Here is a 57,671-nt window from a genome sequence, read left to right on the forward strand (position 1 = left end):
TGGTTTTTCAACATGAATATGATATATATGGAAGACAAATAGCAAAGAAGACACCTGGCAGAGGTTGGGAATATGTGGTATATGATCAATTGGATAACCCTATTCTTGTTCAGGATGCCAATTTAAAGAATAACAATCAATGGTTATTTACAAAACATGATGCTTTTGGCAGGGTAATATATAGTGGTACCTATTCCAGTACTAAATCTAGAGAAGATTTACAGTTTGAGGTAGACAATTTTATATATAATTCTAATGATAATCAAGCGAACATAGAAAAACGAATCCCAAATACTGTAAATATAGGAGGTACTCCGGTAAATTATTCTAATAATGCTTTTCCTACAACTGGGATAATAGAACTATTATCTGTAAATTACTATGACAATTATAACTTTACAGATGTGGATCGTCCAACTACTCCTTCTACGATAGAAAATCAGGTTGTTACTGACAAAACTAGAGGACTGCCTACAGGAAATTGGACTAAAACTATTGGAGAAAATACCTGGTCTAAATCTTATACGTATTATGATGAAAAAGGAAGAAGCATTAAGGTATATGAGAAGAATCATATAGATGGGTATACTACTACAGCTAGTAAGCTAAATTTTAGAGGAATTGTAGAAAAAGCGGTAACAGAACATAAAAGAATATCCACTTCTAATTTATTAACCATAATTGATAGATATGAATACGACACTTCGGACCGGATTAAGTTTCAATATCAAAAAATTAATAATCAATTAGAAGAACGCATTGCCTCTTATGAATATGATGAATTAGGAAATACAGTAAATAAGGGAATCGGAGGCTTATTATCATCTAATACTCCTCTACAACAAACATCCTACACTTACAATATAAAAGGTTGGTTAAAAGGAATTAATGATGTAGATAATATTGGTGATAACTTATTTGCTTATAAATTAAATTATAATGACCCTGTAGAAGGTACAGTAACAGGAGCTAGTAGCTTGTATAATGGTAATATTGCACAAACGATATGGAGATCAAAACATGATAATTTAAAAAAATCCTATGCATATGCATATGATGACCTAAATCGATTAACCGATGCCAACTATTTATATAGTGATAATTTAATAAGAGAATCTACTTTTAAGTTAGAAGTTCATGATATAGACTATGATCCAAATGGAAATATTCAGTATGTCAAACGTAATGGTCAGAGTGGTGCTATAGATATTCTAACATATGACTATGGTTCTGAAAATGGCAATCAAGTAGTCTCAATCACTGATAATGGTGCTGTTGATAAGGGATTTATTGATGGTAATACAGCTACTGATGATTATGAATATGATGCCAATGGTAATATGATCAAGGATCTAAATAAAAACATTAACAGTATCACCTATAATCATCTGGATTTAATTGAAAAAATCACTTTTATGGATGGTAAAAATATTTCATTCACGTATGATGCTTCTGGAAGAAAATTAAAGAAAACATATACCGATGGAAGTAATTCATATCAAACGAATTACTTAGGTGTATTTCAATACCAAGAAAATCAACTACAATTCTTTCAGATGGATGAAGGTTATGTATATCCAGATAATACCAATACGTTTAAGCATGTATATACAATTTCTGATCATTTAGGAAATAATAGGGTAACTTTTAGTGATACAGATGGAGATGGAGTGATAAGTTCTTTAGAGTTATTGTCTAATACAGATTATTATCCTATGGGACTCATCCAAGAAGGAGAGTTTACTAGTTCAATTACTTCTGATTTTAACTATAAATTTCAAGGGAAAGAATTACAAGAAGATAATGATATAAATTTGTATGATTTTGGATCCAGAATGTATGATCCTTCTGTAGGGCGTTGGTTTAATACAGATCCCCAAAATCAATATGGTAGCCCTTATTTAGCATTAGGAAATAATTCTGTTATAATGATAGATCCTAATGGAGAGTATTCTGAAGCTGCATTAATAACAGGTATTATTGTAGGTGCATACCTAGGAGCAGTTGCTGGATCTATAAAAGCGCAAAATAGTGGAAAAGAATGGTATCAAGGTTTCTGGAAAGGAGGAGTCGTTGGTGCTGTAGGAGGTGCTATAAGCGGAATAGGCGGTGGTGGCTTTGTTAGTAATGTACTTTGGGGCGCTGCACAAGGTGGTGTAACCGGTGGGCTTAATGCCGTCCTTTGGGAAGAAAATGTTGGCGAGGGAGCCGCTAGGGGAGCTGCAACCGGCGCAGTCTTTGCTGCGGTAACTTCTGGAGTAGAAGCTACTACTAACGCTGTTGATGGTTATGGTTTTAGAACAAATGATGGTGTTGTGGATAAGTTCACAAATGATTTTAATCAAGCTAGACCATATTCAGATAGACGAATTGAAATAGGAAAGAATGCTGTGAAATTTGTTCAAAAACGTTATGGGCTAAGTGATGTTGATTTGCGTTACAATTTTGCTGAACCAGACTATGGATATAGCTATGCAGAAGGGAATTATGGTGACATAGGACCGGGTGCATTTGAATCATCAGATAATTTAAAAGCAACGATTCTTCATGAATATGGACATTTAAAGTATGATCGATTCCTTGATGCGGATGGAGTCTATAAATTTCAATTACCAGAAAGGGCAAGATGGAATGATTTTGATGGTGTTACAGGGTATAATACTTCAATTAGAGGTTCAGGAAAATTACATATTAAGAAGAGTTATTTCAAAAAGGTTTGGACACATAAAACATATCCTAATTTCACCATACAAGATCAAGTAATACTACAGAATACTTTTGTCAGAGTACCTACCTGGTACGCACCTAGTTCGATTAATGGAGTCATTAGAAATAAATGGTTTTATACATTGCCTAGTAGATTTTAAAAATTAAAAAAAGAATAATTATGATTTATTTAATTATTAATTTCATCTCAATTTATAGTTGTATTCTTCCCGGAAGAATAGAATCTCTAAATGTAATACAGAATGTTCCTATTTCATTTGAGATATCATTCGATGAAGAATCAGGTTTGGAAAAAAAGGTATTTCTGAAAATCTGTAATAATACCGATGAAATAATTACGATACTTGATCCCAAATTATGGCTTAACTCGGTACCTGTTTTGCTAAATGAAAATAAAAAAGAAGAGTTTTTTGTAAAGACAATTTTAGCGAATAAAGTAAAAATAAAAACATCTTTTATCAAAATCCCTGCAAAAGAATCTTATAAGACTGAGTTTGATTATACAATAAATGAACTTTTTTTTTCAGAAGAAACTAAAGGTAATTTTACAGTGTATTTTATTTATCAAGGTGGAATTTGGGATTCAAATGATAATTTAGTCTTTGAAAAAGAAATAAATAGTAATTCTCTTCAATTTACTATTGAATAATAAAAATATTTAATTTATAATAATGAAGAAAAGAGTTTTTTTAGTTTTAATACTATGTTCAATATCAATATATTCTCAAGAGGCAGTTGATATTGTAACTCCTGAGCAATCTCCTTTTAATTTGGGGCAAGATATTTCAGGTTTAGCACAAGGTTCTATTAATGAACCAACAGGAAAAGCAACATTATCCATACCGATTTCATCATTAAATGTAAGAACAATTTCTTATGATGTTTCGTTAATATATAATGGACAATCTGCATTTGATATGGCTTCGAATACAAACAGATATAACCCCACAAATATTATAGGTGTGGGCTTTGGAATGTTTACCCCAAAAATTGTTGTAAATAATAAAAATACAGCGGTTAAAGAAGATGATGAATTTTATATTCAGGATGGGGCTAATAACACAAAATTGTATTGCACTGATAGAATAGAACCAAACCCCTTACAAACAGGAGAAGTTATCTGGGAGTTTGGAGCAGAAAATTATGTGCCTTGGAAAATACGTTATTACAAAAGTCTAAAAGAGTTTGTAAATGGAGTACTGACAGAAACTCCTCTTGATTATTGGATTATTACAAATCAAGATGGTGTAGAATTCTTTTATGGTCAAACTCAAAACTCTAAAGAGAATGTTGTTACTTGGGGTAATTGGATAGGAAATTCTAATAAATCCGGAGGTAACAAAGAAACGATCATTTGGAATATCTCTACGATACGTGATCAATGGAATAATAACATTCAATTTGAGTATGAGTTGCAGGAAAGTACTGTGGGAGGAGTTGCACAAACTGAGGCTTCTTATATAAAGAAGATTACGGCTTCTACTGGAGAAAATATTCGATTCGCTTATACTGATAAAAACGCAAATGAAATTTATGAACCCAATATAGAATATCCTGAGCCGGATGCATATCAAGAGCGATATGAGAAAAAATACTTACAACAGATTACCTCTTACAATAGTAGCAATCAATTGATATACAATTATAATCTAACATATTCTTTAGTAAATAATAGTAGTGCAAGCGATCAAAAACGCTATTTGACAAGTATTACTCAGGAGAATGCTCAAGGAGAGTTTTTGCCAAGTCAAAAGTTTGAGTATTATACTTCAGGAACTTTTAAAGGAGGTGTTAAAAAAATAACCTATCCAACGGGAGGTTCTGTTAGTTATGAATATAAAAACAAATTATTATTTTCTAATAGTGCTAATAGGTTTTCGGGTCCAGATCCTTATAATGATCGGTTTAATTATTATTCTATGGTAACTCGTGATAAATACGCACTGAAGTTATACAAGTATAAGGTACCTGTAAATGGTAAATATTCTTTCCAATTAGTGAGACATTTCTGGAATGGTCAATCGTGGGATCGTGATCTTTTTAATTTTCCATATGATATAGTAGATACCTATCCTGCAACAGGACCTTGGTTAGAAAACTTTCATGTTGTTTTTGGAGGTGATTTTTATGCTTTTTTATATCAGGAAGGAAGCAACGGTAAACTAGATTTATTTCATTTAAATCCAGATGGTAAAACTTGGGATCATAAGACATATAACTTTGTTAGTATTGGTAGTGGAGCTCCAAAACTAATGCATGGAGATAAATTTGTAGCTATTGGGTCTTATAATAATGGAAAACTACATACATTCACTTGGGATGGTGACAGGTGGATAAATAAAACAATCCAGCAAGGGTCCGGTGAATATTTTTATGGAGCAGCAAATAATTTTATTCTAACACTAAATGAAAAAAATACAGGTTCAGATCTAGATTTCATTACTGGAGAAAACCGTGAAGATTATTATTATATTCATTATTTAGATATAACAAATCAATGGGTCAGCAAATCTTGGTCAGCCGCTGCTGATCCTTACATTGCAGGAATAGAAAAACCAAGTTATTTTTATCCAGAGAATTCAATGAGTGGTTTTGTTCCGGATGATAATCCAGAATTATTTTTACGATGGGATACTAATTATAATTTATTGCCTCCAGACAATGATGTTTTAGGTGCTTTTTTGGATGCGAGTCCATTAATATCAACATACACAGGAATGTATACGTTACAAAATCATTTTTATCAATATTCCTTAAAATATGCTAGATTTAATGGAGTAGATTGGAAAACGTATGCACTTCCCGTTTCTGCTGCCTATTATGCTAAACCGTTTTATGGAGAAGATATTTCCACATTTCAGAATCATGGAGATATTGATTACGTAGGTTTTGTAAAATATGATCCTAATATTGACCTATGGCAACATAGCACAGGATTAAATTCATATCCGTCATATTTAACTAATTCTAAAGTTTCAGGAATTACTAACGATTTTATAATAGCATCCAATAAAGTCTATATTCGTAATAATACTTCGCGATTTGCGCAAACAGTAAATATTCTCAATTATGATAATGTGTTTACGCATACAGATGGTCTGTCACACGGATTTGTTGAACTCGGATCAGGATCACATATACCCTTAACCTCCAGGTACTATTATTTTGATAAAGCAAGCAATCAACTTGCAAGCGTAGATATGGGTGCTAGGTTTCACATGTATGGACCTACTTCTTTTGCCGGTAGAACGCCTTTTATGAGTCCAACATCAATATGGTTAAGAAGTAACAGTAATAATAATAGTTTTAATTCTTATCTACATCGTGTTATTAATGACAAAGTAAATAATTCGGTATATGATATTGTGATTGATAAAGTAAAAATTGATAACGGAGATGGCGAAATAAGAGAAACCATTTATAGTTATAACTCACCAAATTCTACTTCTGATAATGAAACTACCTTTTATGGAGATGTTATTTTAGAGAATAAAGGATACGGCACTGCATCTATTGGAGTTATTGAGAAAAAATTTAAAAATGGATCCTCGGATTTGCAAATGGCAGGACTTTTAGAAGAACAACGAATAAAAGACATTAACGGTAATACGGTAAGCTTGCAAACTAATACATGGACTAAGTATAAACCTTCTTCAAGAAGTTATATTTCACAACTTACTAAGCAAGAAAATGAAGTTACATATAATGATAAAGTAATAACTACTGTAACATCTAATTCTTATGGAACCCCTCATTATTTACTTACTAATAGGAATAAAATTAGTAGTAAGGGACAAACAGAATCGACTCAGACTAAATACGCGGTTGATTATTATCCCTTCATGGAAGTTGGTAATTATGTGAGTCAACCATATGAAATAATAAGTAAAGTTAATGGCAAAGTAGTTTCAGTGGATAGAACTATATGGAAAAAGGATGCAAACAATAAAATTTATGCATCAGAAGTTTGGTCAGGTACTTCTTTAGTTTCATTAAGAAAAACTCGTGAAGTATCTAAAATGAATAACTATGGACAGATAATAGAGACAACGAACGGTAGAGGACAATATAATTCAATTTTGTTTGGATATAATTATAGATATCCTATTGCCTCAATTTCTAATGCGGAATATGATTATGTTATTGGAAAGTTAGAAACTTCTTTACTTTCATTACAAAACATGGATAACGAAACTTTAAAAATACAATTATTGAAGTTATATAATGAATTACCAGAAACAATGATTGATATAAGTTTATACGACATAGAAGGGAAAGTTGTAAAGAAAATCAACCAAAGACAAGAAGAGATGAGTTACTATTATGATAGTTTCAATAGATTGGATTACACAACGGACTTAAACAACAAGGTTCTTGAAAAAAACATTTATAACTATAAGACAAATTAATTAAAAGTTATAATTCTCCCTACTCTCCTATAAATGAACCGGATCGCGCGGATATGATAACCGGATCGCTCGGATATGATAGCGCGGAAATGTTTTCCGTGCTGCGTATGGGTAATCGATAAGGGTAAGAAATAGTATAAAAACAGTCATGTCTTTAAAATGATATGGCTGTTTTGTTTTACAACAATGTTTCATATGTTAATAATGATTTACCGCACAGATTGCAAATCTGCACTATCAGGTTTAAGTCAAGATGAGTTCGTCGTTTGCAATTCACAAAATTGAGATTTCTTTAACTATATGATTTCAAATCATTAGTTACTTTTAGAATCCAACTTTAATATATTCGCTATGAGAACGATCTCCACAATGTTGGAGGATGTAAGCATCACTCCAGAATTGCATAACACTTTTGAAACCATTAAAAGCGAACTTCAAGCTCCGTTTGTTCCTAACTTTTTTAAAATCTGGGGGCACTCACCTACCGCGCTAAAAGGTATTTTTCCTGCGATGCAGTATATTCTTGCCAGTGGCGAATTAGATCGCAAACTCAAGGAAATGATTATGATTGCTATTTCTGCTTCTAGAGAATGTGCATATTGCGAAACTGCACATCACGCCTTTTGTAGTATGGCTGGGGGAACATCAGAAGAAATAACATCCTTAAAAGATCAAAATACCTTACCATCAACAAATGATCCTAAAGAAAAAGCCGCTATTGATTTTGCAGTGAAATTATCTACAAATTCTAAATCCTCTAATCAAAAAGATTTTGAAAACCTTCAACAATTGGGATATACTAAATCTCAAGTTATGGAGTTAATCGCCATGTCTGGTATGGGAGTTTTTTATAATCACCTGGCAGACGCTACAAAAATTAATATAGATCCAGAATTGATGGAAACTATATCTGATTAAAAAATATTTATGAGTTTTATCATTAAAAGCATTTCTGTACTCTTATTCTTTCATTCAACTACTGCTATATCTCAGATATTTAAAAAACATCAATGGAAGGACAGAGTTTTATTAGTACTCACTAATTCTCATAATCAAGACCCTCCTTTATATACAAAACAATTAAACGAGCTTAGAGGGCATCCTTATGAATTAAATGAACGAAAGTTAGTAATATATCAGGTCAGATTATTTTCTTATACCGAAGGATTAAACAAAGACACTACTTCTATTGGAAATAGAACTTTAATAAGTGAATATAGCTCTCTAAAAATCCCCTTAAAAGTTGTACTAATTGGGCTTGATGGTAGTATTAAATTCGAAAAAAAAGGTTTTACATATACCCAAGAAATTCTAGAGCAAATCGATCAAATGCCAATACGTAGACAAGAATTGAGAACCAAAAATTAAGACTATCAATTTAGTACTTGTTATGGATTCCGGATCAAGTCCGGAATGACATATTCTCCCACTCTTCGATAGTTTTTAACTTCCTAGTATAAACTAAACAGTCTTCAAATACTCCAATACATTCTCTTCTATCCTACTATCAATATCAGAAACATCAGCTTTCTTAAAAGAAGTACCAGTAATATTTTCGAATAGTTCGATATATCGATCTGATACAGAATTGATATACTCCTCAGTCATATCTGGTATTTGCTGTCCTTCTTTTCCCTGAAAACCATTACTGATTAGCCATTGTCTTACAAACTCTTTGGATAGTTGTTTTTGAGCTTCGTCTTTTTGCTGTCTTTCTTCATAGCCTTCTGCATAGAAATAACGAGAAGAATCCGGTGTATGAATCTCATCAATTAAGACAATTTTTCCATCTTTCGTTTTTCCGAATTCGTATTTAGTATCCACCAAAATTAATCCTCGTTCTTCAGCAATCTCCGTTCCTCTCTGAAACAACTTTCTTGTATAATCTTCTAATACCAAATAATCTTTTTCAGAAACAATGCCTTTTGCTAAAATTTCCTCTCTGGAGATATCTTCATCATGTTCTCCATTATCAGCTTTGGTAGAAGGAGTGATAATAGGCTCAGGAAATTTGTCATTTTCCTTCATCCCTTCCGGCATAGGTACACCACATAATATCCTTTTACCAGCTTTATATTCTCTGGCTGCATGTCCAGATTGATATCCTCTGATCACCATTTCTACTTTAAAAGGATCACAAAGATGACCAACCGCTACGTTAGGATCTGGAGTTGCAATCAACCAGTTAGGAACTAAATCTTCAGTTGCTTTCATCATCTGAGTAGCAATCTGATTTAGGATTTGCCCTTTAAACGGAATTCCTTTTGGCATTACTACATCAAACGCCGATAAACGATCCGTAGCGATCATGACTAGTAATTCGTCATTAATATTATATACTTCTCTTACTTTCCCTTTATAGACTGATTTCTGATTCGGAAAGTTATAATTTGTATCTGTAATTGTATTCATAGTAGTATGTTAGTTGTGGAGTAAGTGAGTGTCTGAGTGTCTTAAAAATAAAATTGGTAGTAAACTACTCTTTCGCTTTTGATTTCAAATGTTTTTTGAACGATGTTATCATTTTTGATATTTCAGTAATATCAGCTCTGTTTATCTCATCCTGATTTTCCTTTATAAAACCTCTTAATTTTGCTTTGGTACTACAAACAATACATTCATGAGCACTATCCCACGCCATTTGAAGATATCTGTTAAATTGAGCATCAGAACTTGCTGAACCTTCTGCTATATTTAATGCAATAGCATCTGCTGCTCTAATAAACTGAGAAGTTAACCTGTACATTTCTTCTTTTGGAAAAGATGCAACCTGACTATTTACCGATTCTCCAAACTCAATGGCTTTATTGTAAATTATTAAATCTTCAAATTTAAAATGATATTTACTTTTCAATGTATTTTTTTTAAATCAAAATAATCCTAGAATCACTACAGACATAACTACTTCACAGGAAAACTCAACCACTCAACTACTCACAGCAAAGCATTCTCACCTCTACTTAATCGTTCCTATTTTCTATTTCTTTATAAGCAGCAATCACCTTTTTCACTAGTTTATGACGGATCACATCCTTGTCATCTAAGTGTATTACTCCAATTCCAGAAACTCCTTTTAATACTAATAGAGCCTCTTTTAGACCAGAAGTTACTCTACGTGGTAGATCAATCTGTCCCGGATCACCTGTAATCATAAACTTGGCATTTTTCCCCATACGTGTCAAGAACATCTTCATTTGCGCATGAGTTGTATTTTGTGCTTCATCAAGAATTACAAAGGCATTATCTAGTGTACGACCACGCATAAAAGCCATCGGTGCTATTTGTATCACTCCTTTTTCTATAAAGCTTTCTAGTTTTTCCGCAGGAATCATATCACGCAATGCATCATACAATGGCTGCATATATGGATCCAGTTTTTCTTTTAGATCTCCTGGTAAAAAACCAAGATTCTCTCCAGCTTCTACAGCTGGACGTGTAAGGATAATTCTTCTTACCTGTTTTTCTTTTAATGCTTTTACCGCTAACGCTACTCCAGTATATGTTTTACCGGTTCCGGCTGGTCCAATAGCAAAAACCATATCATTTTTATAGGTCAGTTCTACCAATTTACGCTGATTCGCTGTTTGCGCTTTAATTGCTTTACCCCCTACTCCATGAACCAAGGTTTCTCCGCTAATTGCAGATGTTTCATAATCCGCTTTACTATCACTGGTAAGCACACGTTCGATCACATTCTCATCCAGTTTATTATACTTTGCAAAATGTTCCAAAAGCATATTAAGACGTGTATCGAATTCCTCGAGCATATCTCCGTCACCGTACACCTTCATTTTGCTACCTCGGGCAACAATCTTCAACTTTGGAAAGTATTTTTTTAATAATTGAATATTACTATTCTGAAGTCCGAAAAACTCCCGTGGATTGATTTCTGTTAGTTCAATAATAAGTTCGTTCAAAAGCTATAGAAATTTTAGTATGAATTGTTTTTTGGATTGACTAAGTTTGTTCTCCCAATAGCTATCGGGATTGTTTGAAGTTTTTGCCGGGGAATCAAAAATGAAAAACGTACTATACGTTGAAACTTTTTTTAAGATCATAAAAGATATTAAGTGGTCGAAAATGATAAACTCGTATGTTTTTATTACAAATTCCTGGATTCAAAAAAACTTTGAATAACTTCATAGCAAATTTACATATTTTTAAGCGCTTATAATTAAAAGATATTAACAATTCTTATAGATGCCAATAATAACTTTAACTACTGATTTCGGAATCAAAGATCACTTTGTGTCTGCGGTTAAAGGTGCTATCTATACCGAACTACCAGAAGCTACTATTGTAGATATTTCTCACGAAATTTCGCCATTCCACATTATAGAAGCAGCCTATATTATCCAGAATGCTTATAAGAGCTTTCCGAAAGGAAGTATCCATATCATAGGTATTGACAGTGAACTTAATCCAGAAAACAAACACATCGCTGTAAAGCTTGATGATCACTATTTTATCTGTGCTAATAATGGATTGATTTCTTTAATTGCCTCAGAATTCAGACCAGAAAAAATTGTAGAGATCAATATACACGATGCTATTGGAACTAACTTTCCCGTATTAGATGTTTTTGTTGCCGTGGCTTGCCACATTGCTCGTGGAGGAACACTAGAAGTCATTGGAAAATCGATTACAGATATCAAATTAATAAAAGGAATTACTCCAATTGTCAATGTTGGAGACAAACAAATTGTAGGAAGTATTATCTATATTGATAACTACGGAAATCTGATCACGAACATTACCCGTAAACTTTTTGAAGATGTTGGAAAGGGTCGCAAGTTTAAAATTACTGCCAGAAGCGCTATTTTTAATACCATTTATGAGCGATATAGTGATGCTATAAATTTTGATATAGAAAAAAGTAAGCGTGAAGAAGATGGAAAGAAACTGGCAGTGTTCAATTCATCTGGATATTTAGAACTGGCCATTTATAAAAGTAATCCAAAAACTGTTGGTGGCGCTTCTAGTCTATTCGGATTACATTATCGTGATACCGTGAGTATTACTTTTGAGTGAATTAGTCTGGGAGTTCTTGAGTATGGGAGTAGTTGAGTTGGTGAGATTATTAGAACTTTGGACTGTTAGATCTTTCGAAAAAAAACTCCAATACTAACAAACTAAAGAGCTTTACAAAACTTTGTTGCTTTGAAAATTTAAAACAAAAAATTGACAGAACTTACTAAATATAATATTTTTATAAAATTATTTCTTCCTGTTATTTTAGGGGCTCTCGGAATTATGATTTCAATCACACTTCTTAAGCACTTGCCCATATGGTTAATTACAGCAATAAGTATTATTACATTTATCTTATACCTAATCACCAGAAAGGTCTTTAGAGATTCGGAAAAATTAGTTTATGACAAACAATTTCTATACATAAATTCTAAAAGAGGAAATAGCAAAATATCATTAAAAAACATCAAAGGGTTCACTATTAAAAAAACGAACATCAAACTATTGGGCTATAAAATTATTACTTGTAATCTAGAGTTCTTAATAGAGCATAAAAGAATAAAATCAACAATATTTTGGGCTTTTGAAAGTAGTTTTGAGATTAATGATTTTGAAAACATGATAAATAATAACAAAAGTTATTAAGGAACTTTATAGTTTTGTTATCACTTAAAAAACTAAAATGATTATACGAATTGTAAAATTGGGGTTCATTCCTGAACAAATAGATGCTTTTTTAGAGAATTTCGATCAGAATAAAGATAAAATTCGAAATTTTGAAGGATGTTCACACTTAAAATTGATACGAGATATCCATCAAACCAACCAGTTTTTCACCTATAGTCATTGGGAATCTGAAAAGCATCTCAATAACTACAGAAACTCTTCGTTATTTAAAGGTGTTTGGGCAAACACTAAAAATAAGTTTAATCAAAAACCAGAAGCTTGGAGCGTAGAACAAGTTTGGGGTTCAGAATAAAGAGTTATGCATTTTACTTTTCTAAACTCCACAACTCATAACTCATAATTTTGTAAAGAATGCTAGCAATAATAAGAAAAGAAATAAATACATTTTTTGCCTCCTCTGTAGGATATTTAGTAATAGGACTATTCCTAGTACTTAACGGACTCTTTTTATGGGTATTCAAAGGACAGTTTAATATTCTGGATAGTGGTTTTGCTGATCTTTCTCCATTCTTTTTAATTGCACCGTGGATCTTATTATTTTTGATTCCGGCAATAACCATGCGCAGCATTGCCGAGGAGAGAAAACAAGGCACTTTAGAACTTTTACTAACCAAACCCATAAGACATTGGCAATTAGTCGTAGGAAAATATATAGGAAGTCTTTTTCTTATCGTTATTGCTTTAATTCCTAGTTTGCTATATATAATTACTGTTTATCAATTAGGAAATCCAGTAGGAAATCTCGATGTAGGCAGTACGATTGGATCTTACATCGCTCTTTTACTTCTTAGTGCTTCTTATACAGCCATTGGTACTTTTTCATCATCAATAACAAATAATCAGATAGTAGCTTTTCTGATTGGTATATTTCTTTGTTTTTTATTCTATTTTGGATTTAGTGGATTAGCCAATTATCAACTGTTAGGCGCTACAGATTATACTATAGAACAAATAGGAATTCAGTTGCATTATGAACGTATCAGCCAGGGAGTTTTGGACACTAGAGATATCATTTATTTTGTCAGCATTATTACATTATTTGTGTTTTTAACGACCATTGTTCTGAAGAAATATTCCAGAAAAAACATCCTGAAATTTGCTTCTTTTGCTGCTATTGCCGTCATATTAGTTAATCTTGGGGGTAGTAGTCTCTATAGTCGTTTTGATCTAACTGCCGATCATCGTTTCACCCTTTCTGAAGCTACCGAAAACTTACTAGCAGAGGCAGAGGTTCCTATTTCAATTGACGTTTTATTAGAAGGTGACTTCCCCTCAGAGTTTAGAAGATTGCAAGGAGAGACAAAACAGCTATTGGAAGAATTCAACGCGATTAACCCAAAAATACAATATGTTTTCACCAATCCAATTGAAGAAGAGGAGTTTAGAAAAGAAACCTTAGAGGAACTACAAAGACTCGGACTTACACCTATGGAAGTGAGTGTTAAGGAAAGTGGAAAAACGGCAATAGAAACTGTTGTTCCCTGGGCGATTATGAATTATCAGAACCGAAGTGTTAAAGTAGCTTTGGTAAAAAACACCATTGGCGCAACTACAGAAGAAAGAGTTAATAATTCTATCCAGCAATTAGAATATGTTTTTGCTGATGCTTTAAAAAAATTGATTCATCCCAAAAAACATAAAATAGCAGTCATTAAAGGAAATGGACAATTACCTGATGTTAGGATAGCGGATTTTATTAAAACATTACAAGAATATTATTTTGTTGGGGCTTTTACATTGGACTCTGTGGCTTCAAACCCAGAAAAAACATTACAAGATTTACAGAAATTCGACCTTGTAATCAATGCTAAACCCACACAACCCTTTTCTGAAAAGGAAAAATATGTATTAGATCAATTTATCATGGAAGGTGGTAAATCTCTTTGGTTAGTAGAATCTGTTGCTATGGAAATTGATAGTTTGTTCACCCCTCAATCACAAGGAACAGCAGTAGCATTTATGCAAGATCTTAGATTAGGAGATGCATTATTTTCTTACGGAGTACGAATCAATCCTGTACTAGTTAATGACCTCTACTCTGCTCCGCTAATGCTTGCCTCCGGTCAAGGAAATGATACTCAATTTACACCACATCCCTGGTTTTATTCTTCGTTAACCAAAAGCACTAGTAATCACCCAATTGTTAAGAATATAGAATCTGTAAAATTCGAATTTTCAAACCAAATCGATACTTTAAAAAATGATCTTCAAAAAACAATTTTACTAACAAGCTCCGAACGATCAAAATTAGAAGGGATTCCTACAGAAATAAGGTTAGATAATATTATCGGGCAAAAACCTGATATTGCTAGTTATACAGACGGTAATCATAACCTGGCAGTTTTATTAGAAGGAAGTTTTAAATCTGCTTATAAAGATCGTGTAAAACCTTTTAAACTTAGCAACACAAAAGACTTAAGTAAAGAAACCAAAATGGTTGTTATTGCTGATGGCGACGTAATGAAGAACGGAATTAGAAAAGGAAGACCTATTGCATTGGGATATGACCCTTACTTAAATCTGCAATACGGAAATAAGGAATTTTTATTAAATACGGTAAATTATCTACTAGATGACTCTGGATTAACAGAAGTAAGAGGAAAAGAAATAAACATTGCTTTTCTTAATATCGAAAAAGTAGTAGAAAACCGAACTTTCTGGCAAGTGATCAATATTATTATTCCATTATTGATTCTTGGGTTGTTTGGTTTTACATTCTCATTTATTAGAAAGAGGAAATATAAAAAATAACTTTAAAACATCTTATAATATTTTAATCGATAAGAAAACTCTTTTGCTAGAGCTTTCTTATCGAAAATAACTTATTTTACTCAATTAAATACAGCACTGATTATTTTGCACAGTACCGAAACAAACTGCTCCGCTAGGACTAGGCACTGCGCAAGCATTGCTCCCACTATCAGCTATATAAAACCGATAACATCCTCGGACACAGTCAGACAAGCCAGGCATACCACCTTTGATTTCTTTTTGAGAAGACTTTGATAATTTTTGAGCCCCAGGAATTGAATTAATCATTTTTTTCATAATAAAGGTTTTAAGAATTTAAATTAAATAAATTGATTTATTGATTTATGATAATCATTAACACAAATATTCCCTTTAAAATTACAATCAAAATATCATTAAAATGTTACAATTCTGTTATTTAACTAAATGATAATATAAATGAACTTCATCTTCCCTCTAGGTAATCGCATTTAAATTTTTTGTTATTTTCTGGATTCCGGCGAAGGCCGGAATGACAAGTTTTTATGTTTTTTTTTAATGCGGTTTCCCTTAAAGTCCTTCCTAAAGGATTCAGAATCCTTAAGAAATTGCTTATATTAAAAAGCTAAATCAAAACAATGAATGCAACTACTTATTTAGAAGGAATAAAAAAGCAGTTTCTTTATTATAAATCTTTAGGAGAGAAAACAATAGATCAAGTTTCTGATGATGATCGCTTATTTTGGCAGTATAATAAAGATAGTAATAGTATTGCTACAATTGTAAAACACCTTTGGGGTAATATGAAATCTCGTTGGACAGATTTCCTTACATCAGACGGAGAAAAAGAATGGCGGGCACGTGATGCAGAATTCGAAAATGATATCAAAACCAAAACGGAATTATTGACTAAATGGAACGAAGGTTGGCAATGCCTATTTGAAGCTTTAGATAGTGTAAATGAAACTAATTTTGATCAACCGATTTACATCCGAAATATCGAGCACAGTATTACAGAAGCGATCAATCGACAATTAGCACATTACTCGTATCATGTAGGACAAATCGTATTTCTGGGAAAAATGATCTGTGATAAGGATTGGCAATCATTATCTATCGCCAGCGGAAAATCAAAGTCTTTTAATGAAAAACGTTTTGCTCAACCAAAACACAAAGCACATTATACAGATAAGCTCCTGAAAGATCAAGACCGTAAAAACTCCTGATTAATGATTCTGAAAATTTATAATTAATCTTATAGTCAATAACTCCTAGCCGTTTGTTAATAACTAACGTTTTTAGCATACCGAAATCCTTGTAGATTACAATTATATTTGCGTAAGCTATTAAACAATAGCCACTGTAAAAACAGTACTAATCTAAAAAAATTAAACGGGTGAAATTCATAGTTTCCAGTTCGTATTTATTAAAACAACTTCAGGTATTGGGTGGAGTTATCAATAACAGTAATACTTTACCGATTTTAGATAACTTTTTATTCGAATTAGATAATAACTCCTTAACTGTTTCAGCTTCTGACTTAGAGACTACTATGTCGGCTAAATTAGAAGTAGAATCTTCTGATGAAGGAATTATTGCTGTACCTGCAAAGTTATTATTAGAAACATTAAAAACGTTTCCTGAACAACCTCTTACGTTTGTAGCGGGAGACAATAATACTATAGAAATAAGCTCTAATCACGGTAAATATGCACTTGCATATGCAGATGGAGAAGAATTTCCTAAAGCAGTAGAACTAGAAGATCCTAGTTCAACAACGCTTTTGGGAGATATTTTAGCAACAGCAATTAGCAAAACGATTTTTGCGACAGGTAATGATGATCTTAGACCTGTAATGAGTGGTGTGTTTTTTCAGTTCTCTACAGAGAGCTTAACTTTTGTAGCTACGGATGCTCATAAATTAGTAAAGTATTCTCGTGAAGATGTACAAGCTTCCCAAGCTGCAGAATTTATTATGCCGAAGAAACCATTAAACCTTCTTAAAGGTATATTAGCAGGTAGTGATACAGAAGTATTGATTGAATACAATGAATCTAATGCAAAATTCACCTTTGATGAGACACAGTTGATCTGTAGATTGATTGATGGTAAATACCCTAATTACGAGGCAGTAATTCCTAAAGAGAACCCAAATAAATTAACTATTGCTCGTAATCAGTTTCTTAACTCTGTTCGTAGAGTTTCTATTTTCTCTAATAAAACAACACATCAAATCCGATTAAAAATCGCAGGCGCAGAATTGAATATTTCTGCAGAAGATATCGATTATTCTAATAAAGCAGAAGAACGTCTGACTTGTGATTACCAAGGTGATGATATGCAGATAGGGTTTAATTCTCGTTTCTTAAGTGAGATGCTAAATAATCTTAATGCTGATGATGTACAATTAGAAATGTCTTTGCCCAATCGAGCAGGAATCCTTACGCCTACCGATGGATTGGATGAAGGAGAAACTGTTACAATGCTGGTCATGCCGGTAATGTTAAACAATTAAGCATATATTATTTAAATGATAAGAATAATAGAATCCAATCGCAGTACTGTGATTGGATTTTTTATTTATTAATAATCGGAAGTACGTACATTCTCAGAACGAACTTAGTTAGTTAGTAAAGGGAATTCTTTTTTATACTTCTATACAACAAAAAATTTAGTCCTATCTAAACAGCTCAAAGTTTTGCATAAAACTATCGCTAAGTAATTACATTCATATGAACTTCGAAGAAATTTTTAAAGGTTTACTGCTAAGCGAAGAAGATAAAAAAATAATTAGTGGCAAGCTGAAAGAAATAAAGGTTACAAGAGGAGAAGTTTTACTATATCCAAATGACACAGCCTACTTTCAATATTATGTAGTGCAAGGATGTTTACGTTCATTTTTCACGGACAAATCTGCAAAGGAACATACTATACAATTTGCAATTACAGATTGGTGGATCGGTGATTACACCGCATTTTTCAAAAAGGAAAAAGCGATTCTCCAGATTGAATGTATCCAAGATGCATCTCTTTTAAGGCTTTCTAGAGACGATATGAATGAAATTTTTGATAAAATTCCCAATATAGAACGCTATTTTAGAATCAAAACGGAGTCTTACATTGGTTCTTTTCAGAAAAGGATTATAGGCGACCTATCTAAAACAGCTAAAGAGCAGTATATTGATTTTGTCAATACCTATCCAAATATAGAACAGCTGGTTAAAAATTACCATATCGCTTCTTATCTAGGAGTCACATCAGAAAGTCTAAGTAGAGTACGAAAAGAAATTGCCAGAAATTAATTTTTTTTCTTATCATAGATCATTTTTTTACATTTTAAGTCGCCTTAATTTTGATCCTGTAAATAATATAATACAAGTATTAATTAGAGGATTATAAATGAAAAAAATCATAGGAATAGCCACAGCTATTATACTATTTGCTTCTTGTGGAAAAAACACAGAAGCCAAAGAAACAACTAAAAAAACAGACACCATGAAGAAAGTATTATTCGTATTAACCAGTCATAGTGATTTAGGAAATACAGGAGAAAAGACAGGATTTTGGATTGAAGAATTTGCTTCACCTTACTATTTTTTGAAAGATAAAGGTGTGGATATCACTATTGCCTCCCCAAAAGGAGGGCAACCACCAATTGATCCAAAAAGTGAATTACCTGATTTCCAAACACCCGCGACTAAAAGATTTAACGGAGACCAAGAAACACAAACTATTCTTGCTAATACTGCCAAACTAGCTAACATAAATGCAAATGACTATGATGCAGTTTTTTATCCAGGAGGTCACGGTCCTTTATGGGATTTAGCAGAAGATGAGAGTTCTATTGCATTAATTGAAGCTTTCTATAATCAAAATAAACCCGTAGGTGCTGTGTGTCACGCACCTGCTATTTTTAAGAACACTAAGGGAGCTAACGGAGAGCCTTTAGTAAAAGGTAAAAAAGTAACCGGATTTTCTAATACAGAAGAAGAAGCTGTTCAATTAACAGATGTAGTACCTTTTCTTGTAGAAGATATGTTAATAGCTAATGGAGGTACGTATTCTAAAGAAGCTGACTGGAGTCCGTATGCTGTAGAAGATGGATTATTAATTACTGGACAAAACCCAGCTTCATCAGAGCTCGTTGCTGAGAAATTGTTGCTACAACTTAAGTAATACCAATTACAATTTTGTTTTACGGTAAATTTAAAAGTATATAGGAATAACACAAACTCATATATATTATACCAAATCCAAAAGCGCAAAATTAACTAGTTTGCGCTTTTTTTATACTTTTATACTCCAATATTTAATTCAATTGATCCCAAAATAAAAGAGTATCTAATAATGACGGAAGAAGAAAAACGAAATTATTTTTGTCATATACACACCAACTTGTTTTCTCAAAGTAAATGCCATCATTGTTATAGAGGTATGTGTCATACTTGTCTACATAACAATTCTACTATTTGTCCGGACTGTATAAGAACACAGTTTTTAACTGGAGATCAATATAAAAATCAAAAAGAAATAAGCTATATTCTTTCTATAGGTTTAGGAGTTACTCTATTATTTCACGTATACCAATATTACACTATTTCTGAGATATACAATAATTTTAATTTTTTAGAGAGTCTTTTATACGTTCTTCTTGGGACTTTGACTGCCATTAGTGCATATTATATGTATAGTGAAGTTACTATTATTAGAGATGTTAGTAAAATCCCTTTTATTGGAGGAAAACTTGTTCTTTTATTAATTCTTATAAGTCTGGTTATAGGAATCCCATTATTATATTTACTTTACAAAATAGCAGTATTCCTAAGACATCACTTATTTTCTTAAAAATAAATAGTTTAAAAGTAATAACTATCAGCTTACAAATAAAATAACCCTTCAAACTCGGCATTACCCCTTAGCATTGAGAAAGAAGGGTCATCTTCCACTTATCAAACCTAATCAATTTTGTTAATTCCTGTAGTTCATTAGACATTGCACTTTGTTCTCTACATGGAACTTATTGCTCTGCCAAATGGGAATATGCATTTTTCCAGATTTCACAACAGGTAACTTTTCTTTTATTTTTGAAATAGTATTTATCTTTTCTATAGCTTTAGCATATCTTTTATCTATAGAGATAGAAGCGCCTCTATAAACATCAATCATATTACGTTGCAGCTCGTCTTTTCTTTTCCTGATAATAGAAATATCCACATCACCATTGTTAAGATCTTTTAATAATGATTGCCACTCTTCTTTTATTAAAAATGTCCGTAATGCAGATTGCTTATGCTTTATTGAGATATCTCCTAAATTATATTTTTGAAAATATAAAATAACCAGAAATATTACTGAAGATACCATAAACAATGCTAATCCAAGATCGAAATTTTCTGTAAATCCAATAATTAAAACTCCAGAAACTATAAGTAATGCTGTAAGAAACTGAAGTCCTTTAAACGTCATTAGCCTTTGGTTTAAAATTCGAATGCATTTTTTCTGTGCACTGTGTAGAGATATTGTCTTTTCGTATAGCTTACTTATTTGCAATTTTATTCTTACCGATTCAGGAAATTTACGCCCAAAAACTTCTCTCCATTTTTGTCTTGAACCCCATTTTTTATTAGACATCTCTAGTTTTATAGCACTTTCAATTTTAAAATGTGCAACAATAGCTTTATACCTAAAGTTTTCTGGGTTATGTATTTTTTGACCATTTCCTATACCATCCCAAACTACTTTTGAAGCTTGTTGACTCATTAGGAATTTAAAAAAGTCTAAGCACATAACATCAAATTGTGCATATGATTCGTAGTTCTTATTGGTAGATAATAAAAATTCATATGCCAGTGTATCTATCAATACATCCTTGATTCTTACTTTACAATTTTGTTTCCAGGCTTTAACCATTTTACATAATTTCCTAAGGTTATAATTAGTAGTTTTATCGACAACCTTCATAGCCTCTTGTAAAGATATAGGCTTATTAATACTCCAGCTACCATTTAGGTCTGCAAAAATATAACCTCCTCCATCCCTAATAAATCCGGGAAATACATTAAAACACATGCTATCAGAAAATCTAATGCTTATTGCATGTTTTTCTTGATTAATACTAGTTTTAGGATATATAGTTGCTATTGACCTTCGTACATCTTCCAGAAACCTTGCCTGATAATTTCCTCCGCATTCTTCATACTCAACCAGCAAATGAGATGGCATCTCAAAGATCATATCAATCTCTTGGATACCATCATTTGCGGTCTCTCTTCCATAGCAACCTGTATAAATACTGCCGTAACTAGTATCTATATTCCAAAAATCATTATTTAATTTTTTATTTATTGAATTGTAACGTAATGAAATAATTGATTTCTTTTTATCAGAAATCCTAAGCTCATCACAAAACATATTAAAGTTTGCCGATATACTCATCGTCATAAATATTTTTAGAAATCATTGGGCATATAACCCTATTGACTATTATATTATTAATTTATTTCCCCACATCAGGACTGGTTGCATGAAGTAGCGCAGTCTGGAAACGATTATCTATGCTGACAAACAAAAGTTATCAGATTGATTTATATTAGTGATAAGCTCGATATCAATGTGGGGTAAATATGAGTAACTAATAATCTTACTAAATAATCGTCGAGTGGTAAGTCTCCGAATTAATCCAAATCTAAATCCGAATTAATGGGTTTTAAGAGCACATTTAATTAACAAAAGATGAACTTCCAATGTGATAAGAAGTCAACTAATAAAAAGTATTTTTTTTTCATATCAATTTTATTTTGGGATTATTTAAAAATCTAATAACAAGCGCTTTATAATTTTTCTTAGTTCCAATGTACAAACAAAAACAAAAAATTAATTACGGTAAAACCATAATAATAATACGTGTAAAAAACCCAAAAAAACCTGAAGTATTGAAAAGCCTATAGCTAACACAAAGAATTGTCCTACAAAATAATGTTAAAAATTCATTTTTTTAACATTTAAACCTTTAAAATTGTGCGTTTCATCGTAAAATACTAGTAATAACAGGTTGATTTTCATGGGGAATTTACCCTTAAAAATGAATATTCTTACAGTGTTATTATTTAAATTCTACTTATAAACCGTAAATCGGAATAAAAAAATGGAAAATTCCCTCTTTTTTAATTCCAATTTATCAATAAAATTATAGAGAAATATTGAATTTAAACATTACACTTCATACAATAATAACCGATTTAGATATAGGTGTATTTTTAAATGGAAATGAAAAAATAAAGTACCTATTTCTAAATTACCATGTTCTAAATTTAATTATACTTTCTTTTTCACAACTCATCGAGAAATATTACTTCTAGAATATTCCATTTGATTATTATGATATGCCTTCCAGAAATATCTATTAATTAGGAATATGCTTACATATAGTATCATTTAGAAACCTCACTATACACTATAAAAAAAGCCCCACTTATTAAAAAGTAGGGCTTTTTATTAGAATATCTTCGGTTATTCTTTTACAAATTTCTTGTTAACAGTTCGTTTTCCATCATTAACAGAAATAAAATACATTCCTGATGGTAGTCCGTTAAGCTCAATTGGTTCTTTTATGACCTTCCCTACTTTTATAACTTGACCTATTTGATTTACAATTTTATAATCTGCCTTAGCTGTATTTTCTAGTTGTATTCTCACTTCTCCTATAACCGGATTAGGATAAAAACTAAAATCAAATACAGTAGCTATATTTTCTTTTACAATCTCCTCAGAAAAATTCCGTGATGCAGAACCTACACAGAAGCTATTACTGTCTTGCGTTCCGAAAGAACCTCCAGAAGCCAATATAGCTCCATTAGAAGAATCTGTTAAAACATAAGAACCATTACCATAATTACAACAAATACCGTCGCCATAAACATCCTTTACAATCAATGTATAACATCCTGTATCCAAAGTTCTGGATACATTAAGAGTTGAGCCATCTGCTTGAGCCCCATAAGTACCACCGGAATACACTACTTGATTACTATCGTTTCTTATTTCCCAACTTGTTTCTTCTGGATAATTATCAAAAGTAATTCTTAAATTAACATCAGTAGTCGTTGATCCACCACCTGTATTTCCAGAAGTGGAAAAATTGACCGCATCAACAGCCATATCCCCTTGCCAGGTAGTTCCTGTAATTCCATTAAAACGTAACTGCACTTTTTTGCCTGTGTAAGCAGCTAAATCAACAGAAGCTGTCTGCCAGGAATTTCCTTGATTTCCGGATTTGCTCCAGACGGATGCCCAAGTGGTTCCGTCAAGACTTGCCTCCAGAACCAAACTTCCCATAGCTGAAGCACCATACATATGATATTTAAATGAAAAGGTAGCCTGAGTTGCATTCGTTATATCGTAACAAGGCGAATACATTATTGCTCTTTTGTTAGAATAATTAGGAGTAGAAGATTCCATATAAATATAATAAGAACCTGCATTTGCTGAACTTGGACCAGTATTAGAAGATGGTGTGCTACCGGAACCAGTTACCCAATTAAAATCATCTCCAGATGTAGCTTGCTTCCAGGCACCAAAAGTATTTTCAAAACTTTCAGTATAAGGAAAAGAAGTTATTGTTGAACTACAGAGTGTATTTCCTCCACCTCCGGTGGTTCCAAAACGATCCTCTGCTTGTGGTCCTCCCCAAATCTGAGTGGCAAATGCGGGATTATCAATAAAAGGGTTTCTATTTCCTTGTAAATTTTCGATAATTGGATTTCGTTGTAACTCTAATTGAGAAACGGGATCTTCAGCATTCCATTCCAGAAACAACTGGATCATATTAGTATCGCCTGGTACTGCTGTTCCTATTCCAACATTAGAAGGTAAACATCGGTTACCATATCTTATGTACATAAACATCATCATCCGGGCTACATCACCTTTAAATTCATCTCCTGGATACCAATGTCCTTGTGAAGTCGTTCCGGAATTTCCAGAACCATCTGCAAACTTACGACTTCCTCTACTAGAATTTCTTTGCACATCAGAAGGTCTTAGATGATGCGCATCAGCTCCTGGCCCGGAAGTTCCTAAATTCGGATTACCTAAAGATTTTGGATACACGTGTTCTCTATTCCAGTCCGTAGAACCTCCACCATTATTATTTACTCCTCTGGTTCTATCTGTTGTAGAGTTCCCATCAGTATCACTAAATCCATAGATAAGAACAACTCTAGAAGAGTTCGTAGGATCAAGATCTGTTTGTTTTAAGGCGTCCCAAACTCCAGGAGTATACGATAATGTATTCGTTTGAGTGTTTGTAACTTTAGTAGCTAATTCGCTTTTTAAAGACTGACCAGATAAAGAAAGATTCACATCATTATAATATGATGGTATCTGACCAAAACTAGTAAGAGCGTACCCCATTACTAGTAATAGCAATAATTTTTTCATTGTGTGTTGTGAGTTAATTTAGTAAATTTTAACGTTTCCGAAGCTAAAACTATTTTGTTAAATTAACTAGAGGTCTATGTTATCAAATCATTACCCAATATGTTGATAATGTAACAATTAGCTTATTTAAAAAACACAAACACTTGATTTTAAACAAATTACACGAAAACAAACTTGTTAATAAGTTGTTTCTTACAAAGCTATATAGGAATTATACTTCAATATCATCATGCAAAACCTATAAGTAGTGAAAAGAATATCATATACTTTAGTAGAATATATAATTAATCCTCAATTCTTTAGGGTGTTTAACGTACTGTAATTAGGGAATTTTCACTTACATTTAAACAATTAACTTAAATATCTTACACAATGAAGAAAATCTTAGAATTAAAAGGAATCCAAAAATTAACTAAAGAGAATCAAAGACAAATTAAAGGAGCTTGGCAAGGACGTGCTACGTGCTGTCCTAGTGGCAGAGGCTGCCTTATAAGTTTTGGAAACCAAAGCTTCTGTGAACCAGGATATTGTGATCGCTGGGGAAGATGTATTTTTGCTTAATTGCAAAAACTTAAAACCTATAAAGGCATTCTTAACTAGTTTGCCTTTTTTTTACCTTCAAAAAAAAGCATCTTTATTAACTTAAATATTATACACAATGAAAAAAAATCTTAGAATTAAAAGGAGTTCAAGAACTTAGCAAAGGACAACAAAGGTCCATAAAAGGAGCAAACACCTATATTTCTTGTTGTAATCCAAATCCTATCAATGGTAGCGGTAACAGATGCCGAATTAGTTTTCCGGGAGGTAGTTTCTGCGAGCCAGGAAGATGTAATGGATGGGGTGGATGTATTATCTTCTAAACCTATAAGAATTAGAGAGAATTTAAGAGAGGCTGTCTAAAAAGACCGTCTTTTTTGGTTTTTCGAACATCCCAATATTAAACACAAGTTGTTGAAATTTATAAATATCAAGCAAGTGAACTTGTATTTCAATTTGCTTTACGACTATCTTGTAAGTATATATTAACTTTAAATATCTACACAATGAAAAAAATCTTAAACCTTAAAGGAATTCAGAAATTAACAAAAAAAGATCAACAGCAAATCACTGGTGCTTGGGGACGCCCTTTTGTATACTGCGGACCACCAAGAAAATGTTGCCAAATGTTTAATGGAATGGAGTTTTGTGACTTTGGATATTGCCAGCCTAATGGGACTTGTATTTGGGCATAATGAATTATGAACCATTTTAAATTTAAAAAGACTACTTAAAATTTAGGTAGTCTTTTTATATTGTTCTTTACTGCATATACAAGTTAATTTAGAGATGATTTTAGCTTACAGTAAGAAAAACTATTATTAAAGATCTACTTTTTCATATAGATTTGTAATATCATTAAATACAACCGTTAGAGCGTCACTTAACTTATACACCTCTTCTTTTTTTAAGGTTTTATTCATTAATTTTTCTTTTTGAGTCTTAACATTATCCCATTTGGTCAATGCTAACCCAATCTTTTCGTCTATTTCGGGATTATTAAACTGGCAAATCATTAATTTAGTTAATGCTCCTTCTAATTCATTATATGTATTGTTTAATATTCTTGTAACATTCTTATCATTTACCGCTATAGTATTAGCATAATAGTAAAGAGCCAATCTTTGGGAAAGCATCCTTTGTCGACCTGCTACATTAATAATTGTTTGTAACTCTAATCGATCCGCTATGCTAACATTATCACCTAAAACCTCTGCATCCGTTGCAGAATTTACCAATTTAGAATTATTTATAATAGAAGCTACGGTTTGATTAGATGCCATCAGCAAATCGGTATTCAAATCTGTTATCTTTTTAGCATTTTCGTAACCCGGTGTTGTTTCTAGTGCTTTTTTGAACTCTACAAATAATTGATCAACCTTTTGAATATTAGTTGTAGTTAATTTATTTCTGGAATTTTCCAATAAAAACGAGTTCTGTCTTTCAAATAAAATTTTAGACGTTAATAAATCCTTTTTTGCTTTCATATCACTAGGATTAGAAACCAGATACAAATATGCTTTAGACATTTTTTGCGTAAGCATTCTTTGTTTCCCTGCTACGTTAATAGCGTTGTTAAAGGTGACCTTTCCAAATTTAATGTTTTGCTGTGCCTGTAAAGAAGTACTGAATACCATAAGAAGTAGTACAACAATACTACTTACCAACTTGTTGTTTGAAGTCATAATAAAATAGATTTAGGTTTTATTTTCTTCATTACTATGTTAGAAGAAAAATTAAAAAAATAGAGCAAAAATGTAAGAAGTGTACGTTAAGTAGGTTATGTGTTCTCTTACAAACACAGGTCGAAAATATACTTTTATTTGGATAATAAAAAAAAATAAATGTTAAAATTTCCCCGAACAAAAACAAATAAATCCTTTAAATTAAGGTTTTTACAAAAAAAATCTATGCATAAAAACAAATCTCTATTGTTCCAACAACCTCAATGATTGCTGAGCAATCTCCAATTCTTCATTTGTAGGAATCACTAGAATTTTAACCTTAGAAGAAGCCTGGCTAATGTCTCTAATTTCTTTAGATCTGACACTATTTTTTTCTTCATCCAATTCAATCCCTAAATACTCTAAATTAGTGCTAACCAATTTCCTTATTACATCAGAATTCTCTCCAATTCCTGCTGTAAACACAATGGCGTCCAAACCATTCATCACAGCTGTATATGAACCTATAAACTTTTTAATACGATACGCATTCATTTCTAAAGCTTTCTGGCAATTCACATTTCCATTTTCTGCATTAGATTCTATATCACGTAAATCACTATATCCGGTTAAGCCAAACATACCACTTTCTTTTTGGAGTAACGAGTTGACTTCATCCAAAGAATACCCTAATGATTTTACTAAATAAAAGATGACAGCAGGATCGATATCACCGGATCGAGTACCCATTATCAATCCATTCATTGGTGCGAATCCTAAGGTATGGTCTATACTCTTACCATTTTCTATAGCGGTCATACTGCATCCATTACCTAAATGAATTGTAATAATCTTAGTGTTTTGCTTTCCTAAAAACTCAATTGCTTTTTCTGATACATATTTATGACTGGTACCGTGAAAACCGTATACCCTAATATGGTGTTCATCCAGAAAAGCGTTAGGAATTGCATATTTATAGGCTTCCACAGGCATTGTCTGATGAAACGCTGTATCGAATACTGCAACTTGTTTTGCATCTTTAAAAATCTCTTCTGAAACCAAAATCCCTTGCAAATTCGCAGGATTATGAAGTGGTGCTAACGCAGAAAGTTTTTCTATTTTTTGCTTTACCTCGTTATTAATTTCTACAGTTTTAGCAAAAGTACTTCCTCCGTGAACCACCCTATGCCCTACTACTTGAATTTCTGAAGCTGAAGTAATCACTCCTATTTCCGAATCCAGTACATAGGAGGCAATTAATTTCAGTCCTATTTTATGATCAGGAATAGTAACCTCTTTTTCAATATCCTGAGTATCCGTTTTATAGTTGATTTTAGCATTTTCTAACCCGATACGCTCCACCAATCCTGAGCAAAGAACTTCGGCCGAGGGCATATTGAATAATTGAAATTTAATTGATGAACTTCCTGAATTTAATACTAGTATTCGCATAACGTAAGTTTCTTCTTTTTATAATCCTTGAGCCTGAATTGCGGTAATAATAACTGTATTATAGACATCATCTACTGTACAACCTCTACTTAAATCATTTACCGGTTTATTTAGTCCCTGAAGCATTGGACCAATTGCTAAAGCTCCTGTTTCTCGTTGTACAGCCTTATACGTATTGTTACCGGTATTAAGATCAGGAAATATCAAAACACTAGCTTGTCCTGCCACTTCAGAATCAGGAAGCTTACTCTGTCCAACCCTCATATCCACAGCAGCATCATACTGTATTGGGCCTTCAATCTTAAGTTCCGGATGCTTTTCTTTTACTATTCTCGTAGCTTCTCTTACCGTTTCCACATCTTCTCCTTTTCCAGATGTACCAGAAGAATACGATAACATTGCTACTTTTGGCTCGATACCAAATGCAGCAGCTGATTGGGCTGAAGAAATTGCTATTTCTGCTAGTTGTTCAGCATTTGGATTCGGATTGATAGCACAATCTCCAAACACAGAAACCCTATCATCTAAACACATAAAGAACACAGAAGACACTACTTTTACACCTGGTTTAGTTTTAATAAACTGTAATGCTGGTCTAATAGTATGCTGGGTAGTATGAACAGCTCCAGAAACCATTCCGTCCGCGTGACCTTTGTAAATCATCATGGTTCCAAAATAAGATACATCTGCCATCATATCCCTGGCCATGTCCATATTCACATTCTTATGTTTTCGCAATTCGTAAAATGTTTCTGCATAATCATCAAAATGTGCGGATTTTGTTGGAGATACAATGTTTACCTTACTAAAATCAATAGGAATATCTAGCTTAGTAGCCTTACTTTTGATTTTCTTTTCTTCACCGATAAGGGTAATATCTACTACATTAGATGCTTGTAATCTAAATGTTGCTCTTAGAATTCTCTCATCAGATCCTTCAGGTAGAACAATGTGCTTTTTATGTTTTAGTGCTCGTTTTAAGAGGTTATACTGAAACATACTTGGGGTCAAACTATCGGACTCAAAAGTAATCAAAGGATCTACTAAACGATCTGCATCAACATACTGTTCGAATGTGCTAATCGAAGTATTTATTTTTTGTAGATTATCTGCATATATTTTTGATCTAATAGCACCTATCTTATTCGTAATCGAAAAAGTTCCTTGCGGAACTGATACAATTGGTACCGAAAGAGATACACCTTCTATTAATTTAAGAATTGGTTCCTCTGGTATGATTCCTCCTGTAAGAATAATACCCGAAATTTTAGGATAGTTATCCGATATATTAGCTTGTAAAACGCCCAAAATAATATCAGCACGATCACCCGGAGTAATCACAAGGCTATTATCCTTAAGATGTGTAAGGTAGTTACGTAATTGCATAGCTCCTACACCAAAGCTTCCTGCTTGATTATTCAAAAACTCTTTTCCGAAGAGAATGTTTCCATCTAATTCTTTTACAATCTCTCTAATTGTAGGGTTAATTAAGGAACTTATTTTAGGTATAATTATTTGCGCTACACCTTCTTCGAATTCCTCTTCTAGTTTTTCCGTTAATTCTTTTTCGCAACCATTAACAACCTTGTTAGCGACCACTGCAACCACCTCTGCATCTTTACTGGTAAAAGTATCATACGCTAATTTTAGATTTCCGGCGATTTCTTCTTTTGTCTTATCCACACCACTAGCCACGATAATGGATGGAATCCCTAAGTTTTTTGCAATGATGATATTAATATCAAATTCAATGATACTTCCTTCATCAGAAAAATCTGTTCCTTCTACCAGAATAAAATCGAATTTTTCTTCCAGATTTTTATATTTCTCTATAACACCGTCTATAATTGCTCCAGATCTACCTTGATTGTACTTCTGGAGCACCTCACTTCTGGTAAAAGCATAGGTGTTTTTGAAATTGATATCTAACTCAAAATGTGATATTACAGTATTAATATGGTTATCTATTTCCCCTTCTTTAGGGTCATCAATAATAGGTCTGAAGTATCCTACTCTAGCTACTTTTCCCAGTAACATTCTCATTAATCCTAAAACAACAATGGATTTACCACTATTAGGTTCAATAGTAGCAATATAAACGGCTTTACTCATGTATATAAATTTGGTGGTGCAAAGATATGGTAATCGCACTAAAATAATACATTGTAATATAACAAGAAAAAGTTATCCTTTTAAGGTCAAAAAACATTAACCTTTTTATTCTGAATTAAACAAAAAAAGGATCAGTACTTTACTGACCCCTTTATAAACAATTGATATTATTAACTGCTGAAAATTTCCTGTTTTGAATACCATATCTTAAAACAGATTTTCAAAATTGAAACTATACCTTAAATGGATCCCGCTCTACAGCGGGATAATTTCAGCCCTATTTTGAAGGCGGTGCCTTCAAAATAGGGCTGAAATTAATTTATATCTTCGCCTTTTTTAAGCTTTTCCAGGTCACCTGACAACCTTCCTTTAAATCTTTCGGGAGCATTACCCAAAGCTACATTAATAGATTTGATCGCATTTTTATAGTCTCCTGTTGCAGAATATGCTCTAGCCAACCCATAATTAGAGGGCCAAGCACCATTATTATTTTTCACATTATTCTTTAGAATCTCTAGTGCTTTATCTTTTTGTCCTTGACCAATAAGACCATTCCCCAATTGAAATACCTGAGTAGCATTTCCCATAGTTGCGGCCTTATCTACTATTGTCATTGCTTCCTGAGTCTTACCTTGTTTTGCTAAAATCTGAGATTTTAAAGAAAGATTGCTAAATGTTTCTTTACTAAAGAAATTACCACTGATCGATCCATTTACCCATTCTAAAGCCTGATCCAGATCGCCTGCATTAAACGCATAGTTGGCAGCATTATCCCAGTTTGTTTGGGTAAATCCGGCATTGCCTCTAAGATCGTCTTTTATTCCTTTCATGACTATACCCGTTACATCTACTTCTATCTTAAAAGGGATTTCTTTTTTCTCCCATCGCAAAGCTGCAATTGTATTATTTGCTTCAAAAGAAGGAAATAAAAACATTAGTGTTTCGGTATGAGGCACTTCTTTAGTTTTAACATCTACACGTAATACATCTTCTTTTTCATCGTAAAAATAACTACCCCAAGAGCTTGAATTTTCAGAAAATATCACCGTAGCACCGCCATCTTCTTTTAACGCAATATGTAGCCCATAAAGTCCGGCTTTTATATCCTTTCCTTCTACCTTTACGTCATTCGAAAATTCTATTGTTGTATTCTGATTAGCTCCCGCTCTCCAAGGTGCTGCTGTAGATGTTCCAAATCCCAGATTATTATATCCGTAAGGAACTAGTTTTCCCCAAACTTCACGTTCTTTTACACTTGGTCTACCATAATCTATAGTAATATCTGTAATTCCTACTCTTTGCGTAACCTGTGCACGCTGACTAGCCTCAGGTGTTTTGAGCTGAGCATTTAACTGGATTGTAAACAACATCATTGCACAGGCAATACATGTCATCATTAGTTTGGATTGTTTCATCTGTTTTTATTTTTACTTTTTAGTGGTCAGATGGAATTCGCCAATAATCATTAAGGAAAGTAGCTACCTAATTATCATGGCTCATTTCATAACTGAATTGTTTGAATTTTTATTGGATTCCGTATGAAAGAAAAATCATACATCTCAAACAATATTAAGATGATATCCTCAATCCTAATGTTACCGTAATGTTAAAGTGAAAAAGTAAGTCCTAATAATTGTTAAATAATTTATTCTTTTAACAACTGGTTAACAAAACCTTCGAACTCTTTCTTATAATCTATATATTTTTGACCAGTTGCCGGACCATTAAAACCTGTATGAATCTTACGGACTTTTCCTTTTTTGTCTATAAAAATTGTGGTCGGATAAGACAACACATGATTAAGCATTGGCAGTTTCTCCTGAGCTTTTTCTTTATTTGATGTTCCGTATTGGGCTAAAAGAATAGGATATTCTACCTTTAATTTAGAACGCAATCTCTCAATGGATTTAAACGCTTTTTCTGAAGTCTTAGCATATTCAAACGCCAGTGCTACAAATTCGATATCCTTATCCTTATTTTTATTATAATAGTCTACATAATATTTGGTTTCATCCATACAATTAGGACACCAGGTTCCCATAATCTGGACCATGGTTACTTTATTTTTGAAACGATCATCTTCAAGAGAAACCTGATTTCCTTTTGCATCTGGAAAACTAAATTCTAATTTATCATATCCTTCTTTTATAAAAGTAAGAGAGTCTTCTGATGGTAATTCATATACCTCGTTACGTTTTGCTGTAAATGGTTCTTTCCAATGGTTACCAGAATAGAAATGACCATTCATAGTACTATCAGTAACCTGAGCAGTAAAAAGAAACGCATGTGCTCCATCAAAAGTGGATAATTCTAATTTATCATTGTTCAATACTCCTTCCAGATAACGATAATCACCTGTTGTCGTCCTGAATGTTCCAGTAACAATGTTTCCATTTTGTTTAAAAATTCCTTTAGCAATGTATTGATCTTCCGGAACATCTTTACTAAAAACTGATTCCCAATTCCCTTGAACGTTGGCAGTTGGTTTTGAAACAATTTCAAATCTATCTTTTACTCCAAACGTTCCTTTAAAAGGAACAATTCTGTCGAGACTCTCTTTAATAAAGCTTCCAGAGAGCGTCATAGAATCTTCGAATTTTGCTGCTATATATCCTTCAAAAACAGGAAATTTAATAAAAACTGAATCTCCTTCGATTCTTACCTCATCTACGTCTATGATTTCTTCAGCATTAAAAATTTTCAAAGTTTGATCATCAAAAACTTCAAACAGAAAAGGTAATTCCTTATTATCTTGCACAGCCAAGGAAGCTTTCCAAAGGCCACTTTTAAGGAATAATTCATTATTTGATTTCTCTTCTTTACAAGAGAATAACAAGAGTGTAGTTACAAGTATTAGAGTGTATTTTTTCATAGATCTGTGTAGAATATAAAAACTGTCTAGAAAGATTATCAAACCTTACTAGACAGTTCTTATTAATTATTAAAATATTTTTACGACACGTAAAAAATTCAATTAATTATTATTCCTTTTAGAAGGAGTTTTCTTTTTAGTTTCGTTTACGTTTTTATTTTGTTGTTTTTTCTTTAGTTCTTTTTTCCAATCCATATCAGCTTTTATTAAAGCTGCTTTATTTTTTTCTCGCCCTGTTAATCCTAATTCTTCCTGTAGCTTTTTAAAATTCTCTTCATCTTCCTTATCTACAGGCTCCTTAATTTTTTTAGCTTTTACCGATTTAGACGCTACTAAATTAGTCTTTTTTGATTTTGCTGATTTAGACGTTACTAAATTAGTTTTTTTTGATTTTGGAACATCGTGATATTGAGCATTGGAATTATATGTTCCAATAACAACAGTAAACATTGCTAACAATAAAAAATTTGAAAGTTTCATTTTAGGGCATTAATTAATTAACCCAAAAATACTGAATTCTATCGATAAATGTCAAATAATCAGGTTAAAAATCAAACTTGCAAAAGAATTGAGCGTTAAAATTCACTTAGAAATTATGTGAGTTTTCAAATATTATTTATCACTTGCAGTATAACCTACTTTTCTTGTTTGTCAGCTTTACCCAAAGTAGTATCTTTACCGCCTAATTTCAGAATCATCATTAATGAAAATTTCATATAACTGGCTTAAGCAATTTATTAAGCTTGATTGGGAGGCGGAAAAAGCAGGAGAACTACTTACTGATTTAGGGCTTGAAGTAGAAGGAATAGAAACCTATCAAAGTGTAAAAGGAGGTTTAGAAGGCGTAGTTGTAGGACAGGTTATTAGCTGTGCGCAACACACTAATGCAGATAAACTAAAAGTTACAAAAGTAGATTTAGGTAATGGAGATCCTGTGCAGATTGTATGTGGTGCACCTAATGTAGCTGAGGGCCAAAAAGTTCCTGTTGCAACTATTGGAACTAAATTATATGATGAAAATGGTGAGGAATGGAAAATTAAGAAAGGTAAAATTCGTGGAGAAGAAAGTTATGGAATGATCTGTGCCGAGGATGAATTGGGGCTTGGTAAAAGCCATGACGGTATTATGGTTCTTGATAACGACATTGCTGTTGGTACTCCTGCTGCTGACATTTTTGATATAGAAAATGATCATGTATTCGAAATAGGATTAACTCCAAACCGAGCAGATGCTATGAGTCATTGGGGTACTGCTCGTGATCTAAAAGCTGGTTTACAGCAAAAAGATCTGAACCTGGAACTTATTACTCCATCTGTTAGTAATTTTAAAGTAGAAAACAGATTACATAAGTTCGATATCGAAGTAAAGAATCCTGAATTAGCACCAAGATATTGTGGGGTTACTATTTCTGGATTGAAAGTAGCCGAATCCCCTTCTTGGTTACAGCATCGATTGAAGGCAATTGGCATTGCTCCAAAAAACAATGTAGTAGATGTTACTAATTATGTCTTACACGACTTAGGACAACCACTACATGCTTTTGATGCTCACTACATAGAAGGAAATAAAATTGAAGTAAAAACCCTAAAAACTGGTACTAAATTCACAACATTAGACGAGGTAGAACGTGAATTACACGAAGAAGATTTAATGATTTGTGATGCTAAAAAACCACTATGTATCGCAGGAGTTTTTGGGGGAATTAACTCTGGAGTTACAGAAAACACTACTTCAATTTTCTTAGAAAGTGCTTATTTTAATCCGGTAAGCGTTCGTAAAACAGCAAAACGTCACGGGCTAAATACAGATGCATCATTCAGGTTTGAGAGAGGTATTGACCCTAACGTTACTGAATATGCCTTAAAAAGAGCAGCTTTGCTTATACAAGAATTAGCTGGCGGAGATATTACCAGTGACATTATAGATCTATATCCTAAAAAAACGGAAGATTTTCAGGTGTTCTTATCTTTTGAGAATACTACAAAGCTAATCGGAGAAGAACTTCCTCAGGAAACGATCAAAAGTATTTTGAGTTCTTTAGAGATCAAAGTAAACAATATAACTGAAAGTGGCCTTGGACTAACCATTCCTGCATATCGCAATGATGTCCAAAGAGAAGCTGATGTTATTGAAGAAATTCTTCGTGTGTACGGATATAACAATATTCAATATACTCAAAAGTTAAACGCATCCATTTCTAACATTGATAAGTTTTCTGACCATAACATACAAAACACAATTTCTAATCAGTTGGTTGGGCAGGGTTTTAATGAAATGTTGGCTAATTCATTGACAGCTCCTGATTATATTTCATTATCGGAGCAACTAAAAGAAGAAAACAATGTAGAAATGCTCAATCCATTAAGTAATGATTTAGCAGTGATGCGACAATCATTATTGTTTTCTGGTTTAGAGGCTATTTCATATAACATCAATAGAAAGCGTTCTGATCTTAAATTTTTTGAATTTGGAAAAACGTATCATAATTACGAAAGCGGAAGAATTGAAAACAAACATTTAAGTTTATTAATTACCGGAAACAAAACCAAGGAAAGCTGGAAAATAGCTCAATCAAATAGTGATTTCTTTTATTTAAAAGGTGTTGTCGAAACCATATTGAGCCGTTTAGGAATCAAGACATCTAAAACATCGCCGATAAAGAACGATCTTTTTGCAGAAGGTGTTTCTTATAGTTTGGGAAAATCAAAGTTGGTAGAATTCGGAATCGTTAGAAAATCTGTTTTAAAACATTTTTCTATTTCTCAGGAAGTATTGTATGCTGATTTTAATTGGGATACCATACTGGAATTTGCAAGACGAACTAAGATTAAATTCACCGATATTCCTAAGTTCCCGGAAGTAAGAAGAGACTTTGCTTTATTATTGGACAACACAGTAACTTTTGAAGAAATTCATACCATTGCTAAGCAAACTGAAAAACAACTTCTGAAAAGTATTAACTTGTTTGATGTATATGAAGGTAAAAATTTACCGGATGGTAAGAAATCATATGCGGTTAGTTTTATATTACAAGACGAACATAAAACACTTACGGATAAACAAATTGATAAAATCATGAACAAGCTTCAGCATAATTTTGAAAATAAATTAGGAGCTGAATTACGATAAAAAAGTGATCTATATATAGATATTTTAAAAATGCCTTTGAAAATTTCAAAGGCATTTTTTATGAAAGAAAACATATCTTTAACCTCAAAACCCCTATAAAAACAATAAATGACAGATAGGTGACACCTAAATGGCGTAACAAAGACCGAGCTCTATCCATAGCTTTGTCCTGTACAAAAAAAAAACAAAAACATGGAACATCAATCAATTTCAAAAAATCTATTGTATCAACGTAAACTAAAAGGATACACACAAGAAGAGTTATCGGATAGAACAAAAGTTGGGATACGAACCATCCAACGCATAGAGAAGGGAGAAGTAAATCCACATTTACAAACGGTAAAACTATTAGCTACTGCATTGGATATCGAAGTAGATGATCTTCTTCCATTAGAAAACCCCAAAGAAGAAACGATACAACAAAAATGGTTATTACTATTACATGCAACTCCTATACTTGGATTCGTAATTCCGTTATGTAATATTTTGTTACCTATATTTCTTTGGATACATAAAAGAGAGGATAATAAAATCTATGACAACCATGGGAGATTGATAATCAATTTTCAAATCACGATGAGTATTTTATTTATTTTTTCATTTATAGCATTAGTCACATTACCAGGCCTCGGTTTTTTTCTTTTCATAGCGGTTATTCCATATAGTCTTATTGTAATGGTTATAAATATTATTTCTGTATTAAACTCCAAAAAATGTTATTATCCCTTATCTATCCCTTTCCTAAGAAAAAACAAGGTCACAAAATACATAGGGATTCTTGCTACAATAATTTCACTTAGCTGTATTAGCTGTTCCAATAACATATCAGAGCACATTGTTAGATTAGATAACTCCACTATCACCAAAGATTCTTTAACTTCCAAAATAGAACAGTTAGTTACCGATGCGAATGTGCATGGAATCGCGGTTACTGTTTTTAATAAAAATAAAGCTGTTTATAAGAAAGAATTTGGCCACAAAAATTACAAACAAAAACAGTTATTAACAGACTCTACTAACTTTTATGGAGCATCTTTTAGTAAAGCAGTTTTTTCTGTTCTGGTAATGAAATTGGTAGAAGAAGGAGTTATTGACCTGGATACTCCATTAGAATCTTATCTGCCTAAAAAAATACATGAATATGAACCAAAAACCAGATGGCATGATGATTTTTCTGCTTTAAAAACAGATTCACTATATCACAAAATAACTGCTCGCATGTGTTTAGCACATACTACAGGATTTCATAACTATAGATGGTATGAATCTGATCAAAAATTGAGAGTGCATTTTGAACCAGGTAGTCGCTATAGCTATTCTGGAGAAGGTTTTATATATCTGCAAGTGATTCTTGAAAAACTATTAGGAAAAGGACTTGAAGAAATAGCGCAAGAAAAATTATTTAAACCATTAGCGATGGATCACTCTAGTTATCAATGGAATGAATCGTTTGAAAACGATTTTGCTTACGGCCATTCTGCTGAAGGGAATCTTTTTAAGAAAGACAAAGACAATGAGCCTAGAGGCGGTGGCACTCTAGAAACAACTTCTGGAGATTATACAAAATTTATTGAAGCTGTCTTACAAAGTAAGATCATTTCTAAAGATTCCTGGGACGAAATCTTCAAGCCGCAAATAAGAATCAGAACATTAGCGCAATTTGGTCCATTATCCCATAAAGAAGGATCACTTAATGATAATATCCAGCTAAGTTATGGGTTAGGATGGGGAGTATTGGTATCTCCTTATGGAATTGGAGCTTTTAAAGAAGGTCACAGTGATGGTTTTCAGAACTACTCAATTGTATTTCCAGAAGCAGAAAAAGGAATTATGATTATGGCTAATAGTGATAATGGAGAAAGTATTTTCAAAGAATTATTAGAAGTAGCTTTAGGTGACACCTATACTCCCTGGAAATGGGAAAACTATATCCCTTATGATAACCAACAGAAGCTTCTACCTAAGAATTAAAAAAACCTAATTCCTTCATAGTAGATACTTATTATACAAGACAAAATGTATATAACCCAACCCGTTGTATTTTGATTTTTCTATTCAAAATTCGTCTAAAGGAGTGCTTCGATTGAAAGAAGAAGTGTATCGAGAATAGGATTTTGGATCCAAAAAGCTATTCTCGATACAATTTTCCTCCATTACATTTTGGAAAATCACTCGAATTGACGCTTTTCTTTAACATTTCTTTCATAATGCACAACTGGTTAACCCATTCATATTCAACATTTGTTAAAAACACAGAAATCTTGTAATACAGATCGTAAATACTTAATTTAGTGATGCTAAAGAAAGAAAAATGATGATTCCTAAGACCAATATCGAAAAAAAACTTACTCAACTACGCGACAAACAATTTGATCCGGCTCGTTGGGAATTACAAGTTCAAGATATTTTTAAAGAGGAAGATAAAAAGAATGATCGTATTATTAACTCATTAGAAAACGGTACTCCAGCGGCAGAAAACGATTTCATTTTTGATTTCTTAAAAAGCGCTAACATCTATCATATAGATCAGATTAAAAAAATCTGTATAGACTACAGATTACGCTTTTTGGATTCTAAATACTTCAAAGGCAAACTTCCTCAGGAAGCAGTATCAAAGATAAAGGATTTAGAGAAAATCCATGAAATAGAATTAAAGGGTTTTAAAATTATTGCTCCCTCAAAACTATTTAAGCTTGCAAATGCGGATGATCCTTTACTTTTTGCTCCAATAGGAAATGACTACTATTATTTAATCCATAAATGGGGAGATGATCTCCATCCATTTCGCAAATTGATGATGTGGTTTTTTAAGAGTTTTGAAAACTTATTAATTCTCACCTTTTTAGTGAGTCTTTTAATTACCTTTATGATCCCGCAAGGATTGTTCAGTAAAGAAAGTAATACCTCAGAATTTATAATGATATTTCTCTTTATGTTTAAATCTGTAGCAGCAGTTGTGCTGTTCTATGGTTTTGCTTTAGGTAAAAACTTTAATACTGCTATCTGGGATAGTAAATATTTTAACGCTTAACAACAATATATGTTTCCCGAAAGTGAATACGAAAGAGTGTATACCGGTAGTCTAATTAATATCCAATTTTTACAAAATTTGCTTCAGGATAGTGGCATCAATTCTATAACCAGAGATGATATGAAATCAGGTATGGCAGCTGGTTTTGGTGGCGGAATCCCAGATCACATTCAACTTTTTGTAAAAAAGACAGATGTAGAAGAAGCAATTCCCATCATAGAAAAAAGTTTATCTTAATCATTATGGAAGAAGAAGAAAATAAAAATCCTCGGAAAAATTGGGATTTTATGATTGGTATTGCACTGGTCTTATTCGGAAGTTTTAGACTATACCAGCGAACTCGTACTGAATCAGAATGGGATTATAGAGTTATTCTTACTATTTTGTTTATTGCTTATGGTGGTTTTTTGATTTATAGGCATTTTCAGAATCAGGATTCTAACAAAAGCTAAAGACCTTTATCAGGTATATTATTCATTGCTCTTTCTGTGATAGCGGTGATAGACAATGATGGATTTACTCCAGGATTGGCAGATATCATGGATCCGTCACAGATGTACATATTTTCGTATCCAAATACCATATTGTTCTTATCAATCACTCCCTCTTCTGCATTTGCCGCCATCACGGCACCTCCCAAAATATGAGCAGTAGAAGGAATTCCTGCTAGTGGTTCTAATCCAAAAACGGTTTCCTTTCCTCCTGTCAATTCTGCATATTTTTTTGCTAAACTGAGAGATTGCGGTATAAAAGCACTTGGTTTTTTACCGACAGTAACTGTGGTATTCATACGACCTATGGAATTTATTTTAAACTTTAGTGTACTATCTAATGTTTGCATAAATAAAAGGATAGCAGTGCTTTTACCCCAATCTTTTGTTGTGTACAATTTAAGATATGACAATGGATGTTTAATAAAACTAGTAATCATTTTTGTGATCCGAACTATTGTATTTTTACCATAGGTTAATGGTAAATGTGATAACCTCCAAAATCCGGAACCTTTTGCATATCGCACAATTTCTAAATGACTATTCTTATCAGTATTCAAAATAGAGCCTATAGCAACGCCCTTAGACATATCTTTTTTACCATCTAGATTTGTCACACTTATTAGACTTTCATTATTTGTCCGGATATCCGATCCTAAACGATTGGATAATCTCGGGAGGGATTTTTGTTTTAGCTTAAGCAATAACTTTACTGTGCCCAAAACACCTCCGGAAAAAATAACTCCTTTCGCTTTTACAGATTTTTTTGACTTAAAAAAACGAGTAGATGCTTTAAACTTCACTTGGTATCCATCTAAACAAGGAACTACATCAAAAACTTCGTTTTCCGCCAGAACATCAGCTCCAAGTTGTTGAGCCAGATATAAATAATTCTTATCTAATGTGTTTTTTGCACCAACTCTACATCCTGTCATACAACCTCCACAATAATTACAACCAGTTCGATCAGGCCCTTTTCCTTCAAAATAAGGATCTGAAACTGTTTTATTAGGTGTTCCAAAAAAAACAGCGACATCTGTTGGAGAAAAATCGTCTTTTATATTCATGCTGTCCGCTAACTCTTTTAATGCTTTATCTCCATCAAAAATTTGAGGGTTTTTCTGAGCTCCTAACATTTTTAATGCAGTCTGATAAAATGGTGCTAATTCTGATTGCCAATCTGCTAGATTTTTCCAACTACCAGAGGTAAAAAATTCTTTTTTTGGAACAGGAAGCGTATTCGCATATACCAGAGAACCTCCTCCTACTCCGGTTCCAGAAATTACAACTACATGTTTAAAAAAGGACATCTTCATAATACCAAACCACCTAAAAAAAGGAACCCATAGCCATTTCCTGAGATTCCAGTTTGATTTCGGAAAATCTTTGGGCTTATACCATTTTCCTTTTTCGATGACTAAAACTTTATATCCCTTTTCTGAAAGACGTAACGCACTTACTGATCCACCAAAACCACTACCAATAATTACGTAATCATATGCTGATTCAATTTTCATATTTCTATAGTTATATCGGTTTTTGGTGAGCACATACAAGTTAAAACATATCCTTGATCTATTTCATTATCCAGAAGCACTATATCCTCTTTAGAATTCCAGATAACATCTCCATCGATAAGTTTTGCTTTACAGGTACCGCAATCTCCCATCATACAAGCATGCGGAATTTCATTATCTGTTCTCAAAACTGCTTCCAGTATTGTTTCAGAAGTATCAACTACGTATGAAAATTTTGTGTTATTTATTTTTATAGCTACTTGATGTTCAATACCTGTAAGTTTTTTTGATTCTTTAGAAAATTCCTCCGTTCTAACCAAATTATCAGGAACACCTATCTTATTTAATACTATTTTAGAAGCTTCCATCATAGGTAATGGACCACAGATATAGCAATAAGTATCGCTATTAATTTCCTTTATGGAATGATATTGTCTATCTACATCTAAAATTTCAAAACTTAGTACATAAGTAAATCGTTTAGGATACATACTAGAAAGCTCCATCAGTTCGTTAGAAAAAATCACATCTGCTTTACTCTTACATCCATATAATAAGGTAACTTTTTTTTCTGAAGTTCTAAGAACAAACTTAATCATAGAAATTATGGGAGTAATACCACTTCCCCCAGCAATAAAAAGGAAGGGTTTGTCAATATTATTAGGCAATATAAACTTTCCAAAAGGGCCAGAAACTCGTAATGTGTCTTTTTCTTTGAGTTTTGTAACTAAATGACCAGATAGTTTACCTCCTTGGATACTTTTTACAGCAATTCCGAGTCTTCCTGTTATGGGATCTTCACAAATGGAATAACACCTACTTACCAAACTATTAGTTACACAATCAGCAACGACAACATATTGACCAGGTTTAAATAAAAAACGATTGCCTTTCAAATTTTTAAAAACGATCTTAACTGCATCTGATGTTTCCTGAAAAACATTTTCTACTTCGAGAATATAGCTCCAAGTCTTACCAGATCGAATATCTACATAGGTGTTTTGTTCATCAAATAACTTTAAGTCTTTACTTCTGAAACCCTCTATAATGGATTGCTTTTCTAAAAGCTCAGATTCTATATCTAAAAAACAACTACGGTATTTATAAAATGGAACTCTAGGATACAAGTGATGTATAAGGTGGTAACTTTGGTATAACGATAAAAACTCTAGTCCAGGAATAGTTACTACACGAGTATTATGATATTTACTTAAGTTATTATGTGGGTAATGTGGTAACCAATCAAAAGAAAAAGCTAGAATCGGTGCTGCTATAAGTGCAGATAATATAAATACAAAGAACAAAGCATCTCCGTATCCTAACGCTATCACGGTACTTAGAATAGACATCAAAATAAATAAAAAAACAATAGATTGGTTTCTAATGGACTTCATTGCAGCATTCTTTTTACTATGAGATCCTAAGGTTAACCCAAAATAATGACCAATCAATGTTACACATCTGAAAAATATAGATAAAGGATTACTACCATTCACATAATGATCAGGATCGTTAACTGGGTCATTCGTATGGGCATGATGTCTAAGATGAATAACTACAAATGCAGAGAAAGGAAACAAAAGAAAAAAACTTGATACCCATCCCAAAACTTGTTCTAACTTCGCAAATGACCTTACTCCTCCAGAGATATTTCCATGACTCGCTTCATGCGCGATCGTAAACATACCATAAGCTAGTGGTGCTCCTATAGAGGAAATCCATATTCCAGAAAACCCTTTAGTGTAAAAATACCACAGTAGCACATACCCTATACATAAAAAACCGAATAATAATATTGTTGGCCAGGCTACTTTTCCTGAATATTTTTGCCAGGGTGCTTTATTTTTCACGACTCAATTAGTTATGTTTGAAAAAAGGATATTTTTTTTCGAACTATTTATTCAAATATAGTTCGATTTTAGTAAATTACCAAGTATGGGAAGAAAATCGATTAGTAGAGAAAGGAAAGATAAAAACAAAAAGGTCGAACAATGGACACAAGCGCTTCTGTATAAATTAAGAACAACCGAACTTGGAGATCTTACTATGGACGATTTGGCTAAATTAATGAACAAAAGCAAATCTACTATTTATCAATACTTTGTAACCAAAGAAGAAATTTTTGAATATATCACTCAGGTTAGAGTTGATCACCTTAAAGCCTATAAAAATGAAATCTCCGGAGAACTATCAGGGCTAAATTACCAATACGAAACATTAGCCAAAATTCTTGCTGAAGGTGTAAAAGATGTTTCACCTTTCTATTTGAAACAGCTACAAATTCATTATCCAGATGCGTGGAGCATCGTTAAAGAGTTCTTACAAGGCTTACTAAAAGACCTTAAAGATTTTTACATTTTTGGGATTGAAAACAACATGTTTAAAGCTGTTTCGCCAGAACTATTAATCAAATTAGATGAGTATTTTATTATGCAACTCATTACGGACCATACTTTTTTCAATAACAATCAACAAACATTAGAATCTGCAATTACTGAATATATGTATATTAAATTTGAAGGGTTAGTTGCGAAATAACGTGGCAAAAAAAATCCTGCAAAATGCAGGATTTTTTTTATATAAATCATGGTTGTATTAATTTTTCTTAACAACCTTAAATATGGATTGATTATTATCTATAGTTTCTGTTATACAAAAATAAATCCCCGGAATCATACCTTCTAAATTTATCTTTTTTATACCGTTCTGGTTTTGCAATAACACCATCTTCTGCCCTAAATTATTATACACCTCAACTTTAATAATTGTTGTACTTTTAGTTTTAAAATAAAGTAAATCTTTAGTTGGATTCGGCGCAAGACTGATTTTATTTTCTATCAAAAATTCATTTGATGACAATACACTTTCTACAATTGTACTTACAGTATTTGTTATTATTGGAGGATTAAAATCAAAATAAATTTCAGCTTTACCTTGCATAATATCTCCAACAGATACTCCAGACTTTGGTTTTATTTTAAAAGCAATAAATCCATTACTCCCCTCTTCATCTGTTGTACTATCCGGTAGGTTAATATCTTCAAAAATAAATTCTACATTCTGGTCATTAGTAACCTGAGTTCTTGCATTATGGCTAAAGGCAATAGGACTGAAGGTACTCCAGTCTAAATTTTCATCTAATTTATCTGTTACCCTTACATTGATTGCGGAAGCAGTTCCTGTATTTTGGAAACGGATAACATAATGCAAAAATTCATCCACTTGTTCTATCATTATCCTATCTCCTTCTAATACAGTTTTATCGTTCGGATCATAAGAGCCTATAACTATTTGATTTAATTCAAAAGTATTATCATTTGGAGTGGCATCATTATTATTGGGAGAAATATTAGCTGTAAAACTTAAAACATCATCAATATTCACTGTTGGTGGGGCCAATACATTAAAAGCAACCTCTATACTTCTACTTTCGAAAGGCGAAAGATCATTGAAGTTCCAGGTTATCATTTCGCTATCGATCTCATTTTGAGCAGGAAAAGCTTCTAAAAAAGTTAGTTTAGAGCTGTTAAATTGTAAATCAACACTCCCATCAATAATAGCTATTCCAAGGTTTTGATAAACGATTTTATATGACACATCAAAACCTGGTCTTGTTTCTGACAAGGGGATTATAACAACATTAAGATCATTTACCTCTGTATCCGATGTAATACAGAAGTTGATTTCATCTTCATTTCCATATCCGTCAAAAATAGTGTTTTGGTTTTCTGGATTTATAGTAAAATTATTATTTAAATCTACATTAGTAATAAACGCTCCTTCACCCAAAAACAATCTATATTCTCCAAACGGGTTTGTAAAAGTAGCATAAATATCATTTTCTTTTTGCGAAGTAATTTTTACATTTGGTATTAAATAAGAATCAGCATCACAATTTCCATTATCGCTTAATACTACCGAACCGAATATCATATTGTTACTATTGTTTGCAAACTCACAAGCATCTACAACTTCTTCCACAGTATTGCATCCTACGGCATTATTTTCTATCCGGTTTTCGCCATTCTTTTCTAAATACCTACATACATTTGGTAATTCGCATATAGACAATTTAGTATTTCCTTCAATATTTAACCAGGTAATTTTATCTGGGTTAAAATCAGAAATTGCTGTAATATCGGATAACTCATCATTACCTAATATACGCAACCAACCATTTACAGAGTGTGCCAGGGATTCTAATCCTTCTAAATTTTTTAGAGTATCACAACCAACAATTGTTAATTGTCCTCCTATTTCCTTAAGAGTGCTTAAATGGTTTAAATTTTCTAAACTTTTAGAACCATCCATAGCTATACTACCTCCTAAATATTCTAATTTTTCTAATCCAGTCAAAGATTGTAACGAATGATTACCATTAAAATTTAGACCTCCCGAAATTCTAATCAGATTATTCAATCCAGACAGGCTTGTTAACTCTTGATTACGCCAAATAAAAAGATTCCCATTTGTTATTGCTTCCAAAGAATTTAAACCTTGCAAGTTTTCTAATTGAGCATTACGTATACTTATACTTCCTATAGACTTTATATTCTCTAAGCCATTAAGATTTTTAAGTAATGGATTTTCTTCTAGGCTAAGTGATCCTCCAATATCAACTGATGATGTTAAACCTGCCAAACTAGTTAATTTATCATTATCTTTTATAGACAGGCTCCCTCCAAAATTAGACAATCCACTCAAACCTTCTAGATTTATAAGCTTATCATTATTGGTTATAAAAATTACTCCATCAAAATTATTTAGATTTTCAAACCCTTTCAGACTAATTAAATTATCATTATCAATAATCTGAATATTACCAATACTAGGAAAATCTAAAAAACCTTCTAGGCTTACTAAATCTTTATTATTCCTAATAGATAAGAAGTCTCCTATCGAATTTAATGAATCAAAACCCGCCAGATCGGATATATTTCCTACACTCTCGATACTCAAAGACCCTCCAACAGTTCTAAGTTGACTAAGTCCCGATAAATTCTCTAGTTCCCTAAATCCCCCTGATAATTTTAAATCTCCTCCCACTGAGATTAAACCAGACAATCCTTCAAGACTTCTAGCTTGTGTAGCTATTTGAAGATCAAATTCACCTTCTATTGATATTAAAGATTCTAATCCATTTAAATTTTTATAATCGCCGCCGTAAATAATAAAATCTCCTTTGATGGTTTTTAAAGAATTTAATCCCTCAAATGTATCAACAGCTGCAGAAAACTTACCATTTATACTTTCTATACGACTCAATCCATTTAAATTAATAATATCTCTACCACTAATTCTTATATCCACGGATAGTTCTGTACAATTTGGATACTCGAGTATAAAATTATCTACTTCTTGTTGTGTTCTAAGGTTAATCTCTTCGGCAGGACATTGAGCAAGAATTAAATTTTGAAAAACTAAAAAACTTATAAGTATTAATTTTTTCATATTGTCTATTTAGGTATTAATTAAAAAGGGCTTTATCAAATGAATTAATTCATTTGATAAAGCCCTGTAAATATAAATGCGAATATAGGTTATTTAGGTTAAATAACTAAGTACTAAATTATACATTCACCGCATACATTTTCTCACGTAACTCTTTAATTTTATTATCACTCATATACTCATCAAAAGTAGTATAACGATCGATCACTCCATTTGGTGTTAACTCAATCACTCGATTAGCGACTGTCTGTGCGAACTCGTGATCGTGTGTTGTAAAAAGAACAGTTCCTTTAAAGTTTTTCAAAGAATTATTAAATGCAGTAATTGATTCCAGGTCTAAGTGGTTTGTAGGCTCATCTAACATCAATACATTTGCTTTTGTCATCATCATCTTGGATAGCATACAGCGTACTTTTTCACCTCCTGACAATACGTTAGATTTCTTCAATGCCTCTTCTCCACTAAATATCATTTTACCAAGGAAACCTCTGATAAATACTTCTTCTCTTTCTTCCTCTGTGGTTGCCCATTGGCGTAACCAATCAACCAAGGACAAATCATTTTGGAAATACTCACTGTTATCTGCAGGCAAATACGATTGCGTAGTTGTGATACCCCAAGCAAATTTACCAGCATCTGCTTTTTGTTTATCATTAAGTATTTGATAAAAAGCTGTAGTTGCACGAGAATCTTTAGAGAAGACAACAACTTTATCCCCTTTTGCCAGGTTAACATCTACTCCTTTAAACAGTGTTTCTCCTTCTATACTCTTAGCCGCCAATCCTTCAGCATTCAGAATCTGGTCCCCAGCTTCTCTATCTCTTTCAAAAATGATTGCGGGATAACGACGACTAGATGGTTTTATATCTTCGATATTAAGTTTCTCGATCATCTTCTTACGAGAAGTAGCTTGTTTAGATTTTGCCACATTGGCACTAAAACGAGCAATAAACTCCTGTAGTTCTTTCTTTTTCTCTTCTGCTTTTTTGTTTTGCTGAGCTCTTTGTCTTGCAGCTAACTGAGAGGACTCATACCAGAATGTATAGTTACCACTGTAGTTATTAATCTTACCAAAATCAATATCTGATATATGCGTACAAACAGAATCCAAAAAGTGACGGTCGTGAGAAACTACAATCACCGTATTATCATAATTAGCCAAGAAATGTTCTAACCAGGAAATTGTTTCATAATCCAGATCATTTGTTGGCTCATCCATTATCAACACATCAGGACTACCGAATAAACATTGTGCCAATAACACACGTACGCGTTGTTTTGTATCTAGATCAGCCATACTGGTATAATGCAGATCTTCTTTAATACCTAGGTTAGAAAGCATTGTAGCAGCGTCGCTATCTGCATTCCATCCGTTCATTTCTTCAAATTGCACTTGAAGCTCGCCTATTTTTTCTGCATTTTCATCTGTATAATCAGCATACAATGCATCAATTTCAGTTTTGATTTTATACAACTCCTTATTACCCATGATTACCGTCTCTAAAACAGTATATTCATCATAAGCATAATGGTTTTGTTCCAAAACAGACATACGCTTTCCTGGCTCTAAATGTACATGACCTGAAGTTGGTTCAGAAACTCCAGAAAGTATCTTTAGGAATGTTGATTTTCCTGCTCCATTTGCTCCGATAATACCATAACAATTACCTTGTGTAAAGGTGGTATTCACTTCATCAAATAAAATGCGCTTACCGAATTGAACTGAAAGATTAGAAACTGATAACATAGTGATAAATTGTATTTTCGGCAAAAGTAGAAAAATGGATCCAGAACCTGAAAGAATATAGTAGTATTTTAAATTGAATCCAACAAACTAAAAATAGTATCGAAAAGCTGTATAAGTCAAAAAAAAGTTTCAGGCTTCTTTGTACATTCACTAATAATAACACAATTAACGAATTCTTAACAAGCGATAGCGGTGTTTCCATTTATTTTTGAATGTTTGTCAGTATTAATAATAGCGCCCAAAATGTATTTCGTCAGGATAAAATATCTTATCTGTATAATTATTGTCAGTTTTTCTTTGTCTAATTGTGACTCTACTACAGAAGTTACAAGTGATCATATCTATTTTGGTGGAGAAATTGTAAATCCAAATACGGACTACATAGTACTTTTCAAAGACAAAAAACATCCAGATACCATTTATCTCGATAAAAACAATCGATTCTCACATAAAATTGAAGACCTAAAAGAAGGGCTCTATTCTTTTAGACACAACCCTGAATATCAGTTAGTACTTTTAGAAAAAGGAGATAGTATTTTAGTAAGATTAAATACTTTAGAATTTGATGAATCATTGGTTTTTACTGGCAGAGGCGCTAGGAAAAACAATTTTTTGATTGATATGTTTTTGCAAAATGAATTAGAAAGAGAAAACTTGCAAAAAAGAAGAACTAGACAAACTCCGAGACAATTTAAAAAGCAACAGGATTCTTTATTTGAGTTGAGAGAAAAAAGATTCAAATCTCTTACTAGTAAATATGAACTGAGTGATCTTTCTAAAAAGATATGCAGATCCAGCTTTGAATACGACTTCTTTTCCAGGTATGAAATGTTTTTGTATAAGCAACAATATTCCAGAATTAAGAATATTAATGCTGCTGTAGAATATCCTAAGGATTTTTTTGATTATAGAGCCAAAGGTGATTTTAATGATGATGATTTAATGAGATTATATTCTTACAACAGATTTCTAAATCACTATTTCACGAATTCTTCGTATACAAAGTATATGAATCAAAAATCTTTCTCCAAGAGTAAAGTAGCATATACTATGTACAAATTAGATCTTGTGGATAGCATGATACATCATTCATATATTAAAAATAATCTCTTGCGAGGGATCACAACAAATTTTATTTTGGATAACAAAAACGACTATACTTCGCAAAAAGTATTAGATCATTATTTATCCATTAGTAGTGATAAGAAGTTTCAGACTGAACTCGTAAAAATGGCAAAAGCCACAGCTAGACTTAAACCTAATAATATTATTCCTGATCAGGATCTCATCTCTTCAAATGGAGAAATGACTAAGTTATCGGCTCTTTTCGAAAAGCCAGTCACAGCCTTGTATTTTTGGTCTATAGAAAGAAAAGATCATTATATCAAAGCTCATAAGAAAACGGATTATTTAAGCAAAGTATATCCTAATATTGATTTTATAGGAATCAATACTGATGATGAGCAAACGGACAACTGGTTAAAAACCATAAAAAGACATCAATATAATTTAGATCGTGAGTATGAATTTAAATTCCCTAAATGCTCTTCTGACGAACTAGTAATTCATTATACAAATAAGGTGATTCTTGTTGACCGTGATGGAAAAATAATAAATCCGAATGCGGATCTATTTTCTTCTTTTTTCGAAAAACAATTAATGAGTTATAGTAGACTGGCTACCCTAGAAAAACAAAAAACTGTTCTAGATTAAAGAACAGTTTTTAAATTTTTATGTTTAGTAGGTATTTAGTTTCCTTTTTTATAATCTGCTAAGAATTTTGCTAAACCAATATCTGTCAATGGATGTTTTAGTAATCCTTCTATAGAAGAAAGAGGTCCTGTCATAACATCTGCTCCTATTTTTGCACAATCGATAACATGCATTGTATGCCTTACAGAAGCTGCTAAAATTTGTGTATCAAAACCATAGTTGTCATAAACCAATCTAATCTCTGCGATCAAGTTTAACCCATCTGTAGAAATATCATCTAATCGACCAATAAAAGGAGAAACATAAGTTGCGCCAGCTTTTGCAGCTAATAATGCTTGTCCAACAGAAAACACTAATGTACAATTGGTTTTTATTCCTTTATCACTAAAATATTTAATAGCTTTTACACCTTCTTTGATCATTGGAACTTTTACTATGATCTGATCATGAAGTTTAGCCAGCTCTTCTCCTTCTTTAATAATCCCTTCGAAATCTGTAGAAATTACCTCGGCACTTACATCTCCGGTTACTATATCGCATATTTTTTTATAGTGCTCTATAATATTTTCTTTGCCTGTGATACCTTCTTTAGCCATTAATGATGGATTTGTAGTAACTCCATCAAGTACACCAAGATCCTGCGCTTCTTTAATCTGATCAAGGTTAGCAGTATCAATAAAAAACTTCATATTGTTGTGTTTAGATTTATGATTTATTGTTTTAGACTGCGAATATAAAAATTATTGTCATCGCTTTGGATAATCTTTATGTTTTCGTCCTTACATCCTTTTATATATTCACAAGTTTCTGTCTTTATCTTATGAGTACATATTTCATGAGATCTCCTCATTCGAGGAGATAAAATTACAACTTATAATGATTCATTAGTAATTTCTCATATACTTTATCTGGTAAAATTCTTTTTAAAACAACAGAGAATTTTTGCATAAACGCTCCTACTTTATAATGTACTTTAGGCTTAGTATTAAGTATAACTCCATAAACAGCTTTAGCCATCTTATCAGGATCCATACCTTCATCTACGTGTTCATCCATCAATTGCAAAGATTTGCCATACGATTTCTCATAAGGAGAACCTTCTATAACAGGAGCGTGATATCGCCCAGCTGCAATATTGGTAGCAAAATCTCCAGGAGCTATATTGGTCATATTAATATTAAATGACTTTAACTCCATTCTCCAGGCTTCAGTAGTCATTTCTAAAGCTGCTTTAGAGGCGCTATAAACTCCTCTATAAGGCAATCCCATATATCCCGCTATCGAAGTAATGTTAATAATCAAACCACTCCCTTGTTTTCTCATTAATGGCAAAACAGCTTTGGTCACATTAATAGGTCCAAAATAATTAGTGGTAAAATTTCTAATAATCTCTTCTTCAGGAATCTCTTCTAATGGTCCTGTAATTCCCGCTCCTGCATTATTAATCAAAACGTCTAATCTTCCGTGTTTTTGTTCAATAGTCTTCACAGTAGACGCTATACTATTTTTATCAGCGACATCTAATTGCAACAAGGTAAATACATCAAAATCTGAAAAACGTGAAGGGTTTCTACTAGTTCCGTATACGATATATCCTTTATTAGCAAGAAATATCCCTATAGATTTACCTATACCAGAGGAGCCTCCGGTTATTAAGACAATTTTAGAATTTTGATCTGTGTTCATATTCGCAAATATACATTATGAATTACGATTTATGAATTACGAGTTAAGAATTATGAATTACGAATTTTTAATGTCGAATTGTCTATTTATTAATCGGTTGACTGTTTAAAATATCCCGACTTATTTTGCCCGGCAATATTCGATATATAGGTATATTGATTGCATATCGATCACATAACTCTTTAATACTTCTATCAATCTGCTCACTGGAATATCGAGATGAAAAATGGCCAAGAATTAACTTTTCAATTTGAATCTGAGAAACCATTTCCATCACTTCTTCTAATGTACTATGACTATTACCGCGAGGGTTGAGGTCTCTTTGATTTTCATTTTCTAAGAAAGTTGCCTCGTGTATCAAGATATTTGTATTATTCCAGCGATCATAATCTTCCACTGGTGTATCACCAGAATACCCAATTAACGTATTTCTAACTTCTGTGGTTACTTTATCATTTCCTATTTTATCAATCAAATTTTTAATTTCTTTTCCGGATAAATGTTTAAATTCTTGTTTTAGTTTCTTTTTAGTTTGAATCACTTTATAACTTAAACTTTTGGCAACAGCATTATCAGCCTGGACGTGACCGTTTTTAATAGCCTCTACATACATATCGTCTTTGATCTTAACTATCGAGGATTCTGTAATAGGATTCCATAAAGTTCCTCTAACGTGTGGATCAAATTTTTTAGAAAACTCCTCTAGTGCCGGAAACGAACCACAATCCTTTGGGTAATGTATGATAGGAAATCCCTGACGAGCATTCAGCTGATTCAATTGTAGTAATCCTGTTAAATGATCTCTATCCGCATGAGAAACCAATACATTCTTAATTTTTCTGCTTTTTTGCAAAATCCCTGTGGTTACACCTTCACCCGCATCAAACAACAACCCTAACTCTTCTATAAAATACCAAGTAGAGAATAATGCTGTTGAATAGCCTGTAATTTTTAGTTTCATGAATTAGAACAGCTAAGAAGTTATACTGTAATGATAAGAAAATAAATGAATTTTAAGGAAAGTATTGGGTACAAAAAAAGGCAAGCTACCTACATCACACTGCTACAACCGTTTACCTTTGCTGCGTTCCCGCCCTGGAGGATTCAACAGGAGCTAGTTGTGTAGGACTTGCCGATGCAAAGATACAATCTTTAGTATATAAAACAATGATTTTTTAAACCCAATTAAAATAAATATCTTGCTCTAAATTTGACTAACATCATGAACAAACGTAACCTCTTCGTCATCATAACATTATGCGCTCTCATTTTTTCATGTGGTAGTAATGCCGATGCGAAAAAAAAATATTTTTCAATAAAAACCGATAACAATCAGAGCAAATTTAAACTAGGCGAAACTATAAAAGCGAGTATTGTTAACAACAAAAAAATTGAAATCGATTCTGTAGTATTCTTTTTAGGTGACATTAGATCAAATTCCAATACTGGATTTACCTATGAAGAGAAACTTGATAATGAACGATTGGGTAAACACCTTCTTAAAGCCATTGTATATTTTGATGGTGCAGAAGAAGATGTTTATAAAAAAATCACCTTACTCAATAACACTCCTCCCAAATTATATAAGTATAAGATTATAGCAGAATACCCTCACGATCAAAATGCTTTTACACAAGGATTAGAATTTATAGGAGATACTCTTTATGAAAGCACTGGTAAAAATGGTTTATCATCATTAAGGAAAGTAAATTATAAAACAGGAGAAGTAATCGCTAAAACAGCTATTGACAGAAAATATTTTGCCGAAGGGATTACAATCGTTAAAGACAAAATAATTCAATTAACCTGGCAATCTAAAGAAGGGTTTATCTATAACCTAAAAACATTAGAAAAAACTGGAAACTTTGCTTATAACAAAAGTAAAGAAGGTTGGGGATTATGTAATGACGGTAAACAAATTTATAAGAGTGATGGGACAGAAAAAATCTGGATATTAGATCCTGAGACTTTAGTAGAAAAATCTTATATAGAAGTTGCTACCCATAAGAAAGTAAAGTCAAAATTTAACGAGTTAGAATGGATAGAAGGAAAAATTTATGCAAATACCTGGCAAAAAGATGGGATTGCTATTATTAATCCTAAAAATGGAGCACTAGAAGCCGTTATCGATTTATCCGGTTTAAGAGGAAAAGTAACACAACATTCGGACCTTGATGTTTTAAATGGAATTGCGTACAAAAAAGACACAAAGCAATTATTTGTAACGGGCAAAAATTGGGACAAACTTTTTGAAATTGAGATTATTAGGTGATTTTCATTATTGTTTTATTAGCTATCATTATTAATTATTTTGTAACATCAGAATAACTACTTCGTTATTATTATAGACAGATAATAAACCGTACCTTTGCGGCTTATTTTTATTTATATGAACAAATTTGAAGCATTGGGCCTCAGCGAAGCCATTATTAAGGCTGTGAATGAAATGGGGTTCGAAACCCCTAGTGAAGTACAGGAAAAGGCGATCCCTATTTTGCTTGAAAAAGAGACGGATATTGTTGCACTTGCGCAAACCGGAACCGGAAAAACTGCAGCATTTGGTTTTCCGCTAATTGAAAAAGTAGACAGTGAGAGTAGAATTACACAAGGATTGATATTATCTCCTACCCGTGAACTATGTCTGCAGATTACAAACGAATTAAAAAATTACTCCAAGTTTAGTAAAGGATTACGTACTGTAGCGATCTATGGAGGTGCCAGTATTCATGACCAGGCTAAAGAAATTAAGCGTGGTGCACAGATTATTGTGGCTACGCCAGGACGTATGCAAGATATGATTAACCGTAAGATGGTAGACATCTCTAATATTGGTTATTGTGTTCTTGATGAAGCTGATGAAATGTTAAACATGGGATTCTATGAAGATATCACGGCCATCCTATCCCATACACCAGAAGACAAAAGCACATGGTTATTCTCGGCTACTATGCCAAGAGAAGTTTCTACCATTGCCAAGCGTTTTATGCATGATCCTGTAGAAATTACAGTTGGACATAAAAATACCGGATCAGAAAATGTTTCTCATGAATATTATGTTGTAAACTCAAGAGATCGTTATGCTGCCTTAAAAAGATTAGCAGATGCTAATCCTGATATTTTTTCAGTAATATTTTGTCGTACTAAAAGAGATACTCAAAAAGTTGCAGAAAACCTTATCGAAGATGGATATAATGCTGCCGCTTTACACGGGGATTTAAGTCAAAATCAACGTGATTTAGTAATGAAAAGTTTTAGGAATCGTCAGATCCAAATGTTAGTAGCTACTGATGTTGCAGCTCGTGGAATTGATGTAAATGATATTACTCACGTAATCAATTATCAATTACCTGATGAAATTGAAACCTATACACACAGAAGTGGAAGAACGGGACGTGCTGGAAAAAATGGTGTTTCAATGGTTATTGTTTCTAAAAGTGAACTTAGAAAAATTAAAACCGTTGAACGAATTATTAAACAGAAATTCGAAGAAAAAGAAATCCCAAGTGGCGAAGAAATATGCCAGGTTCAATTATTTCATTTAGCTAATGATATTGCAAAAGCAGAAATAGATCATGAAATAGATAGTTATCTACCTTCTATTAATGAGGTGTTAAAAGACTTTTCTAAAGAAGAGCTAATCAAGAAATTCTTCTCAGTAGAATTCTCTCGTTTTCATAACTATTATAAAAAAGCTAAAGATCTTAATACAGTAGGAGGAGAAAGCAGAGGAGATTCTAGAGGAAGCGATGGGAGTACACGCTATTTTATCAATGTTGGTGAAAAAGACGGATTTGATTGGATGAGATTGAAGGATTTCCTTAAGGAGACACTTGATTTAGGTAGAGATGCGGTGAGTCGTGTGGATGTAAAAGAAAGTTTCTCGTTTTTTAATACGGACTCAGAACATCAGGATAATATCCTAGCTATTTTTGAAGATTTCAAGCTAGAAGGAAGAAAAGTAAACATCGAAATCTCTAAAGATTCTGGCCGTAGCAGAGGTGGCGGTAGACGTCGTAGAGATAATAATAGCGGTGGTGGTTTTAAAGGAAAACGCAGAAGCGATGGATTTAAGCCAAGAGGAAAAGGCCGTCGTGATAATGACAGTGGTGGTGATCGCGGTGGTAGCGGAAGAAGAGACCGAAGAAAACGTAGTGATCGTAGATAATTTTTTCTGAATTAACTAAACTATATGATTTTTGGTCCGATTTTTATGTTATGTTCGTATAAATTGGTCGTCCTATATAATAGTTAATATAGAATTACTACTAAAAATAAACTTTTGAGAAGAATATTAATCTACATAATACTTGTTATAGGCATTGGTACATATGCTCAGGATACTGAATCAGAAACAGTATCAGGAAAAGTACTTAATGCCTCTACTGATATCAAATTGCAAAATGTTCACGTGGTAAACCTTAGTCAGGTAATAGGTACCATCACGAACAATGAAGGTGATTTTGAGATTAAAGCTAAAGTAAACGATACCTTATATTTTACATATATAGGATATAAACCACTTAGAGTTAGAGTAACCAATGACTGGAAAAAATTCGGTGATGTAAAAATCAAAATGACAGAACTTGGTATTGCACTAGAGGAAGTTGTTGTAGCGGATATACAGCTCACAGGATACTTAGAAATCGATGCCAAAAAAATTCCAGTCTATAACAATTACAGATACAGCATCTCTGGATTAAACTCAGGATATGAAGGTGGTAGCAGACAGCCTGGAGCCGTTAACAAAGTACTCGGAGCCATATTTAATCCTGCAGATTTTCTCTATAATATATTCAGTAAACGTTCTAATGAATTACGGAAACTGAGAAAGATGAAGAAAGATGATGAAATCAGAAATCTTTTGGAAACCAAATTCGATAGAGCTACGCTAATGGCACTGCTTCAAGTAGAGCGCTTGGATATTGACGAAATACTACGAAATTGTAATTACTCTGCGGATTTTATAAAATTTGCTAATGATCTTCAGATTCTTGATGCTATTAGCGAATGCTACGAAGAATACAAGGTTTTAGATAGAAAATAATACGATTTTTCTTTGCTCTTTATTTAAACTTCAAAAAAAGAGTAAAAAAGGTCGAAGAACATCAAAAATATACAAACTCAAGGTACTTCCGAAGTACCCCCTCCCTACCTTAAACACAGGAGAAGGCTAGTCCTGATAGAAGTGACACTTCCTTCAAACACAAGTGGAGCTTAGTCCAAACATAAGCGACCCCATGTGCTAACAGAGGAACCTCTTAGTTTTGAAGTACCCCAAGGAAGCATTAAAAGTAGGAGTCCCC

Annotated in this window: 44 protein-coding genes and 1 other RNA gene (1 of these 45 only partly in view); 26 read left to right on the plus strand and 19 right to left on the minus strand. The window is 32.6% G+C overall.

Annotation, left to right across the window (positions count from 1 at the left end):
* The 5 genes from Q0910_RS25395 to Q0910_RS25415 form a co-directional block, all read left to right on the plus strand.
* On the plus strand, positions 1-2,867 hold the 3' portion of the coding sequence (locus tag Q0910_RS25395) for a DUF6443 domain-containing protein (RefSeq protein WP_299222924.1). It extends 1,414 nt beyond the left edge of the window; only the last 2,867 of its 4,281 coding nucleotides appear in the window; its start codon lies off the left edge, out of view; it ends in the stop codon at positions 2,865-2,867.
* Between the two features lie 20 nt (positions 2,868-2,887).
* Entirely contained in the window at positions 2,888-3,376 is a 489-nt protein-coding gene (locus Q0910_RS25400; protein ID WP_299222925.1) for a hypothetical protein, read from the plus strand.
* 22 nt (positions 3,377-3,398) lie between these two features.
* On the plus strand, positions 3,399-7,136 hold the full coding sequence (locus Q0910_RS25405) for a hypothetical protein (RefSeq protein WP_299222926.1): 3,738 nt from the start codon (positions 3,399-3,401) through the stop codon (positions 7,134-7,136).
* Between the two features lie 351 nt (positions 7,137-7,487).
* Positions 7,488-8,054, plus strand: coding sequence for a peroxidase-related enzyme (locus Q0910_RS25410; protein WP_299222928.1), 567 nt, complete (start codon positions 7,488-7,490; stop codon positions 8,052-8,054).
* A 9-nt stretch (positions 8,055-8,063) separates the two neighbouring features.
* Positions 8,064-8,504: a DUF4174 domain-containing protein gene (locus tag Q0910_RS25415; protein ID WP_299222930.1), complete on the plus strand. Its 441-nt coding sequence runs from the start codon at positions 8,064-8,066 to the stop codon at positions 8,502-8,504.
* Positions 8,505-8,597: 93 nt separating this feature from the next.
* Here the strand turns inward: Q0910_RS25415 and Q0910_RS25420 are convergent, their stop codons facing one another.
* From Q0910_RS25420 to Q0910_RS25430, 3 genes are all read right to left on the minus strand, one after another.
* On the minus strand, positions 8,598-9,548 hold the full coding sequence (locus tag Q0910_RS25420; RefSeq protein ID WP_299222932.1) for a phosphoribosylaminoimidazolesuccinocarboxamide synthase: 951 nt from the start codon (positions 9,546-9,548) through the stop codon (positions 8,598-8,600).
* 64 nt (positions 9,549-9,612) lie between these two features.
* Positions 9,613-9,990, minus strand: a complete 378-nt coding sequence (locus Q0910_RS25425; RefSeq protein ID WP_299222934.1) for a four helix bundle protein — start codon at positions 9,988-9,990, stop codon at positions 9,613-9,615.
* 106 nt (positions 9,991-10,096) lie between these two features.
* The gene (locus tag Q0910_RS25430; protein ID WP_299222936.1) at positions 10,097-11,053 is read right to left on the minus strand and encodes a PhoH family protein; all 957 of its coding nucleotides are present in this window, start codon (positions 11,051-11,053) and stop codon (positions 10,097-10,099) included.
* Between the two features lie 283 nt (positions 11,054-11,336).
* On the opposite strand from Q0910_RS25430, the gene Q0910_RS25435 reads away from it, so the two are divergent.
* The 8 genes from Q0910_RS25435 to Q0910_RS25470 all read left to right on the plus strand — a co-directional run bounded on the left by Q0910_RS25435 (position 11,337) and on the right by Q0910_RS25470 (position 20,369).
* On the plus strand, positions 11,337-12,167 hold the full coding sequence (locus Q0910_RS25435; protein WP_299222938.1) for an SAM-dependent chlorinase/fluorinase: 831 nt from the start codon (positions 11,337-11,339) through the stop codon (positions 12,165-12,167).
* A 622-nt stretch (positions 12,168-12,789) separates the two neighbouring features.
* Positions 12,790-13,086 (plus strand): antibiotic biosynthesis monooxygenase family protein, encoded by a 297-nt coding sequence (locus Q0910_RS25440; RefSeq protein WP_299222940.1) that lies wholly within the window; start codon positions 12,790-12,792, stop codon positions 13,084-13,086.
* 59 nt (positions 13,087-13,145) lie between these two features.
* Positions 13,146-15,545, plus strand: a complete 2,400-nt coding sequence (gene gldG, locus Q0910_RS25445; RefSeq protein ID WP_299222942.1) for a gliding motility-associated ABC transporter substrate-binding protein GldG — start codon at positions 13,146-13,148, stop codon at positions 15,543-15,545.
* A gap of 617 nt (positions 15,546-16,162) precedes the next feature.
* Positions 16,163-16,750 (plus strand): DUF1572 family protein, encoded by a 588-nt coding sequence (locus Q0910_RS25450; protein ID WP_299222943.1) that lies wholly within the window; start codon positions 16,163-16,165, stop codon positions 16,748-16,750.
* Between the two features lie 170 nt (positions 16,751-16,920).
* Positions 16,921-18,039 (plus strand): DNA polymerase III subunit beta, encoded by a 1,119-nt coding sequence (gene dnaN / locus Q0910_RS25455; protein ID WP_299222945.1) that lies wholly within the window; start codon positions 16,921-16,923, stop codon positions 18,037-18,039.
* A gap of 217 nt (positions 18,040-18,256) precedes the next feature.
* On the plus strand, positions 18,257-18,826 hold the full coding sequence (locus tag Q0910_RS25460) for a Crp/Fnr family transcriptional regulator (protein WP_299222947.1): 570 nt from the start codon (positions 18,257-18,259) through the stop codon (positions 18,824-18,826).
* Positions 18,827-18,923: 97 nt separating this feature from the next.
* Positions 18,924-19,700 (plus strand): type 1 glutamine amidotransferase domain-containing protein, encoded by a 777-nt coding sequence (locus Q0910_RS25465; protein ID WP_299222949.1) that lies wholly within the window; start codon positions 18,924-18,926, stop codon positions 19,698-19,700.
* A gap of 171 nt (positions 19,701-19,871) precedes the next feature.
* The gene (locus Q0910_RS25470; protein WP_299222951.1) at positions 19,872-20,369 is read left to right on the plus strand and encodes a hypothetical protein; all 498 of its coding nucleotides are present in this window, start codon (positions 19,872-19,874) and stop codon (positions 20,367-20,369) included.
* A gap of 123 nt (positions 20,370-20,492) precedes the next feature.
* Here the strand turns inward: Q0910_RS25470 and Q0910_RS25475 are convergent, their stop codons facing one another.
* Positions 20,493-21,959: a hypothetical protein gene (locus Q0910_RS25475; RefSeq protein WP_299222953.1), complete on the minus strand. Its 1,467-nt coding sequence runs from the start codon at positions 21,957-21,959 to the stop codon at positions 20,493-20,495.
* A gap of 1,074 nt (positions 21,960-23,033) precedes the next feature.
* Complete coding sequence (locus Q0910_RS25480; protein ID WP_299222955.1) at positions 23,034-24,962, minus strand: endonuclease; 1,929 nt, start codon at positions 24,960-24,962, stop codon at positions 23,034-23,036.
* 372 nt (positions 24,963-25,334) lie between these two features.
* Here Q0910_RS25480 and Q0910_RS25485 point away from each other — a divergent pair, with 372 nt between their 5' ends.
* The 3 genes from Q0910_RS25485 (at position 25,335) to Q0910_RS25495 (ending at position 26,197) form a co-directional block, all read left to right on the plus strand.
* Positions 25,335-25,523: a hypothetical protein gene (locus Q0910_RS25485; RefSeq protein WP_299222957.1), complete on the plus strand. Its 189-nt coding sequence runs from the start codon at positions 25,335-25,337 to the stop codon at positions 25,521-25,523.
* 207 nt (positions 25,524-25,730) lie between these two features.
* Complete coding sequence (locus tag Q0910_RS25490; protein ID WP_299222959.1) at positions 25,731-25,865, plus strand: hypothetical protein; 135 nt, start codon at positions 25,731-25,733, stop codon at positions 25,863-25,865.
* Positions 25,866-26,008: 143 nt separating this feature from the next.
* Complete coding sequence (locus Q0910_RS25495) at positions 26,009-26,197, plus strand: hypothetical protein (RefSeq protein WP_299222960.1); 189 nt, start codon at positions 26,009-26,011, stop codon at positions 26,195-26,197.
* A gap of 126 nt (positions 26,198-26,323) precedes the next feature.
* Here Q0910_RS25495 and Q0910_RS25500 read toward each other — a convergent pair whose 3' ends face one another.
* The 6 genes from Q0910_RS25500 to Q0910_RS25525 all read right to left on the minus strand — a co-directional run bounded on the left by Q0910_RS25500 (position 26,324) and on the right by Q0910_RS25525 (position 34,082).
* Positions 26,324-27,187, minus strand: a complete 864-nt coding sequence (locus Q0910_RS25500) for a type IV pili methyl-accepting chemotaxis transducer N-terminal domain-containing protein (protein ID WP_299222961.1) — start codon at positions 27,185-27,187, stop codon at positions 26,324-26,326.
* Positions 27,188-27,430: 243 nt separating this feature from the next.
* A complete protein-coding gene (locus Q0910_RS25505; protein ID WP_299222962.1) occupies positions 27,431-28,618 on the minus strand; it encodes an acetate kinase in 1,188 nt (395 codons plus the stop codon).
* A gap of 18 nt (positions 28,619-28,636) precedes the next feature.
* Entirely contained in the window at positions 28,637-30,730 is a 2,094-nt protein-coding gene (pta, locus tag Q0910_RS25510; protein ID WP_299222964.1) for a phosphate acetyltransferase, read from the minus strand.
* Between the two features lie 314 nt (positions 30,731-31,044).
* A complete protein-coding gene (locus Q0910_RS25515) occupies positions 31,045-32,145 on the minus strand; it encodes a DUF2911 domain-containing protein (protein ID WP_299222966.1) in 1,101 nt (366 codons plus the stop codon).
* Between the two features lie 230 nt (positions 32,146-32,375).
* A complete protein-coding gene (locus tag Q0910_RS25520) occupies positions 32,376-33,602 on the minus strand; it encodes a TlpA disulfide reductase family protein (protein ID WP_299222968.1) in 1,227 nt (408 codons plus the stop codon).
* Between the two features lie 102 nt (positions 33,603-33,704).
* Positions 33,705-34,082: a hypothetical protein gene (locus Q0910_RS25525; RefSeq protein WP_299222970.1), complete on the minus strand. Its 378-nt coding sequence runs from the start codon at positions 34,080-34,082 to the stop codon at positions 33,705-33,707.
* 223 nt (positions 34,083-34,305) lie between these two features.
* On the opposite strand from Q0910_RS25525, the gene pheT reads away from it, so the two are divergent.
* From pheT to Q0910_RS25550, 5 genes are all read left to right on the plus strand, one after another.
* The gene (gene pheT, locus Q0910_RS25530) at positions 34,306-36,732 is read left to right on the plus strand and encodes a phenylalanine--tRNA ligase subunit beta (protein WP_299222972.1); all 2,427 of its coding nucleotides are present in this window, start codon (positions 34,306-34,308) and stop codon (positions 36,730-36,732) included.
* A 192-nt stretch (positions 36,733-36,924) separates the two neighbouring features.
* On the plus strand, positions 36,925-38,703 hold the full coding sequence (locus tag Q0910_RS25535) for a serine hydrolase (RefSeq protein ID WP_299222974.1): 1,779 nt from the start codon (positions 36,925-36,927) through the stop codon (positions 38,701-38,703).
* A gap of 340 nt (positions 38,704-39,043) precedes the next feature.
* Complete coding sequence (locus Q0910_RS25540; protein WP_299222976.1) at positions 39,044-39,763, plus strand: hypothetical protein; 720 nt, start codon at positions 39,044-39,046, stop codon at positions 39,761-39,763.
* A gap of 9 nt (positions 39,764-39,772) precedes the next feature.
* Positions 39,773-40,000 carry a DUF2007 domain-containing protein gene (locus tag Q0910_RS25545; protein WP_299222978.1) on the plus strand — a complete coding sequence of 76 codons (228 nt, stop codon included), beginning with the start codon at positions 39,773-39,775 and terminating at the stop codon, positions 39,998-40,000.
* Positions 40,001-40,005: 5 nt separating this feature from the next.
* Positions 40,006-40,215, plus strand: a complete 210-nt coding sequence (locus tag Q0910_RS25550; RefSeq protein WP_299222979.1) for a hypothetical protein — start codon at positions 40,006-40,008, stop codon at positions 40,213-40,215.
* Here the strand turns inward: Q0910_RS25550 and Q0910_RS25555 are convergent.
* Positions 40,212-41,771, minus strand: coding sequence for a GMC oxidoreductase (locus Q0910_RS25555; RefSeq protein ID WP_299222981.1), 1,560 nt, complete (start codon positions 41,769-41,771; stop codon positions 40,212-40,214). The genes Q0910_RS25550 and Q0910_RS25555 overlap by 4 nt on opposite strands.
* Positions 41,768-43,621 carry a fatty acid desaturase gene (locus Q0910_RS25560; protein WP_299222983.1) on the minus strand — a complete coding sequence of 618 codons (1,854 nt, stop codon included), beginning with the start codon at positions 43,619-43,621 and terminating at the stop codon, positions 41,768-41,770. Before Q0910_RS25560 ends, Q0910_RS25555 begins: the two co-directional genes overlap by 4 nt.
* A gap of 85 nt (positions 43,622-43,706) precedes the next feature.
* Between Q0910_RS25560 and Q0910_RS25565 the strand changes: the two genes are divergently transcribed.
* Positions 43,707-44,309 carry a TetR/AcrR family transcriptional regulator gene (locus Q0910_RS25565; RefSeq protein ID WP_299222985.1) on the plus strand — a complete coding sequence of 201 codons (603 nt, stop codon included), beginning with the start codon at positions 43,707-43,709 and terminating at the stop codon, positions 44,307-44,309.
* 57 nt (positions 44,310-44,366) lie between these two features.
* On the opposite strand, the gene Q0910_RS25570 is transcribed toward Q0910_RS25565, so the two are convergent.
* The gene (locus Q0910_RS25570; RefSeq protein WP_299222987.1) at positions 44,367-47,222 is read right to left on the minus strand and encodes a T9SS type A sorting domain-containing protein; all 2,856 of its coding nucleotides are present in this window, start codon (positions 47,220-47,222) and stop codon (positions 44,367-44,369) included.
* 118 nt (positions 47,223-47,340) lie between these two features.
* Positions 47,341-48,969: an ATP-binding cassette domain-containing protein gene (locus Q0910_RS25575; RefSeq protein ID WP_299222989.1), complete on the minus strand. Its 1,629-nt coding sequence runs from the start codon at positions 48,967-48,969 to the stop codon at positions 47,341-47,343.
* Between the two features lie 243 nt (positions 48,970-49,212).
* Between Q0910_RS25575 and Q0910_RS25580 the strand changes: the two genes are divergently transcribed.
* Positions 49,213-50,682: a hypothetical protein gene (locus Q0910_RS25580; RefSeq protein ID WP_299222991.1), complete on the plus strand. Its 1,470-nt coding sequence runs from the start codon at positions 49,213-49,215 to the stop codon at positions 50,680-50,682.
* Positions 50,683-50,717: 35 nt separating this feature from the next.
* On the opposite strand, the gene fsa is transcribed toward Q0910_RS25580, so the two are convergent.
* From fsa to ffs, 4 genes are all read right to left on the minus strand, one after another.
* Positions 50,718-51,371: a fructose-6-phosphate aldolase gene (gene fsa, locus Q0910_RS25585; RefSeq protein WP_118462510.1), complete on the minus strand. Its 654-nt coding sequence runs from the start codon at positions 51,369-51,371 to the stop codon at positions 50,718-50,720.
* A 175-nt stretch (positions 51,372-51,546) separates the two neighbouring features.
* Positions 51,547-52,368 carry an SDR family oxidoreductase gene (locus Q0910_RS25590; RefSeq protein WP_299222994.1) on the minus strand — a complete coding sequence of 274 codons (822 nt, stop codon included), beginning with the start codon at positions 52,366-52,368 and terminating at the stop codon, positions 51,547-51,549.
* Positions 52,369-52,450: 82 nt separating this feature from the next.
* Positions 52,451-53,329, minus strand: a complete 879-nt coding sequence (locus Q0910_RS25595; protein WP_299222996.1) for an MBL fold metallo-hydrolase — start codon at positions 53,327-53,329, stop codon at positions 52,451-52,453.
* A 75-nt stretch (positions 53,330-53,404) separates the two neighbouring features.
* Positions 53,405-53,503, minus strand: an RNA gene (ffs, locus tag Q0910_RS25600) — signal recognition particle sRNA small type.
* A gap of 87 nt (positions 53,504-53,590) precedes the next feature.
* Between ffs and Q0910_RS25605 the strand changes: the two genes are divergently transcribed.
* The 3 genes from Q0910_RS25605 to Q0910_RS25615 all read left to right on the plus strand — a co-directional run bounded on the left by Q0910_RS25605 (position 53,591) and on the right by Q0910_RS25615 (position 57,412).
* The gene (locus Q0910_RS25605) at positions 53,591-54,640 is read left to right on the plus strand and encodes a glutaminyl-peptide cyclotransferase (RefSeq protein WP_299222998.1); all 1,050 of its coding nucleotides are present in this window, start codon (positions 53,591-53,593) and stop codon (positions 54,638-54,640) included.
* Positions 54,641-54,757: 117 nt separating this feature from the next.
* On the plus strand, positions 54,758-56,533 hold the full coding sequence (locus Q0910_RS25610) for a DEAD/DEAH box helicase (RefSeq protein ID WP_299223000.1): 1,776 nt from the start codon (positions 54,758-54,760) through the stop codon (positions 56,531-56,533).
* Positions 56,534-56,647: 114 nt separating this feature from the next.
* Positions 56,648-57,412 (plus strand): carboxypeptidase-like regulatory domain-containing protein, encoded by a 765-nt coding sequence (locus Q0910_RS25615; protein WP_299223002.1) that lies wholly within the window; start codon positions 56,648-56,650, stop codon positions 57,410-57,412.
* Positions 57,413-57,671 lie beyond the last annotated feature (259 nt).

Origin of the sequence: uncultured Aquimarina sp. (assembly GCF_947495315.1) — a bacterium.
In the GTDB taxonomy this organism is placed as follows: domain Bacteria; phylum Bacteroidota; class Bacteroidia; order Flavobacteriales; family Flavobacteriaceae; genus Aquimarina.

Bases quoted from the DNA above. Each gene is read 5' to 3' on its own strand.
- Q0910_RS25400 (WP_299222925.1), top strand. From the start codon at position 2,888: ATGATTTATTTAATTATTAATTTCATCTCAATTTATAGTTGTATTCTT.
- Q0910_RS25405 (WP_299222926.1), top strand. From the start codon at position 3,399: ATGAAGAAAAGAGTTTTTTTAGTTTTAATACTATGTTCAATATCAATA.
- Q0910_RS25410 (WP_299222928.1), top strand. From the start codon at position 7,488: ATGAGAACGATCTCCACAATGTTGGAGGATGTAAGCATCACTCCAGAA.
- Q0910_RS25415 (WP_299222930.1), top strand. From the start codon at position 8,064: ATGAGTTTTATCATTAAAAGCATTTCTGTACTCTTATTCTTTCATTCA.
- Q0910_RS25420 (WP_299222932.1), bottom strand. From the start codon at position 9,548: ATGAATACAATTACAGATACAAATTATAACTTTCCGAATCAGAAATCA.
- Q0910_RS25435 (WP_299222938.1), top strand. From the start codon at position 11,337: ATGCCAATAATAACTTTAACTACTGATTTCGGAATCAAAGATCACTTT.
- Q0910_RS25440 (WP_299222940.1), top strand. From the start codon at position 12,790: ATGATTATACGAATTGTAAAATTGGGGTTCATTCCTGAACAAATAGAT.
- gldG (WP_299222942.1), top strand. From the start codon at position 13,146: ATGCTAGCAATAATAAGAAAAGAAATAAATACATTTTTTGCCTCCTCT.
- Q0910_RS25450 (WP_299222943.1), top strand. From the start codon at position 16,163: ATGAATGCAACTACTTATTTAGAAGGAATAAAAAAGCAGTTTCTTTAT.
- Q0910_RS25460 (WP_299222947.1), top strand. From the start codon at position 18,257: ATGAACTTCGAAGAAATTTTTAAAGGTTTACTGCTAAGCGAAGAAGAT.
- Q0910_RS25465 (WP_299222949.1), top strand. From the start codon at position 18,924: ATGAAAAAAATCATAGGAATAGCCACAGCTATTATACTATTTGCTTCT.
- Q0910_RS25470 (WP_299222951.1), top strand. From the start codon at position 19,872: ATGACGGAAGAAGAAAAACGAAATTATTTTTGTCATATACACACCAAC.
- Q0910_RS25475 (WP_299222953.1), bottom strand. From the start codon at position 21,959: ATGAGTATATCGGCAAACTTTAATATGTTTTGTGATGAGCTTAGGATT.
- Q0910_RS25480 (WP_299222955.1), bottom strand. From the start codon at position 24,962: ATGAAAAAATTATTGCTATTACTAGTAATGGGGTACGCTCTTACTAGT.
- Q0910_RS25485 (WP_299222957.1), top strand. From the start codon at position 25,335: ATGAAGAAAATCTTAGAATTAAAAGGAATCCAAAAATTAACTAAAGAG.
- Q0910_RS25490 (WP_299222959.1), top strand. From the start codon at position 25,731: ATGGTAGCGGTAACAGATGCCGAATTAGTTTTCCGGGAGGTAGTTTCT.
- Q0910_RS25495 (WP_299222960.1), top strand. From the start codon at position 26,009: ATGAAAAAAATCTTAAACCTTAAAGGAATTCAGAAATTAACAAAAAAA.
- Q0910_RS25500 (WP_299222961.1), bottom strand. From the start codon at position 27,187: ATGACTTCAAACAACAAGTTGGTAAGTAGTATTGTTGTACTACTTCTT.
- Q0910_RS25505 (WP_299222962.1), bottom strand. From the start codon at position 28,618: ATGCGAATACTAGTATTAAATTCAGGAAGTTCATCAATTAAATTTCAA.
- pta (WP_299222964.1), bottom strand. From the start codon at position 30,730: ATGAGTAAAGCCGTTTATATTGCTACTATTGAACCTAATAGTGGTAAA.
- Q0910_RS25515 (WP_299222966.1), bottom strand. From the start codon at position 32,145: ATGAAACAATCCAAACTAATGATGACATGTATTGCCTGTGCAATGATG.
- Q0910_RS25520 (WP_299222968.1), bottom strand. From the start codon at position 33,602: ATGAAAAAATACACTCTAATACTTGTAACTACACTCTTGTTATTCTCT.
- Q0910_RS25525 (WP_299222970.1), bottom strand. From the start codon at position 34,082: ATGAAACTTTCAAATTTTTTATTGTTAGCAATGTTTACTGTTGTTATT.
- pheT (WP_299222972.1), top strand. From the start codon at position 34,306: ATGAAAATTTCATATAACTGGCTTAAGCAATTTATTAAGCTTGATTGG.
- Q0910_RS25535 (WP_299222974.1), top strand. From the start codon at position 36,925: ATGGAACATCAATCAATTTCAAAAAATCTATTGTATCAACGTAAACTA.
- Q0910_RS25540 (WP_299222976.1), top strand. From the start codon at position 39,044: ATGATGATTCCTAAGACCAATATCGAAAAAAAACTTACTCAACTACGC.
- Q0910_RS25545 (WP_299222978.1), top strand. From the start codon at position 39,773: ATGTTTCCCGAAAGTGAATACGAAAGAGTGTATACCGGTAGTCTAATT.
- Q0910_RS25550 (WP_299222979.1), top strand. From the start codon at position 40,006: ATGGAAGAAGAAGAAAATAAAAATCCTCGGAAAAATTGGGATTTTATG.
- Q0910_RS25555 (WP_299222981.1), bottom strand. From the start codon at position 41,771: ATGAAAATTGAATCAGCATATGATTACGTAATTATTGGTAGTGGTTTT.
- Q0910_RS25565 (WP_299222985.1), top strand. From the start codon at position 43,707: ATGGGAAGAAAATCGATTAGTAGAGAAAGGAAAGATAAAAACAAAAAG.
- Q0910_RS25570 (WP_299222987.1), bottom strand. From the start codon at position 47,222: ATGAAAAAATTAATACTTATAAGTTTTTTAGTTTTTCAAAATTTAATT.
- Q0910_RS25575 (WP_299222989.1), bottom strand. From the start codon at position 48,969: ATGTTATCAGTTTCTAATCTTTCAGTTCAATTCGGTAAGCGCATTTTA.
- Q0910_RS25580 (WP_299222991.1), top strand. From the start codon at position 49,213: ATGTATTTCGTCAGGATAAAATATCTTATCTGTATAATTATTGTCAGT.
- fsa (WP_118462510.1), bottom strand. From the start codon at position 51,371: ATGAAGTTTTTTATTGATACTGCTAACCTTGATCAGATTAAAGAAGCG.
- Q0910_RS25590 (WP_299222994.1), bottom strand. From the start codon at position 52,368: ATGAACACAGATCAAAATTCTAAAATTGTCTTAATAACCGGAGGCTCC.
- Q0910_RS25595 (WP_299222996.1), bottom strand. From the start codon at position 53,329: ATGAAACTAAAAATTACAGGCTATTCAACAGCATTATTCTCTACTTGG.
- Q0910_RS25605 (WP_299222998.1), top strand. From the start codon at position 53,591: ATGAACAAACGTAACCTCTTCGTCATCATAACATTATGCGCTCTCATT.
- Q0910_RS25610 (WP_299223000.1), top strand. From the start codon at position 54,758: ATGAACAAATTTGAAGCATTGGGCCTCAGCGAAGCCATTATTAAGGCT.